Source organism: Falsiroseomonas ponticola, assembly GCF_016805305.1.
In the GTDB taxonomy this organism is placed as follows: Bacteria; Pseudomonadota; Alphaproteobacteria; order Acetobacterales; family Acetobacteraceae; genus Falsiroseomonas; species Falsiroseomonas ponticola.
In genome coordinates, this window is sequence record NZ_JAERQN010000013.1 from 1 (window position 1) to 56063 (window position 56063).

The window sequence follows — 56063 nt, forward strand, 5'->3', positions numbered from 1 at the left end:
GCCGCCCACTGCCGGTCCGACAGCCAGAACTCTCCCGCCATGACCCAAGCTCCGCTACCCAGCAGCTTGAATCACAGCCCGCCGCGCCGCGCCTAGAACTGATTGGGTTTGGAGCCTAGCGGCGCCCGCGCTTCGTGGCCGGCGGCTCGGGCTCCGGCCCCGCGGCGCGGGCCAGGACCAGGCCGAAGGCGGCGCGCGCGGGCACGTCGAGCCGCCGGTAGTGGCGCAGCAGCGCCTCCTCATCCGGCGCCAGCAGGCCGAGCTCGCCCTGCGGTTCCTCCAGCATGGCGGCCGGGATGAGGTCGCCGGGCTCCAGCCCCAGCACGAACACCTCATCCACATCGAGGGCGGCGGCGAGACGGCGCAGCGCCTGGCCGCGGGGCAGCGCGCCTTCGCCGCGCAGCAGCGCCGCCAGGCTGCCGGGCTTGAGCCCGGCCGCGGCCTCCACCTCCTCCGCCGCCAGGCCCAGGCGGTCCAGGCGGCCATCGATGCGGGCGATGATCTCGGGGTTCGGTTCCATGGCCCGGCATAGCGCAGTGGGCGGGGCCGGGCCATTTCCACGGATCGCACGCGTTCAATAGGCCGCGCCGGGGACAGGGAATGTCGCGGTTGCCGGCCGCCAGGCAGCTTCCTTGCCGTGGTGGCAGGGCGCGGCGAAATTTCACTGGCGGAATCTGTTTAACCTTGACGGCGCGTGGTTTCGGGCGCATCTCACGGCTGCTGAACGAGGATCGCGCATCGTGCACCCGCCCCTGACCCTGATCGTCGCCCCGGCCCGCCCGGCCCCGCGGCGAATGTGGCGCTGTCGCCGCGGCTGACGGCCGCCCCCGACATCCCCCCAGGTCACGATTCCGGAGTGCTTCCCATGATCGAATCCCGCCCCATCGACATCGACGGCCGCTTCGTCGGCGTCGCCGTCAACGCCTCCCTCTCCTGGCATTTCGTCGCGATCGACCCGGTGCTGGACGATCTGCACGGCACGCATTTCGCCAGCGCCGAGGAAGTGGCGCGCGTGGCGCGGCTGGTGCTGGCCCGCGCCACGCGGCGCGTGCATTGAGGCCGGGGCCCCGTTCCACCCGCCATTCCTGATGTCGTTCCGCCTTCCACGCCGCCGGGCGCCGGCCCGGCGCCCCCCGCACCATGGCTGACCTGCTCGCGCAGAGGGTTGCCGCGCGCCCGGCGGCGCGCCACATCGCCGGCGCCATGCCGGACACACCCTCCCCCGCCGTGATCCCCGCCGCGGTCCCCGCCGCTGTTCCTTGGGCGATCACGCTGGATCGCCTGACCAAGCGCTTCGCGCGCGGCAACACGCTGGCGCTGGACGATGTCTCGCTCAGCGTGCGGGAAGGCGAGGTCTTCGGCATCGTCGGCCGGTCCGGCGCGGGCAAGTCCACGCTGATCCGCTGCGTGAACCTGCTGGAACGCCCCGATAGCGGCCGCGTGACCGTGCTGGGGCAGGACCTGCCGGCGCTGGACGATGCGGGGCTGCGCGCGGCGCGGCGCGGCATCGGCATGGTGTTCCAGCACTTCAACCTGCACACGCGCCGCACGGTGGCGGAGAATGTCGCCTTCCCGCTGGAAGTGGCCGGCCTGCCCGCCGCGGAACGCCGCGCGCGCGTGGCGGAGATCCTGCCCCTGGTGGGGCTGGAGGCGAAGCGCGATGCCTATCCCGCGCAGCTCTCCGGCGGGCAGAAGCAGCGCGTCGGCATCGCGCGCGCGCTGGCATCCCGCCCCCGCATCCTGCTCTGCGACGAGGCGACGAGCGCGCTGGATCCCGAGACGACGCGGGAGATCCTGGCGCTGATCCGCGACCTGCGCGCGAAGCTGGACCTGACCGTGCTGCTGATCACGCATGAGATGGCGGTGGTGAAGGCCATCTGCGACCGCGTGGCGGTGATGGAGGCGGGGCGCGTGATCGAGCAGGGGCCCGTCTTTTCCGTCTTCACGCGGCCGGAACATGCGACGACGCGCAGCTTCGTGGCGGAGGTGATCGGCCATGGCCTGCCCGCCAGCACGCTGGCGCGCCTGCCCGCGCCCCGGCCCGGGGAGAAGCGGCGCCTGGCGCAGGTGGTCTTCACGGGGCCGAACGCGACCCGCGCCGTGGTCAGCGAGGCGAGCCGCGACTTCGGGCTCGACATCAACATCGTCTCCGGCCGCGTCGATGACATCGCGGGGGAGCCCTTCGGCGTGATGGCGCTGGCGGCCTATGGCCCCGATGGCGCGGTGGATGCGGCCTTCGGCTGGATGCGGGACCTGGGGCTGACGGTGACGGAGATCGCGGCATGAGCTGGCTGGCCCCCGCGCTGCAGGACCTGCTGATCGAGGCGCTGTGGGACACGGCGCTGATGGTGGGCGCCGCCGCCGCCATCGCGGTGGCGATCGGCCTGCCCATCGCGCTGCTGCTGCATGCGACGGCGCCGGGCGGGCTGGCGCCGAATGCTTGGCTCAACCGGCCGCTCGGCCTGGTGGTGAATGCCACGCGCTCCACGCCCTTCATCATCCTGATGGTGGCGATCGTGCCCTTCACGCGGCTGGTCGCCGGCACCTCCATCGGCACCGGCGCGGCCATCGTGCCGCTGGCGCTGGCGGCGACGGCCTTCCTGGCCCGGCTGTTCGAGAATGCGCTGCGCGAGGTCGATCCCGGCGTGATCGAGGCCGCACGCGCCATGGGCGCCACGCGGATGCAGATCGTGGCCAAGGTGCTGGTGCCGGAAGCGCTGCCGGGCCTGGTGGCGGCGACGACGGTGGCGCTGGTCTCGCTGGTCGGCTTCTCCGCCATGGCGGGCGCGGTGGGCGGCGGCGGGCTGGGTGACCTCGGCATTCGTTTCGGCTACCAGCGCTTCATGCCGGAGGTGATGGCGACCGTCGTCGTCATCCTGATCGTCTTCGTCCAGGCGCTGCAGTCGTTCGGCGACTGGCTGGTGCGCCGGCTGTCGCATCGTTGAACAAGAAGGAACACGCCATGATCACCCGTCGCACCCTGGCGCTGGCCGGCGCCGCCCTGCCCTTCGGGGCCTCCATCGCCGCGGCGCAGGATATCGGCAGCGCGCAGCGGCCGCTGCGCATCGGCGTCACCGCCGGGCCGCATGCGCAGGTGATGGAGAAGGTGCGGGAGATCGCGGCGCGCGAGGGCCTCGCGATCCGCATCGTGGAGTTCCAGGACTTCATCCAGCCGAATGCCGCGCTGGCGGCGGGCGACCTGGATGCCAACAGCTACCAGCACCAGCCCTTCCTGGACCAGCAGGTGCGCGACCGGCGCCTGCCGCTGGTGAGCGTGGCGAAGACGATGATCTTCCCCATGGGCCTCTATTCCCGCCGCCACCGCGCGGCCAGCGCCATCCCGGCCGGCGGGCGCGTGGCCATCCCGAACGACCCGACCAATGGCGGCCGCGCGCTGGTGCTGCTGGCGGCCAACGGGTTGTTCAAGCTGCGCGACGGCGCCGATTTCCGCGCCACCGTCGCCGACATCACGGAGAATCCGCGCCGCATCCGCGTGGTGGAGCTGGAGGCGGCGCAGCTGCCGCGCGTGCTGGACGAGGTGGAGGCCGCCACCATCAACACCAACTTCGCCATCCCCGCCGGGCTGAACCCGGTGCGGGACGCGATCGCCCTTGAATCCAGCGAAAGCCCCTATGCCAACCTGATCGCCGTGCGCCAGGCGGATGCGCAGGCGGCCTGGGTGCGGCGCCTGGTCGCCGCCTACCAGACGCAGGAGGTGAAGGACTTCGTCCAGGCCACCTTCCAGGGCGCCGTCATCCCCGCCTTCTGAGGAGAAGCATCATGCAGCGTCGCGCCATCCTGACCCTTCCGGCCCTGGTGATCCCGGGCCTTGCCGCCGCGCAGGCGCCGGAGCTGGGCACGGCGGCGCGGCCGCTGCGCGTCGGCGTCACGCAGGGCGTCCATGGCCAGACCTTCGAGAAGGTGCGGGAGGTGCTGGCGCGGGACGGCTTCGTGACGCGCGGCATCGAGTTCGGCGACTTCATCCAGCCCAATGCGGCGCTGGCGGCCGGCGACCTCGATGCCAATGCCTACCAGCATTTGCCCTTCCTGGAGGCGCAGCGCGCGCAGCGCGGCTATGACTTCGTGCCGGTCGGCAAGACGGTGCTGACCTTGATGGGCGTCTTCTCCCGCCGCCATCGAGACCTGGCCGCGCTGCCCGCCGGCGCGCGCATCGCCATCCCGAACGACCCGACCAATGGCGGCCGCGCGCTGCTGCTGCTGGCGGAAGCCGGCGTCTTCCGGCTGCGCGCCGGCGCCGACCATCGCGCGACGGTGGCCGACATCACGGAGAACCCGAAGCGCATCCGCATCGTGGAGCTGGAGGCCGCTTCCATCGTGCGGGCGCTGGAGGATGTGGACGCCGCCGCCATCACCGGCAATTTCGCCGTGCCCGCGGGGCTCAACCCGCTGCGCGACGCGCTGGCGCGGGAGACGGCGCAGAGCGTCTATACCGTGCTGGTCGTGGTGCGGCGCGCGGATGCGGAACGCCCCTGGGCGCGGCGGCTCGCGCAGGGCTATGCGCATCCCGAGGTGAAGGCCTTCGTGGAGGCCACCTTCGGTGGCGCGGTGATCCCCGGTGCGTGACCGCAAGCTCCATCTGGGCGCCTTCATGCGCCCGGTCAGCATCCATACCGGCGCCTGGCGCTACCCCGGCGCCTGGGCGGATGCGAATTTCAGCTTTCCGCGGCTGACATACCTGATCCAGCGGCTGGAGGCGGCGAAGTTCGACGCCTTCTTCATGGCCGACCACCTGGCGCTGCTGAACATGCCGATCGAGGCGCTGCGCCGCAGCCACACCGTCACCAGCTTCGACCCGCTGACCCTGCTGCCCGCGCTGGCGGCGGTGACGGAGCGGATCGGGCTGATCGCGACGGCATCGACGACCTACAACGATGCCTATCACGTCGCGCGCAAATTCGCCTCGCTGGACCATATCAGCAATGGCCGCGCGGGGTGGAACCTGGTGACCACCGCCAATCCCGATGCGGCGCTGAACTTCGGCCATGACGCGCACATGGCGCATGGGGAGCGCTACAAGCGCGCGCGGGAATTCTACGACGTCGTCACCGGCCTCTGGGACAGCTTCGCCGACGATGCCTTCATCCGGGACCAGGAGAGCGGCATCTTCTGGGACCCCGCGCGGATGCATGTGCTGGACCACAAGGGGCCGGAACTGTCGGTGCGCGGGCCGCTCAACGTGGCGCGGCCGGTGCAGGGCTGGCCGGTGATCGTGCAGGCCGGCGCCTCCGATGCCGGGCGGCAGATCGCGGCGGAGACGGCGGAGATGGTCTTCGCCGCGGGCGGGCGGCTGGAGGATGCGCAGGCCTACTACGCGGATGTGAAGGCGCGCGCCGCCGCCTACGGCCGCGATCCCGATCGCATCAAGATCCTGCCCGGCGCGCTGGTCATCGTGGGCGACACGGTGGAGGAGGCGCGGGCGAAGCACCGGCACCTCGACAGCCTGGTGCATCTGGAAAGCGCGATCGGCTCGCTCTCCGTGGCGCTGGGCGTGGATGCGCGGCAATTCGACCTCGACGCGCCGCTGCCCGAGATTCCGGAGACGGAGGGCGGGAAATCCGGCCGCGAGCGCGCCATCACCCTGGCGCGGCGGGAGGGGCTGACCGTGCGGCAGCTGGCGCAGCGGCTGGGCGGCTATGGCGGGCTGGCGCTGGTGGGCACGCCCGCGACCATCGCGGATGAGATGGAGCAGTGGCTGGATGGCCGCGGCTGCGACGGCTTCAACGTGATGTTCCCCTTCGTGCCCGCGGGGCTCGAGGAATTCTGCGACCGGGTGGTGCCGGAGCTGCAGCGGCGCGGCCTGTTCCGGACGGAGTATGAGGGCACGACGCTGCGCGACCACCTGGGCCTGGAGCGGCCGGCGAACCGCTTCTTCCCGGCCTGACTCAGGCGGGGCGGCGGTTCCAGGGCATCGCCGCCAGCGCCTTCGCCATGGGGCAGAGGCCGGTGATGCCGGCCATCACCAGCCCGGCGCCGACGAAGCCGGAGAGCGCGATGAAGCCGGGGCTGACCGTGGCCGCCAGCACCGCGCCGAGCAGCGCGAGACCGCCCGCCACGATCTGCACCTGGCGCATCAGCGGCAGCGGCGCGCGCCGGTCCTCCACCAGCGCCACGCCGGCGGCGCGCAGCGCGGCCAGCCCGCCTTCCACCGCATAGGCCGTGCGCCCCTCCGCCATCGCCGCCAGCGCGGCGCCGCCTTGCCGGGTGCGGGCGCCGGAGGCGCAGTGGAAGAGCAGTACCTCGCCCGCCGGCAGCCGGGCTTGGCCGAGGCCGGAGAGCGGCAGGGCGGCGGAGCCGGGGACATGGGCGCGGGCGCGCTCATCCGCCTCCCGCAGATCGACCAGCGTGGCGCGGCCCTGGCGCAGCAGGGCGGCGGCCTCGGCGGCGGGGATCGAGGGCAGGGACATGGCGGTATCCTTGAGGGGCGGGCCCGGCGGCCCAACATGCATCTTCACTAAATTAGCATTCTCTTATATGAAGGGAAGAGCCCGATGACCGAATCCCTCACCCTGCCCTGTCCCCATTGCGCCGCGACCAACCGCGTGCCGGCGGCGCGGCTGGCCGACGGCCCGCGCTGCGGCGCCTGCCACCAGCCCCTTTTCACCGGCCGGCCGCTGGCGCTGGACGAGGCGGGGTTCCAGCGGCATCTGCGCCTGTCCTCCATCCCGCTGCTGGTGGATTTCTGGGCCTCCTGGTGCGGCCCCTGCCGCGCCATGGCCCCGGCCTTCGAGGCCGCGGCGGCCGAGCTGGAGCCGGCGATGCGGCTGGTGAAGGTCTCGACCGAGGAAGCGCCGGCGCTGGCCGCGCGCCTGCAGATCACGAGCATCCCAACCCTCGCGCTGTTCCACGGGGGGCGGGAGGTCGCGCGCCAGGCCGGGGCACTCCCGGCCCGGCAGATCGTCACCTGGGCCCGGAGCCACCAGGCCCGCTAGGAAGGAGCCCATCCCATGACCCGCAATGTCGGTGGAATCGACCGCCTGCTACGCCTCGTGGCCGGCGCCGTGCTGCTCGCGCTCGGTGCCTTCGGGCCGCTGGGCTGGTGGGGGTTGATCGGGCTGGTGCCGATCGGCACGGCGCTGGCGGGGTTCTGCCCGCTCTACCCGCTGCTTGGCATCAACACCCGCGGCCGGGCCGCCTGACGTCAGGCGATATCGCCGCAGAACAGGTCCTTCAGCGTGCCGATCAGCGCCGCCACGCGCGGATCGGCGATGCGGTAGTGGATGGTGGTGCCGCTGCGGCGCGTCGCCACCAGCCCGTCATCGCGCAGCTTCGCCAGGTGCTGGGAGAGCGCGGGCTGGGACAGGCCGACATGGGCGGCCAGGCTGCCCACGCTCGCCTCCCCCTCCACCAGCAGCTGGCACAGCAGCAGCAGGCGCCGTTCATTGCCGAGCAGGCGCAGCAGCGCCGCCGCTTCCGCGGCGCGTTCCTGCATCAGCGCCGCGCCGGGCGCGAGGACGGCTTCGGGCATGGGTGCATCCGGCATCGCCGCGATGATGTGGGCCGGGGCGGGGGCAATCAAGCGCGCGATGATTGCGAATGGTTCTCATTTGCGGCATGATCGGGGTGCATAGCAGGACAAGACCCTTGACCGAGACAGCGCCCCCGCCCGACCCCCTTCCCCCGCAATCCCCCACGCTGACCAGCGAGGCGCTGCTGCAGGGCGCGCGGGAGGCGGTGATCCTGCATGCGGGGGAGGTCTATCGCCTGCGCCTGACCAGCAAGGACAAGCTGATCCTGACGAAATAGGCGGCGGCCGGAGGATTGCCGCCCCGGGGCCGGCGCGGCACCTTCCCCGCCTCCAGGAAAGGCGGGGACACCGGCAATGGCGCAATGGCTGAAGCGTTCGATCGCGGCGGATGACAAGGAAGCCGCCCAGGCCCAGGTGCGCGCCACCGTCGAAGGCCTGCTGGCCGATATCGCGAAGCGCGGCGACGCTGCGGTGCGGGAGATGTCGGCCAGGTTCGATGGCTGGGACCGCAGCGATTTCCGCCTGACGGACGCCGAGATCCGCGCCTGCCTGTCGGAACTGCCGGCGCGCGCGCTGGACGATATCCGCTTCGCGCAGGAGCAGGTGCGCAACTTCGCGCAGCACCAGCGCGAATCGATGCGCGACGTGGAGGTGGAGACGCTGCCGGGCGTCGTGCTCGGCCATCGCAACATCCCCGTCAATTCCGTCGGCTGCTACGTGCCGGGCGGCAAGTATCCGCTGCTGGCCTCCGCCCATATGTCCGTCGTGACCGCGAAGGTGGCGGGCGTGCCGCGCATCGCCACCTGCGCGCCGCCCTACAACGGCAAGCCCGCGCCGGCGATCGTGGCCGCGCAGCACCTGGCCGGCGCGGATGAGATCCGCGTGCTCGGCGGCGTGCAGGCCGTGGGCGCCATGGCGCTGGGGACGGAGAGCATCGCGCCCGTGGACATGCTGGTCGGCCCCGGCAATGCCTATGTCGCGGAGGCCAAGCGGCAATTGTTCGGCCGCGTCGGCATCGATCTCTTCGCGGGCCCGACGGAGACGCTGGTGATCGCGGACGACACGGTGGATGGCGAACTCTGCGCCACCGATTTGCTCGGCCAGGCGGAACACGGCCCGACGAGCCCCGCCATCCTGCTGACGGATTCGGAAAAGCTGGCGCGCGACACGATGCGGGAGGTGGAGCGCCTGCTGACCGTGCTGCCGACCGCCGCCATCGCCGCCAAGGCCTGGGCCGACTATGGCGAGGTGATCCTCTGCGCGGACAAGGCGGAGATGCTGCGGGAGGCCGATCGCATCGCCTCCGAGCATGTGCAGGTCATGACCAGCGACGACGATTTCTTCCTGAAGAACATGACCAACTACGGCGCGCTGTTCCTCGGCCCGCGCACCAACGTCTCCTACGGCGACAAGGTGATCGGCACCAACCATACGCTGCCGACGCTGGGCGCGGCGCGCTACACGGGCGGCCTCTGGGTCGGCAAGTTCCTCAAGACCGTCACCTACCAGCGCGTGCTGACGGATGAGGCGAGCGCGATGGTCGGCGCCTATTGCTCCCGCCTCTGCATGCTGGAGGGATTCGTCGGCCATGCGGAGCAGGCAAATATCCGGCTGCGGCGCTATGGCGGGCGCAACGTGCCCTATGGGCAGGCGGCCGAATGAGCGCGTCCGATCGTCGGAGGGCGGAGCCTGCGGAGCAGGCGAGCACCGGAGGCGTGAATCGGCCGCGCCACGCGATGGAATTGCCGAAGACGCCGTCCTTCCGCCTGGACGGGCGCCGCGCGCTGGTGACGGGCGCGGGGCGCGGCATCGGCCTCGCCGCGGCCTCCGCCCTGGCGGAGGCGGGCGCGCATGTCGTGCTGGCCGCGCGGTCGGCGGAGGAGATCGGGCAGGCGGCGGAGGCCATCCGCGCCGAGGGCGGATCGGCGGAGGCGCTGGCGATGGATGTCAGCGACATCGACGATGCGAGCGCGAAGATCGCGAAGGCCGGGCCCTTCCACGTGCTGGTGAACAATGCCGGCACCAACCGCCCCGCGCCCTTCCCGGACGTCACGCCCGGCGATTTCGACGCGGTGATGAACCTGAATGTCCGCGCCGCCTTCTTCGTGGCGCAGGCGGTGGCGAAGGGGATGATCGGGGCCGGCATCCCGGGCTCCATCATCCATGTGTCGTCGCAGATGGGGCATGTCGGCGGGGCGCGGCGCAGCGTCTATTGCGCCTCCAAATGGGCGATGGAGGGCATCGCCCGCGCCATGGCGATCGACCTGGCGCCCCATGGCATCCGCGTGAACACGCTCTGCCCCACCTTCATCGAGACGCCGATGACGCGGCCCTTCCTGCAGGATGAGGGCTTCAAGGCGAGCGTGCTGCAGAAGATCAAGCTCGGCCGGCTGGGCCAGGTGGAGGATCTGATGGGCGCGATCCTGTTCCTGGCCGGCGACGCGGCCGGGCTGATGACGGGGTCGTCGCTGCTGGTGGATGGGGGCTGGACGGCGGGCTAATCCGGCCGCGCGCCGGATTCCTGCACCACGCGGGACCACTTCGCCGCATCGGCCAGCACCATGCGCGCGAAGGCATCCGGCGTGCCGCCGGCGATGTCGCCGCCTTCCTGCCGCACGCGATCCGCGACGCCGGGGGCGCGCAGCGCTTCATTCGCCGCGGCATTCAGGCGCAGCACCACGCCGGCGGGCGTGCCGGCCGGCACGAAAAGCCCGTACCAGGTGTTGGCGTCAAATCCGGGAAAACCCTGCTCCCCGATGGTCGGGATCTCCGGCAGCACGGGGCTGCGCCGCGCGGCGGAGACGGCGATGGCGCGCAGCCTGCCGTCGCGGATGTTGGACAGCGCGGTGGGGACGGAGGACATCATCAGCGGCACGCGCCCCGCGATCACATCCGTCACCGCCGCCGCCGCGCCGCGATAGGGCACATGGGTGAAGCGGATGCCGGCCACGCCCTGGAACAGCTCCCCCGTCAGGTGGGAGACGGTGCCGTTGCCGGGGGTCGCGAGGTGCAGCCCCTCCCGCGTCGCGCGCGCGGCGGCGACCACGTCCTGCAGGTTGCGGAAGGGCGAGCCCTCCCCCACCACGACGACATTCGGCGCATCCGCCAGCTGCACCACCGGGATGAAATCCCGCTGCGTGTCGAAGGGCAGCCGCGCATAGAGCGAGGGGTTGATGGCGAAATGCGCGGTCTGGCCGAGCAGCACCGTGTAGCCATCCGGCGCCGCTTTTGCCACCGCATCGACGGCGATGTTGCCGCCGGCGCCGGCACGGTTCTCCACCACGAAGGGCTGGCCGAGGATCGCGCCCATGCGGTCCGCGATGACGCGGGCGATGACATCCATGCCGCCGCCGCCCGTGCCCGGCACCACCATGCGGATGGGCCGCGCGGGCCATTCCTGCGCATGGGCGCTGGCGGGCAGCAGCGCGGCCGCCAGGGCGGCCAGGCCCCGGCGGCCGAAGGCGGGCGGGCGGGCGTCTCGCATCGTCTCTCTCCCTCGTTCTCGTTCTTCTTCGTGGCAGGCGGGTCCCTACTGCGCCGGCACCATCAGGTCGGGCGGCGGCGCCAGGCCGGTCTCGGTGCCGGATTCAGGGACGGAGCCGCCATAGAGCAGCCCCTCGATCAGCTTCGGCACCGTCGCGGTGGGGTCGAGGATCGGCAGCCCGTGGCTGGGCGCGATCACCTTCACGTCGAGCCGTTCCACCAGCAGGCGCAGCCGGTCCACATAGGGGTTCATGTCCGTGAACTTGGTCCAGAACAGCGCGCGATCCGCGAAGACGGCGGAGACATCGGGCAGGTCGAGCGAGGAGGCTTCCTCCGCGCAGAGCCCGCAATGGCCATCCTCGTGGTAGTGGCTGTAGGCGAAGCCGTCGCCGGGGAAGAGCACGCGGCCGCCGCTGTCGAAGCCCCACCAGGTGGTGCGGAGGTCGCGGATCACCGGCTCCACCGCCACGAAGTCGCGCCCGCCGAGCGGGATGCGGTCGCCTTCCTTCATCGGCAGCAGGCGATGCTCGAATTGCGGGAAGGCCAGGTGGTAGTCGCTGACATCGCCGCAGAGCAGCGCGTCGGGATACCGGCTCAGCACGCGGCCCAGGCCGCCGGCATGCGGCGTTTCCTGATGCGTCACGAAGAGGTATTTCAGCGGCGCGCGCGTCGCCAGGATCTGCTGCATCTGGCGGTCGATCAGCGGGAAATCCTTGGGATGCCCGGTCTCCATCAGCATCGACGCCTCCGTCCCGCAGATCAGGAAGGCGGCGTTGTAGGTGTGGTAGATCTTGCCCTTGGCGCGCTGTTCCAGGCAGTCGCCCAGCCAGAAGACGCCCGGCGTGATCTCCCGCGGCAGCGGGTTCGGTCGGTTCATGGCGATCACCTGATCTCGTCGCGGTCGATGTAGCGGGAGGGGACGGTGCCGCGGGCGAGCCCGGCCAGCACCTCGTCCATCATCTCGAATTGCCGGCGCACCACGTCCCGCCCGCGCAGCACGCGGCCATAGCCGGGCGCGATGGTGGTGATGTCGTGGCGATCCATCACCTCCCGCAGCTTGCGGCGCAGCTGCTCCGTCTCGCCCCCTTCCAGCCACCAGTAGCGGGTGTTGAGGAGGAAGCTGCGGAGATGCGCGGGGCCGCGGAGGTCCTCGGCGCGCGTCACGCTCCAGGGGCCCTCGGCCTCGTCGCTCCATTCCTGCGTGAAGCTGTCGGAGGTGAAGAGCGTGCGCGTCGCGCGGTCATACAGCCAGCGCGTGCCGATCAGGCGGATCGGCGCCTGGAAGGCATCGACGGGACGGGCATCGCCAGCGCCGACCTGCAAGGTCTGCACCCGCGCGACCAGCGTGGTCTTCATGGGCTTCGCGACGGCGCCGGCCTTGTCCGACCGCCCGCCGAAATCCACCCAGAGCGCGGCGTCCGGATTGCCGGAATAGCACTGCTCCACCTCGAAATGATCGGCGATGACCTCGACGTTGCAGACGGACATGAATTCGTTGAGGCGCAGCGGATAGACGCTGAGCGGCGTGCCCGGCCGCAGCACGCTGGCGAGCTGCGCGATGATGCCCTTCGCATGGGCGGTGAAGCCGGTGTCCAGCATCAGCGCGGCATCGGGCTCCACCAGCAGGTAGCAGTTCACCGTGGTGAAGCCGCGCGCATTGGCGGGGTAGGAACTCATCCGCCCATCCAGCGGGCAGAGGCTGCGCAGCACATAGAGCCGCCCCGGCACCAGCTCCTCGACACCCGGTGCCAGCGTGTCCGCCACATCCATCAGCATGTGCGTTTCTCTCCCATGGTGGGAAGTTGAGACGCCGCGCCTTGTGGGGGCAAACGACTTATGGTCACCTCCCCTTTGAGGAAAAGTCACAAGGGAGGGGCCTCGGCCATGCGCCTGCCGCCGCTGAATGCGGTGCGCGTCTTCGAGGCCGCGGGCAGGCTGAACAGCTTCAGCCGCGCGGCGGCGGAGCTGCATGTGACGCCGGGCGCGGTCAGCCGGCAGGTGGCGAAGCTGGAGGATTTCCTGGGCCAGGCGCTGTTCCAGCGCGGCGCGGAGATGCGGCTGACGGAGGCGGGCGAACGCTACCTGCCCGTGGTGCGGGATGCGCTGGAACGGCTGCGGGACGGCACTCAGGCCATCGCGGCCGGCGGCCAGGCGACGCTGCATATCTGGGGATCGCGCTTCTTCATCCGGCTGTGGCTGCTGCCGCGCCTGCCCGCCTTCCAGGCGCTGCACCCCGGCCTGCCCGTGCGCATCACCACCGCGCTGCCGGAGGATGAGCCGCCAGCCGACATGGATGTGGCGATCGGGCCGGACCGGCCGGCGCTGGCCGGGCTGCGGTCCCACAAGCTGCTGGACCGCATCGTCGTGCCGGTGTGCAGCCCGGACTATCTGCGCCACGCCGCACCGCTGCGCACGCCGCAGGACCTGGCGCACCACGCGCTGCTGCAGACGCCGCGCGATGCCGATGACTGGCAGCGCTGGTACGCGCTGACCGGCGCGCCGCCGGTGCGGCTGCCGCGGCCCATCACCTTCACCAGCACGGACATGGCCTATAGCGCCGCGCTGGACGGGCTCGGCATCGCGCTCGGCCGGCTGGGCTTCATCGAGGCCGACCTCCAGGCCGGGCGCCTGGTGCAGCCTTTCGACGTGGCGCTGCGCGCGCAGGGCGCCTTCCACCTGATGATCCGGGAGGCCGATCCCCTGCCCGCCCGCATCGCGATCTTCCGCGACTGGATCCTGGCGCAACTGGACAGCCCCGCGCCCAGCCGATAAAGGTCATAACACTGACCTAAGATGAGGGGGAACGCGGCATGACGCTGGAGGAGCTCGACGCGCTGGATGACGGCGCCTTCCGCCTGCATGTCCGCGCCTGGGTGGAGGCGAATACGCCGGAGGAGCTGCGCTTCCCCCGCCGCCGCCTGCATTGGCATGAGAACCGCCCCTGGTACCTGGCGCTGTCGCGGCAGGGATGGCTGGCGCCGGCCTGGCCCCGCGAATACGGCGGCATGGGGCTGGGCGCGGCGCGGCAGCTCATCATGATCGAGGAGTTCGAGCGCCATGGCTGCCCGCGCGTCAGCGACATGGGCGTGCTCATGCTCGGGCCGCTGCTGCTGAAGCATGGCAGCGAGGAACAGAAGCGCCGCTTCCTGCCGCGCATCCTCTCGGGCGAGGACATCTGGGCGCAGGGCTATTCGGAACCCGATGCGGGGTCGGACCTGGCGGCGCTGCGGCTGGAGGCGGTGCTGGATGGCGACCATTGGGTGCTGAACGGGCAGAAGACCTGGATCACCTTCGCCAATGACGCCAACTGGATCTTCGTGCTCGCCCGCACCGACAAGGCGGCGAAGAAGCAGGAGGGGATCAGCTTCCTGCTGATGCCGACCGCGACGCCGGGCATCACCATCCGGCCCATCCTCAACCTCGACCAGCATGACGAGTTCTGCGAGGTCTTCTTCGACAATGTCCGCGTGCCGCGCGACATGCTGGTGGGGGAGGTCAACAAGGGCTGGACCTATGCCAAGGCGCTGCTGGGCTTCGAGCGCATCGCCATCGGCAGCCCGCGGCTTTCGGCGAATGCGCTGGCGGCGATGAAGCGCCTGGCGGAGAGCATGGGCCGCGCGGATGACCCCGCCTTCCTGGAGATGCATGCGCGCTTCCGGCTGGAACTCGCGGACCTCAAGGCGCTGTACGAACGCTGCGCCGCGGCGCTGAAGCGGGGCGAGACGCTGGGCGCCGAGCCCTCCATGCTGAAGCTGGTGGCGACCGAGCTGTTCCAGCGCATCACCGATGCGATGCTGGAGCTGGCGGGCGACCATGCGGGGCTGCTGGACCCGATGCCGGGCGCCGCGCTGCATCCCGCGGGGCAGTTCCTGATCGCGCGGCCCTCCACCATCTTCGGCGGATCGTCGGAGATCCTGCGCAACGTGCTCGCGCGCGGGCTGCTGGAGCTGCCGGCATGAGCGGCCCCCTTCCCCGCCTTCGCGTGCTGGACATGACGCGGGTCTTCGCCGGGCCGTGGTGCGCGCAGATCCTGGGCGATTTCGGCGCCGATGTCGTGAAGGTGGAACAGCCCGGTACGGGCGACGATGTGCGCCGCATGGGGTTCCGCAGCGCGGATGGCGGGGGCGAGACCTCCTCCTTCCAGGCGGTGAACCGCAACAAGCGCGCCATCGCGATCGATATCGGCAGGCCGGAGGGCCAGGCGACGCTGCGCGCGCTGGTCGCGAAATCCGATGTGTTCATTGAGAACTTCAAGGCTGGCGGCCTGGCGAAATACGGGCTGGACTATGCGAGCCTCAGCGCGCTGAACCCGCGGCTCGTCTATTGCTCCATCACCGGCTTCGGGCAGGACGGGCCCTATGCGCCGCTGCCGGGCTATGACCCGGTCTTCCAGGCGATGAGCGGGCTGATGAGCATCACCGGCGTGCCGGATGGCCAGCCGGGCGCGGGGCCGAACCTGGTGGGGTACAGCGTCTCTGACATCAATGCGGGGTTCTACGCCACCATCGCCATCCTGGCGGCGCTGCACCATCGCGACACCATCAGCGGGAAGGGGCAGCATATCGACCTGGCGCTGCTGGATGCGCAGATCGCGGCGCATTCGCACATCGCGATGAACCACCTGGTCTCCGGCCGCATGCCGGTGCGGGCCGGCGCGGCGAGCCAGATCAACACGCCCTGGCAGGCCTTCGAGACGGCGGACCGGCCACTGATGGTGGCCATCGGCAACGACAAGCAGTTCGCCCAGTTCTGCCGCGTGCTGGGGCTGCCCGATCTGCCGGCCGATGAGCGCTACACGACCAACCGCGCGCGCATGGCGAACAAGCCGACCCTGCTGCCGGCCTTGCAGGCCGCCTTGATGACGAAGCCGGCGCGGGACTGGATGGATGCGCTGAACGAGGTCGGCGTCGCCTCCGGCCCCATCAATGATTTCGGCGCGGTGGCAGAGGATCCGCAGGTGCAGCATCGACGGATGTTCCGGCAGTTGCCGGGACAGGATGGTGCGGCGCTGCCGATGATCGCGAACCCCGTGAACTTCTCCGACACGCCCGTCGATTACCGCCGGCCGCCGCCACGCCTCGGCGAACACACGGATGAGGTGCTGCGCGACTGGCTGGGAGAGGATGCATGAGCGACAGCTACGCCGAGCGGCAGGAAAGCATCCGCCTGGTACGCGACAGCGCGGCCGCCGTGGTGCCCGGCGATTTCCGCCGCATCCGCGATCTGCGCTTCACCGAAGCGGGCTTCGATGCCGCGACCTTCGCGGAGATGGCCGCCATGGGCTGGCTCGCGCTGCGCGTGCCCGAGGATGCCGGCGGCGCGGGGCTCGGCATGGCGGAATATGTGGCGCTGGCGGAGGCGCTGGGCCGCGGGCTGGTGCCGGAACCGCTGATCCCGGGCGTGCTCTCCGCCACGCTGCTGGCGGCGGCGGGCGAAACACCGCCGGAGGACTTCGTCGTGACCGGCTGGCAGGAGGCCGCGGACCGGCTGGCGGCACCGGGCACGCCGGATGCGGCGCGCGTCTTCGTGCCGATGGCGCGCGGCGCCGCGCGGGTGCTGCTGCCGGTGCGGGAGGCATCGGGGCTCGCGCTGTATGAAGCCTCGGCGCTGCCGCTCGATGTGCAGATGCTGCAGGATGGCGGGCATGTCGCGACGCTGCGCCCGGTGCTGGCCGACGCGCGGCGCATCGCGGATGACGTCGCGGCCGCGATGGACCAGGCGCTAGACGAGGCGGCGCTGGCGACGGCGGGCTATCTGCTCGGCGTGATGGAGCGGAGCTTCGCCATGACGCTCGACTATCTCCGCACGCGCCGCCAGTTCGGCAAGGCGATCGGCAGCTTCCAGGCGCTGCAGCACCGCGCGGTCGATCTGCAGCTGCAGATCACGCTGACGCGGGCGAGCGTGGAGGATGCGGCGGCGGCGCTGGATGCCGGCGCCACCGTGCCGCAGCGCCGCGCCGTGGTCAGCCGCGCCAAGGCGCGGGCGGCGGAGGCATCGATGCTGGTGACGCGCAGCGCCGTGCAGCTGCATGGCGCCATCGGCTACACCGACGAATACGATGTCGGGCTCTTCGTGCGGAAGGCGATGGTGCTCGCCAACAGCTTCGGCTCCGCGCAGCTCCACCGCCGCCGCTTCGTGGCGGAGATGGCGGAGGAGGACTAGCGCTCGCCCAGCTTCGTCACGCCGCATTCCTCGGCCAGCCTGTCGAGCTGCGCCATCAGCGGCGCGGGCAGCGGCACGCCCTGCGCGGCGCGTTCGCGGCGGCGCGCGGCGCGCATCTCGCCGGGCAGGCGGATGCGTTCCACGCCGGGCAGCTTCGCCGATCCGCGCAGATCCTCGAGGTGGCGCGTCACCTCCGCCTGGAAGGCCTTGGGGTCCAGGAAGCGCGCGACATCGAGGGCGATGAGGACGTGCCCCGTCTCCGTCACCGTGCGGTCATCGGCGTTGAAATCCACCACGTCCCGCCCGAAGGCCGCGCGGTTCAGCGGGCCCGCGAGCAGCCCCAGCATCAGCGCCAGCCCGCTGCCCTTGTAGCCGCCGATGGGCAGCAGGATGCCATCCTTGCTGCGCTTCGGGTCGGTCAGCGGCTCGCCGGTCTTCGCATCCACCATCCAGCCTTCCGGCATCGGCGTGCCCAGCAGCGCATGGCCCTTCACCGTGCCGTAGGAGACGACGGTGGTCGCCATGTCCAGCACCACCGGATCAGCATCCCCCATCGGGATGGCGATGGCGAGCGGGTTGGTGCCGAGCAGGCTGTCCGTGCCGCCCCAGGGCGCCATGTGGTTGGCACTCGCCACGACGGTGTAGATGCCGATCATGCCGGCCGGCAGCGGCAGGCAGGCATGCACCGCGCCGCTGCCCGCATGGTTGGATCGCCGCGCGCCGACCCAGGCGATGCCGGCCTCCTTCGCGATCTCCACCGCCGTCTCGCCGGCCTGGGACATCACCAGGTGGCCGAGGCCGTTGTCGCCCTCCACCATCGCCACCGCCGGCGCCAGGCGCTTCACGGTGATGGCGGGGCGCGGGTTGGAGCCACCGGCCCGCAGGCGGCGGACATATTGCGGCAGGCGGAAGATGCCGTGGCTGTCGGCGCCGGTCAGGTCGGCCTCCACCATCAGCTCGCCCGCACGGCGCGCATGGGCGTCGCTGAAGCCTTCATGCCGGAAGACATCGGCGACGAAGCCGATCATCGCCTCCGCGCGATAGCGCGGCAGGGTGGCGGCCAGGGTGTCCTCGATCGCCATCGTCTCAGCCCTCCAGCTTGAAGAAGCGGCGGGCATTGCCTTCCAGCAGCTTCGCGCGCACGGCCGCGTCGGGGATCGCTTCCTCGATCTCCTCCACCCCGCGCGTCGTGCCCATGTCGAAGGGGTAGTCGGTGCCGAAGACGATGCGGTCCGCGCCCACTTCCTCCAGCAGGAAGCGCAGCGGGCCGGGGGCGTGGGTGATGCTGTCATAGACGAAGCGCGCCAGGCTCTCCGCCGGGTCGCCCTTCAGCCGCACATGCGGCTCCTTCCGCACCTTCCAGCCATGGCGGAAGCGGCCCGCCTGGAAGGGCGTGAAGCCGCCGGCATGGGAGAGGCAGAAGCGGATATTCGGATGCCGCTCGATCACGCCGCCGAAGACCAGGGAGGCCGCGGCGATCGTCGTCTCCAGCGGGTTGCCCACCAGGTTCGTCAGGTAGTAGCTGCCCATGCGCTGCGCGGCGACGACCTTGTGCGGATGCACCAGCACGAAGAGGCCGTGGCGGTCCGCCACTTCCCACACCGGGTCGAGCGCGAGGTCGTCCAGGTTCCGCCCCGCGACGTTCGATCCCACATGCAGGCCGCGCAGCCCATGCGCGGTGATGGCACGCTCCAGCGTGGCGGCGGCGCGCGTGGGCGACTGCATCGCGACCGTCGCCATGCCGATGAAGCGCGTGGGATGGGCGCGGACCAGCGCGCCGATGGCCTCGTTCTGGATTTCGCTGACGGTATCGGCCAGCGCGCCATCGGCCTCATAGAGGAAGGTGTGCGGGATGTTGCAGACCACATGCATGTCCACGCGCTGCGCCGCCATCTCCGCGAAGCGCCGTTCCAAATCCCAGGCCGACCGCGGGAAGGGGTTCTGCTTCACGTCGAGGATTTCCAGCACCGCGCTGTCGTCATCCACCCGCGTCAGCCTGGGCGCGAGGGAGGGAACCTCCTTCGCGATGGCGGCGATCATCGCCTCCGTCAGGATGTGTGTGTGGCTGTCGATCACGGTCATGGCGGTCCCCCCGGCTCGTCCCGCGCGGGCGGCCTTCCCGCCTAGTGAACGTCCGCTGAGCTTTCGGTCAAGATGCGGGATTGCTTGACATGCGCCGGCGGCCGGATTGTCCTGGGAACAATCAGGGAGGAACCGTCGATGCGTCGCTGGCTGCTGGCCGCCTTGCTTGCCCTTTTCGCCGTGCCGGCGGCCGCCCAGACGGATCGCCCGATCCGCGTCATCATGCCGCTCGCGGCGGGCAGCGCCGTCGATGTCGTGGTCCGCATCGTCGCGGAACGGATGGGGGAGACGCTGGGCCAGCGGCTCGCGATTGAGAACATGACGGGCGCATCGGGCATGATCGGCATGCGCACCGGCGCGCGGGCGGCGCCGGACGGGCTGACCCTGCTGGCGGTGAACGACGCCGTGCTGACCATGCTGCCCAACATGAATTCCCAGGCGGGCTATGACCCGCTGAGGGATTTCGCGCCCATCGGGCAGATCGTGCGCATCCGCTGGGCGCTGGTGGCGCATCCCTCCTTCGCTGCCACCACCGTGCCGGCGCTGATCGAGGCCGCGCGCGCCCGGCCGGGGCAGATCGACTATGCCTCCGGCGGCGCGGGCAGCCCGCAGCATGTGGCGATGGAGATGTTCCTGCAGGCCGCGGGGCTGCGCATGAACCACATCAGCTATCGCGGCGCGACGCCGGCGCTGACGGCGGTGACGGCGGGCCAGGTGCCGGTCGGCTTCTTCGGCCTGCCGACGCCCAATGCCTTCGTGCGGGACGGGCAGCTGCGGCTGCTGGGCACCGCGGGCCCGGCGCGGATCGACACCTTCCCCGATGCACCGACCATCGCGGAAAGCGTGCCCGGCTTCACCTTCCACACCTGGGGCGCCTTCCTGGCGCCGGCCGGCACGCCCGCGCCGGTGGTGGCGCGCATCAACGCCGCGCTGCGGGAAGCGGTGAACCACGCGCCCGTTCGGTCCCGCCTGGAACAGCTGGGCTATGAGGTCGTGGGCAATACGCCGGATGCCTTCGCCGCCGCGCTGGCCAGCGACCACGCGACGATGGGCGCGCTGATCCGCAGCGCCAACATCACCATGGAATGAGGGGAGACCGACGCATGCTGACCCGAAGGCATCTGCTGGGCGCGGCCGCCACGCTGGCCGCCCTGCCCGCCACCGCGCAGCCCGCCTGGCCGTCCCGCCCCGTGCGCCTGGTGGTGCCGCTGGTGCCCGGCGGCACCACGGACCTGATCGCGCGCGTGATCGCGGAGCCGCTGTCCCGTGCCATCGGCCAGCCCGTGGTGGTGGAGAACCGCGCCGGCGCCAATGGCTGGATCGCGAACGACTATGTCATGCGCGAAAGGCCCGATGGCCACACGCTGATCGTCAACAACGTCTCCACCCATGGCATCAACTCCGCCATGGCGCCGGCCGACCGCCCGCTGGTGCCATCGCGCGGCCTGGTCGGCATCACCAACCTGATCGAGGCGCCGCAGGTGATGCTGGCGCCGGCGGATTTCCCGGCCACCACGCTGGCGGAATTCGTGGCCCGGGCAAAGGCGGCGCCGAACCCGCTGGTCTTCGCCTCGGCGGGTGTCGGGTCCTACCAGCATATCGACCTCGAGGCCTTCGCGAAGCGCGCGGGCATCACGCTGGTGCATCTGCCGCTGCGCGGCGCGGGTGAGATGGTGCCCGTCATCCTGCGCGGCGATGCGCAGATCACGGAGTTCAACCTGGTCTCCGCCCTGCCCCACATCCAGTCCGGTCGGCTGCGGGCGCTGGCCGTCGTCTCCCATGAAAGGCTGCCGCAGCTGCCGGATGTGCCGACCACGGTGGAGGCCGGGTTCCCCGACCTCGTCACCACCTTGTGGAACGGCCTCTTCGCGCCGGCGGGGACGCCGGAGGCGATCGTCACCGCGCTGCACGGCCATGTCACGCGCATCCTGCGCGATCCGGACGTGGCGGGCGGCCTGCTGCGCCAGGGCGTGCGCATCACGCCGAGCGAGACGCCCGCCGCCTTCGCCGACTATGTCGCGCGCGACGTCGCGCGCTGGACGGCGCTGACGCGGGAATTCGGCATTACCGCGAACTGACTTGTTGCCGTGATCCACGCGGGATAGCCTTTTCCCCAAGCCGGCCCCGGACCACCGGGAAGCGCGGCGATGGAGGAAATGGACATGCCGAGGATCACGGTGAATGGCCGTGTGACGGAGGTCGATGCCGACCCCGCCACGCCGCTGATCTATGTCCTGCGCAACGATCTCGCGCTGAATGGTCCGAAGCTCGGCTGCGGTCGCGCGCAATGCGGCGCCTGCACCGTGCTGGTGGATGGCCATGCCGCGCGGTCCTGCCAGGTGAAGCTCGGCGATGTCGCCGGCGCGCAGCAGGTCACGACGCTGGAAGGCCTCGGCACGCCGGAAGCGCCGCATGCGCTGCAGGCCGCCTTCATCGCGGAGCAGGCCGCGCAATGCGGCTACTGCACCAGCGGCATGATCATGCAGGCGGCGGCGCTGCTCGCTGAACGCCGCGCCGGCCTGACGGAGGCGCAGGTGGCGGAGGCGCTGGACCACAACCTCTGCCGCTGCGGCACGCAGCCGCGCATCGTCCGCGCGGTGATGCGCGCCTCTCGCCAGCAGGGGGCCTGAGCCATGGGTGTGCAGACCCCGACCCGCCGCGGCTTCGTCGCGGGCCTCGCCGCCGGCGCCGCCGGGCTCGCCATCGGCTTCCGTCTGGACGCCGCCGCACAACCGGCCGGCCCGCCGATGCTGCGTGCCAATCCGCGGCTGGACAGCTGGGTGCGCATCACGCCGGATGGCCGCATCACGGTGCTGACCGGGCGCGTCGAGTTGGGCCAGGGCGTGCTGACCGCCATGCGGCAGATCGCGGCGGAGGAGCTGGATGTCGCGCCCGCGCGGCTGGAGCTGATCTCCGGCGACACGGCGGAGACGGCGAATGAGGGCGTCACCGCCGGCAGCCAGTCCATCAAGTTCGGCGGCGAGGCGCTGGCCGTGGCCTGCGCCGATGCGCGCGCCACGCTGGTCAACGTCGCGGCCGAGGCCTGGGGCGTGGAGCGCGCCGCGCTCAGCGTGACGGATGGCGTGATCGAGGGTATCGGCGGGCGCCGCATGACCTATGCGGAAGCGGCCGGGCGCGTCTCGCTGGTGCGGCCGGCGAACCTGGCGGCGCAGCGCAAGCCGCCGCATGCGGGGACCGTCATCGGCACCTCGCTCCCCCGCACCGACATCCCGGCCAAGGTCTTCGGCCAGCAGGTCTTCATCCATGACCTGCGGCCGGAGGGCATGCTGTTCGGCGCCGTCGCGCGGCCGCCCGCCTATGCGGCGCGGCTCGTCTCGCTCGACATGGGCTGGGCGGAATCGCTGCCGGGTGTCGTGAAGGTGGTGCGCGATGGCAGCTTCATCGGCGTGATCGCGCGGCGGGAGGAACAGGCGAATGACGCCGCGCGCAAGATCACCGCGGCGGCGCAGTGGCGCGACGGCGAGGCGATCTTCGGCGGCAAGTCGGTCTTCGAGCATCTGACGACGCAGCCCGCCTTGACCCGCACAATCCACAGCAAGGAGGCGCCGGCGGGAACGGCCGCGCGCAGCCATGCGGCGGAGTATCGCCGCGGCTTCCAGGCGCATGCCTCCATCGGCGCCTCCTGCGCGCTGGCGAAGTTCGAGGAGGGCCGGCTCACCGTCTGGTCCCATGCGCAGGGCCCCTTCCCGCTGCGGGGCGACCTGGCGCGGGGGCTGCGCATGGACCCGGCCGCGATCCGCGTGATCCACGCGCAGGGCTCCGGCTGCTATGGCCATAACGGCGCGGATGACGTGGCGCTGGATGCGGCGCTGCTCGCCCGCGCCATGCCAGGGCGCCCCATCCGCGTGCACTGGACGCATGAGGAGGAGATGGTGTGGGAGCCCTGGGGCTCCGCCATGGTGGTGAAGCTGCAGGCGGCGATGCGCGCGGATGGCAGCATCGCCAGCTGGGGCCATGACGTCTGGTCCTTCCCGCACTCCACCCGGCCCGGGGAGCGCGAGGGCTGCAACCTTCGTTCGGCCTGGTATCTGGAGAGTCCCGTCCCGCCCTCGCCCATCGTGGATGGCGCGCTGCCGAATGGCGCCTCCGCCCGCAATGCCGTGCCGATCTACGATTTCCCCGGCCAGCGCGTGACGACGCATTTCCACACCGCCATGCCGGTGCGGACATCGGCGCTGCGGACGCTGGGCGGCTACTTCAATGCGGTGGCGGCGGAGATGTTCATCGACGAATGCGCCTCGCTGGCGGGTGTCGATCCCGTGTCGTACCGCATCCGCCACCTGGCGGACCAGCGGCTGGTGGCCGTGCTGCGCAAGGCCGTCGAGATCAGCGGCTGGCAGCCGCGGCCCGTGGTGATGGGGCGCGGCAATGCGCAGGGTGCGCGGCTGGTCGGCACCGGTGTCGGCATGACGAAGTACAAGAACAGCGACAGCCACGTCGCCGTCGTGGCCCGCGTCAGCGTCGATCCTGCAACGGGTGTCGTGAAGCTGGAGAAGATGTGGGCGGCGACGGAGGCGGGGCGCGCCATCAACCCCGACGGCATCGCCAACCAGATCGAGGGGGGCATGGTGCAGGCGGCGTCCTGGACGCTGCTGGAGGAAGGGCGCTGGGACCGCAACCGCATGGTGAGCGAGGATTACCACGCCTATCCCATCATCGATTTCGACCGCATCCCGCCGATCGAGAGCGTGCTGATCGACCGGCCGGACCTGCCCTCCCTCGGGGTCGGCGAGGGCAGCCAGGGCCCGACCGGTGCGGCCATCGCCAATGCCATCCTGGATGCGACGGGGCGGCGCGTGGCGGAGATCCCCTTCACGCCCGAACGGGTGCTGGCGGCGTTGAGGGCCTGACCGCGGCGGCGGCGGGGCGCTACACTCGGCGCCCCGCCATCGCCGAAGGCCATCCATGACGAAAGCGCCGCCGCTGATCGGCGTCATCAATGCCGGCTCCTCCTCCGTGAAGGCGGCGGTCTTCGCGGGGGAACAGCGCGTGCTGTCCTGCGTGGTGGAGGGCATCGGCGCCCATCCGGCCGCGCGGGCGAAGGATGCGGCGGGCACCGCGCTGCCGCCGCCCGCGCTCGACCCCGCGCCGCGCAACCCGGGGGAGGCCGCGTCCCTGCTGCTGCCCTGGCTGCGCGCGCAGCTCGGCGGGCAGGCGCTGTCCGCCATCGGCCATCGCGTGGTGCATGGCGGCGCGCATCACGCGCGGCCGGAGCGCATCACGCCCGCGCTGCTGGCGGAGCTGGAGGGCCTGGTGCCGCTGGCGCCGCTGCATGAGCCGCACAACCTGGCGCCGATCCGCGCCATCGCGGCGCTGGAGCCGGCGCTGCCGCAGGTCGCGTGCTTCGACACGGCTTTCCACCGGTCGATGCCGGCGGTGAACCAGGCCTTCGCCATCCCGGCCGCGCTGGCCGATTCCGGCATCCGCCGCTACGGCTTCCATGGCCTGTCCTACGACTACATCGCCGGCGCGCTGCCCCCGCCGCTGCGGCAGGGGCGCGTCGTGGTCGCGCATCTCGGCAATGGCGCCTCCGCCTGCGCCATGCGGGCGGGCGTCTCGGTCGCCACCACCATGGGCTTCACGGCGCTGGATGGGCTGCCCATGGGCACGCGCAGCGGCGCCATCGATCCGGGGGTGGTCCTGCACCTGATGCAGGCGCGGGGCATGGGCGCGGATGAGGTGCAGGACCTGCTCTACAAGCGGTCGGGCCTGCTGGGGCTATCGGGCGGCCTGTCCTCCGACATGCGGGACCTGCTGGCCAGCGACGACCCGCGTGCCGCCTTCGCCGTCGAGGTCTTCTGCATCGCCGTGGCGCGCGCCATCGCGTCGCTCGCGGTCACGCTGGGCGGGCTGGATGGCATCGTCTTCACCGCCGGCATCGGGGAACACGCGGCGCCGGTGCGCGCCGCCGTGCTGCGGCAGCTGGCCTGGCTCGGCGTGACACTGGACGAAGCGGCCAACGCCACGCATGGCCCGCGCATCAGCACGGCCGACAGCCGCATCACCGCGCTGGTGCTGCCGACCGACGAGGAACGCATGATCGCGCGCCACACGGCGAGCCTGGCGCTCAGCTGATCCGCCGCGCCTCCCGCGCCCGCACCCGTTCGCGATGCGCGGTGTAGAGGCCGGCGGCGGCGATCACCGCGCCGCCCGCGAAGGTCCAGCCATCCGGCACCGCGCCGAAGCCGATATAGCCGACCAGGCTGGAGGTCACGAGCTGCACATAGGCGAAGGGCGCCAGCACGCTGGCCGGGGCGGCGCGATAGGCCAGCACCACCAGCGCATGCGGGATGGAGGAGACGAGCCCCACCAGCATGCCGAAGCCCACCTGCCCCGCATCCGGCGTCTGCCAGCCGAAGGGCAGCAGGACCGTGAACAGCAGGAAGCCCACCCCCGCACTCCAGATCAGCGTCGTCTCCGGCGGGTCACCGCCCGCACCGGCCATCTTGCGCGTCGCGATCACCGCGCCGGCCCAGAAGGCCGCGGTCAGCAGCGGCAGCAGCGCGGCCGCCTGGAACACGCCCGATCCCGGCCGCACCACGATCAGCACGCCCACCAGCCCGACCGCGATGGCGGACCAGCGGCGCCAGCCCACCTTCTCCGCCAGGAAGATCACCGACAGCACGGTGATGAAGGCGGGGGAGACGAAGTTGATGGCCGTCGCCTCCGCCAGCGGCAGCACGCGAAGCGCGAAGGTCATGGCCAGCGCCGATCCCGCGACGCCCAGGCCGCGCGCCACCTGCAGCCAGGGCCGCCGCGCCGCCAGGAAGCGCGTGCCGCCGCGCCGCGCGATGAAGAGCAGCGCCAGCAGGAAGAAGGTCGCGAAGCGGATCCAGGCGACCATGAGGGGTGCCAGCGTCTGCGTCAGCTGCTTCGACATCGCATCCGCGATGGAGAAGAGCGTGATCGACACCAGCATGAGGAGGATGCCCCGCACCGGATCGTCGGGCCGGGGCGGCGGGGGGATGCTGGCGGACATGGCGGGCAGGTAACCACGCCCGCGCGCGTCGCGTCCAACGCTGCGTCAGTAGCCGCGGTCGAGCCCCACGACCTGGTGAAGCGCCTCGCCTGCCCGGAAGCGCGCGACATTGGCGAAGAAGGCGCGGAGGCACCGCTCCGCATAGGCGCCGGGATCATAGAGCCCGCAATGCGGCGTGATGATGAGGTTGGGCGTGTCCCAGAGCGGGCTGTCCGGCGGCAGCGGTTCCTGCGGCAGCGCATCCAGCACCGCGCCGCCCAGCGTGCCGTCCCGCAGCTTGGCCGCCAGCGCCCCGGCATCCAGGATCTCCCCCCGGCCGATATTCACGACACCGGCATGGGGCGGCAGCCGATCCAGCTCCGCCCTTCCGACCAGGCCGTTGGTGGCCGGCGTCAGCGGCAGGGCGATGATCAGGAAATCAGCGCGGGGCAGCTGCGCGCGGAAGCCATCGCCCTGGGACATCTCCGCCACCGCGGGATGCGGGCGGCCGGACTGGCTGTTGCCCAGCACCACCGTGCCCTGCGCCGCCAGCGCCTCCGCCGCCGCGCCTCCCAGCGCGCCCATGCCGAGGATCAGCACGGTCTTCCCTGCCACGGTGCCGCCGGATCGCGGCGCCCAGCGATGCTCGCGCTGCGCCGTCACCAGCGCGGGGATGAAATTGTTCAGCATCAGCACCGCGGCGAGGCTGTATTCCGCGGCCTTGGGGATGTGCGTGCCGCTCGCATTGGTGAGCGTCACGCTGTCCGGCAGGCCCGCCTTCAGCAGCCATTCCACGCCCGCGCTGGAATAGCTGATCCAGCGCAGCCTGGGCGCGCGGCGCGGCAGGTCCTGCAGCGGCGCGGGGCCGACGAGGAACAGCACCTCGGCCTCCGCCAGCGCGGCATCGAAGGCGGCGGGGTCCGTGGAATGGCTGGCCGCCACCCCCTCCCCCGCCGTCTCGGCCAGCAATCGCTCCCACAGCCCCGCGTTGAAGGCCCCCGCCTGCATGGAGGCGGGGTTCACCTGCGCGTGGAGACGGATCACTGGTCCACGCGGATGTTGTTGGCGCGGATGATCTCGCCATAGCTGCGCGTCTGGGCGGAGAGGCGGTTGCGGAAGGAGGCCGCGCCATCGGCCTGCACCTCGCCCCCCAGCTCCCCGATCCGCGCCTTGATGGCGGGCTCGTTCAGCACGGCGGCGATCTCGCGCTCCAGCCGCGCGATCATGGCGGGCGGCGTCTGGCCCTGCACCAGCAGCCCCTGCCAGGTGCCGGCATCGGGTTCCGGCCAGCCGAGTTCGCGGAAGGTCGGCAGGTTGGGCAGGTTCGGGAAGCGGCGCGGGCCCGTCACGGCGATGCCGCGCATCTGGCCATTGACGACATAGGGCATGGATTGCGTGGCGCCCGCCATCGTCACATTGGCCTCGTTCGAGACGAGGGAGACCAGCGCCGGCGCGCCGCCCCTGTAAGGCACATGCTCCATCGTCGTGCCCCAGGAAGACGCCAGCGAGAGGGCCACGATATGCGTCAGCGTGCCCGTGCCGGAATTGGCGGCGTTCAGGCGGCCCGGATTGGCCTTGGCATAGGCGACCAGCTCCGCCGCGTTCTGGACGGGCAGGTTGTTGTTCACCGCCAGGATGTACGGCGCGTAGATCAGCATCTGCACCGGCGCCAGGTCCCGCTCCGCATCGAAGGGCATGCGGGTGAAGAGGAAGGGGTTGGTCGCCAGTACGGAGACATCGAGCAGCAGCATCGAATGCCCGTCCGGGCGGCTCTTCGCCACCGCATCCGCGCCGATATTGCCGCCGGCACCCGCGCGGTTCTCCACCACCACATTCTGCCCGATGCGCGCGGCAAGCGGCCCGGCGATGAGGCGCGCGAGGATGTCGCTGGTGCCGCCCGGCGCGTTGGGCACGATGATGCGGACGGTCTGGTTGAAGTCCTGCGCGCGCAGCACGGCCGGCGTGCCGAGCAGCGGCGCGGCCAGGCCGGCCTGGAGGATCGTGCGGCGGTTCATCGGATGATTTCCTTCCCCGGGTGTTGCGCCCTGATTGGGCGTCGATCAGCCATCCTTGCGCGGGGCGCGCGGGCGCGACAACCTCGTCGGCGCGCGGCGGGGTGCCGGCGCGACAGGATGTGACGGCTTGCGCCTGACCGACCCGCGTTTCACCGCCGCCATCGTGGCCGCCCAGGTGCTGGCGCAGATCGGCGCCTTCACCCTGCCGGCGCTGCTGCCGGGCTACCTGGATCGCTGGGACCTTTCGGCCACGGAGGCCGGGTGGCTCGTCGGTGCCTTCTTCGCGGCCTATGTGGCGGCGGTGCCGGTGCTGGTTTCCCTGACGGACCGCGTGCCGGGGGTGCGCATCTACCTGGTGGGCGCGGGCTGCACGGCGGTGGCGCATCTCGGCTTCGGGCTGCTCGCGGAGGGGTTCTGGTCCGGCCTGGTGTTCCGCGCCATCGCGGGGGTGGGCTGGGCGGGCTGCTACATGCCCGGGCTGAAGGTGCTGGCGGACCGGCTGGAGGGTGCGGCGCAATCCCGCGCCGTGTCCTGGCATGCGGCGGGGGTGGGCATCGCGGGCGCAGCCTCCTTCGCCATGGCGGGGCTGCTGGATGCGCTGGGCGGGCCGGCGGCGGCCTTCGGCTTCGGGGGCCTGGCGGCGCTGGTGGCGGGGGCGATCGGGGTCCTGGCGATGCCGCGCCACCTGCCGCCCCGCGCGCCGGATGCGCCCCCGCCCGCCGCGCTGCTGGATTTCCGGCCCGTCTTCCGCAACCGCGCCGCCATGGCCTGGATCGCGGGCTATACCGTCCATACCTGGGAACTCGCCGCGCTGCGGGCCTGGGGCGTCGCCTTCCTGGCGGCGAGCTTCGCCCGCGATGGCGCGCCCGCCTGGATGCCGGGGCCGGCGGCGATCTTCACCGCGGCGGGGCTGGTCGGCATCGCCGTCTCCGTCACGGGGAACGAGACGGCGCAGCAGCATGGCCGCGCCAAGGTCGTGACCTGGGCCATGGCGCTGGCGGCGGGATTCTCCCTTGCCACGGGCGCCGCGGGCATGGCCTCGCCGATCCTCGCCGCGCTCTGCGTCATCGCCTGGAATGCCTGCATCTACCTCGACAGCTCGGCGCTGACGGGCGGCACGGTGCAGTCGGCTGCACCGGGGATGCGCGGGGCGACGATGGGGCTGCACAGCATGTGCGGCTATGCCGGCGGCTTCCTCGGGCCGCTTGGCGTCGGCGTGGCGCTGGACTGGGTGGGGCCGGATCGCGCGGTGGCCTGGGTGCTGGCCTTCGGGCACCTGGCGCCCTTCACGCTGCTGGGGCTGCTGGTGCTGCGCCGGCTCACAGGCCGTCCGGAAGTGCCGGCGGCTGAGGATCCGCAGGGGATTCTTCGTCGCGGCCAGGAAGCGGATGCCGCCGATGCTGATGGCATCGGCAAGTCCGCTGACGCCGCAGCGGCGGAAAGGACCCGCGGAGCCGACCCGTCCGGCATTCCCGGACGGCCTCCCAGCCGTTAACGCCGCGAAACACGCGCAACACGGCGCGATGCCGCCGTGGTGCCGCCATGCTTGCGCCATGCGTGGATGGTCGGCTTAGTGAAGAAGCAAGGCCCGGCATCGTTTCATGCCCGGGACTCCTCGGGGATCCAGCATGGCAGCGCCGCATTTCCTCCTGCAGACGCCGGTGGGGTCGGTGGTGCCGGTCGAGCTTGGCGGCCAGGCCGTCCAGGCGCGCTTCGCCGACCTCCAGCGCGCGGCCGGCGCGCAGGCCGGGCTCTTCGCCGAACCCGTCGCGACGCGCGATGCCACCGGCGCCATCCTGTCCTTCGCCTGGTACGCGCCAGGGACGGAAGCCCAGCCGCTGTCGAGCCTCGGCCAGCCGCAGCGCGCCGCGGCCGAGTCGCAGCTGCGCGCCGCGCTGGCGGACCTCGCCCCGCGGGCGCAGGGCTCGGGCGGCGATGCGGCGCTGATCGCCGCCGCGCTGGCCCTGCCGAACAGCAGCGCCGTGCTGGTGGTGGATGGCAGGCCCGTGCTGGCGGGCTGGGGCCTGGTGCCGGCCGGCGATACGCGCGATGCCGCGACGCGCATCGCCGCCGTGCTCGGCCCCTTCCTGCCCGGCCCCGCTTCCGCCACGCCGGCCGCGCCGCGCGCGACGCCGACCCGCAGCGCGCCGCCCCCGCCGCCGCCCGTGCTGCCGACCGCGACGGCCGCGCCGATCGGCCCGCGCCGCTTCTGGCTGGTGCCGGCGGCCATCGCCATCGCGCTGGTCTTCCTGGCGCTCGGCTTCTGGCTGGGCTGGAAGCTGCTGGCGGAGGCGGTCGCGAACCGCCCGCAGACCGCCGAATTCGTGGATCGCGACCGCGTCCGCCAGGCCATCGAATTGCAGCGCCGCGCCAATGAGGGCCTGGCCGAGGAGGTGGAGCGCGCCCGCCGCGCGGCGGAGGGCAATGTCTGCCAGGCGACGCCGCTGACCACGCCGCCGGGCCGCGGCCCCCTGCCGCAGGACCTGCCGGCGCGGCCGACGCCGCCCGCGACGCCGGATGCGCCGCTGGCGCCGCGGCCCAACAACCTGCTGCAGCTGCTCGACCAATCCGTGGTGCTGGTGGCGGGGCCGGGGCGGGATGGGCTCTCCATCGGCACGGGCTTCTTCATCGCGCCGGGCGTCGTCGTCACCAACGCGCATGTGGTGGCGGATGTGACGGGGCAGCTCGTCATCGCCTCCCGCCATCTCGGCCGCGCCTTCCCGGCGCAGGTCACGCGCCGCACGCCGCAGGCGCGCCCGGGCGAGCCCGATTTCGCGCTGCTCAGCGTCTCCGGCGTTCCCTCCCTCACGCCACTCACGCTGACGCGCCAGGCGCAGCGGCTGGATGAGGTGATCGCCGCCGGCTACCCCGCCGCCATCGTGCAGAACGATGCGCGCTTCCAGGCCGTGCTGCGGGGCGAGATGTCGCAGATGCCGGAGCTGGTGGTGACGGATGGCCGCATCTCCGCCATCCAGACGCTGGCCTCTGGCCTGGTGGCCATGCCGCATTCCGCCAATATCAGCCCCGGCAATTCCGGCGGGCCGCTGGTGGATCGCTGCGGGCGCGTGGCGGGGGTGAACACCTTCAACCACATCAACGCGCAGCTGGCGGAACGCGTGAGCTACGCGCAGAAGACCGACGCGCTGCTGGCCTTCCTGCGGGAGGCGGGGATCAGCGTGGAGCCGGTGGACAGCGCCTGCGCGCCGACGCCGGAACCCGCCGCGGCCCCCGCCACGCCACCCTCCACGCCACCCGCCGCGCCCCCGGCCGCGACGCCCGGCACCCCGCCCGCCACCCCCGCGCCGGCCCCGGCCACCCCCGCGCCCCCCGCCCCGACCCGGACGCGCTGAGCCATGTCCCGCAGCCTCGCGGCCACGACACGGGATGCGGAGCTTCGCGCCCTGGCGGCGGGCGGGCAGCCCGTGGCGGCCGCCTGGGGGCAGGTGACGGGCCACCTGATCCGCCGCCTCTCCTCCGCCCACGCCGCCATCTTCGCCGAGCCCAGCCCCGACCCCGCCCGCGGCACCACCGACTGGTACGCGGAGGGCGAGGGCGAGAGCATCGCCATCGATGACGACCCCGCCGCCGCCGCGCGGTTCGAGGAACTGGCCGCCGCCATCCGGGCGGAGGCCGAGCGCCTGGCGAATGAGCGCGACGAGGGGCTGCGCCTGCTGGGCGAGCTGCTGCGGCAGGCGATCGAGGTGCCGGGGCGGGAATTCATCCGGCTGCGGGGGGAGACCATCTTCCTCGTCGCCTGGGGCCATCACCGCGCGGGCCGCGCGGCGCCGGCGGAACTCGTCCGTGCCCTGCCGGCGAAGGCCGCCCCCATGGCGATGCTGGCGCTGTCGCCGCTGGCGCGCGCGGCCAATTGGCTCTGGGCCGCGCTGGCGGCGGCGCTGCTGGCGCTGATGCTGGCGCTGGGCCTGTTCCTGGCCTGGCGCGATCCCTTCGGCTGGCTCGTGCCCCCGCCGATGCAATGCGTGGCCAACCCGGACGATCTGGCGCTGCTGGAGGAGCTGAACCGGGTGCGGGAGGAGGAGGCCGCGCTGCGCCGCCAGATCGCCGATGCGGCGGAGGAGCTGGGCCGGCGCCGCCTGCTCTGCGAACCGCCGCCGCCCCCGCCCCGCCCCGCGCCGCCGCCCGCGCCCGAGCCGCCGCCGCGGGAGCCGGAGCCCGAGCCCGTGCCGCCCCCCCCGCCCCCCGCGCCGCCGCCGCCGGAGCCGCCGCGGCAGCCCCAGAACGACGATGCCGACCGCGCGCGGCGGGAAGGCGCGCAGGAAGGCCGGGTGCAGGTGATCCTGGGCTGGGACACGCGGGATGACCTGGACCTGTCCATCGTCTGCCCGGACGGGACCGTCATCTCCTACATGCAGCGGCAGGGCTGCGGCGGGACGCTCGACGTGGATCGCAACGTGGGCAACCAGCGCACGCGGACGCCGGTGGAGAATGTCTATTTCGACAATCCCCAGCCCGGCACCTACCAGGTGCGCGTCCACCAGTATGACCATGTGGACCGGCAGGAGACGCCCTACCGCGTGACCATCCGCATCGCCGGCCAGCCCGACCGCACCATCACCGGCGTGGCGCGCCCCGGCCCGCCGCGGGTGGTGGACCGCTTCACCATCCCGGGCCGGTGACCGCCATGCAGCGCCTTGCCGAACTGCCCGATGCGCGCCTCCGCTGGCTGGGGCCCCAGGGCCTGACGCCGCCGGAGGCCCTGGCCAGGCTGAAACCCCTGCTGGCCGCACTCGGCCCGCACCATGCGGCCCTGCTGGCCACGCCGGTGCGGACCGAGGGCGGCCTGGCCTGGGAGGCGCCGGGCGAGGCCACGCTCGCCATGCCGCGGATGAGCCGGGAGCAGCGCGCGGTCTTCGACGCGACGCTGACGGTCCTGCTCTCCGACATCCGCCGGGCGGCGGAGACGGCGCGGGCCAAGGGCGATGCGGCGACGGCCGAGCTGCTGGACCTCGTGCGCCGCGTGTCGGCGCCGGAACTGGTCTTCGCCGTGGATGGCGCGCCGGTGCTGGCGGGCTGGGGCTTCGCCGCGCCGCAGGGGCCGGCCATCACGGTGCTGGGGCCCTTCGACGATGGGCGCGGCGCCAGCGCCCTGCCCGGGGACCGGACGGCGATCGCGCTGGCGGGGGGCGCGCTGCTGGCCCTCGCCCTGGCGGCCGTGCTGGCGGCGCCCTTCCTGGTGGCGCTGCTGAACCCGCCCCTGCCGGCCTGCCGCGTGGATGCGGCCGGGCTGGCGGCGCTGGAGGAGCTGGACCGGGCGCGGGAGCAGGGGCGCGGGCTGATGGCGGAGCGTGACCGGCTGCGGCAGGATCGCGGCCGGCGCATGGCCGAATGCCCGCTGCCCGAACCGCCGGCCGCGCCCGAACCCGCCCCGACGCCGCCCGCGCCGCCGCCGACACCCCCGGCCCCGCCCCCCCGCGCGGCCCTGCCGCAGGAACGCTGGGACCGCGGCGACGTGGCGCTGCTGGAGGGGTGCTGGAACCTCGACAGCAACTACCGCACGCGGGACGTGGATACGGGCCGGATCGATACCGTCCGTTCATGGCGCATGTGCTTCGACCGCAACGGCCGGGGCACCCAGACCATGGTCTATGACAACAACCGGCGCTGCACCGGCCCCGTGACCGGCCGCTTCGAGGGACAGACCCTGCTGATCGACGACACCGCCGACCTGCCCTGCGACGATGGCTACCGCGTGCTGCACCGCCTGGCGCGCTGCCAGCGCAGCAACGAGACCCGCGCGGAATGCGAGAGCCGGAACGTCCGCAACCCCACCGCCCCCGGCAGCCGCTTCACGCTGCGCCGATGATGCGGGATCGGTCTTCCTTGCCGCGCCAAGGGGTTGCGGGCGATACTCGGGGTCCAATGACGGAACCGGGAAGCCGCGCCACGCCATGAACCGCGCCGCCCTGCACAGCCTGATCCCGGCCTCCGGCATCCAGTTCCTGGACGTGGATTTCGACATCAACGCGCTGCCCCGCATCAGCCGCCCCTTCTGGGACGAGAAGCCGATGCACCTCCGTGACGCGAATGGCGACCAGCAGGTGCTGCTGCGCGCGCTGGAGCAGTCGGATGAGGGGGAGCTGTTCGACCCGGTCGGCCGCAACCACCCGCCGGAGGAGGAAGTCTACCGGATCACGCGCACCCAGGCGCTGGAGCCCTTCCTGGGGCAGTGGGTGCCCCTGCCCTTCCTGCGCGTCCAGTCCCGCACCGCGGATGGCCAGCCCATCTTCGATGAGGGCCCGACCAACTGGGCGCGGCTGCGCGTGGTGGAGCTGGCGCCGGGCACGGTGCGCGGCGCCACCCATCGCGCGGTGCTGGCCTTCGACACCACGCTGGTCCCCCGCCGCGACGGCCGCGCCTATGCCGGGCCGAGTGCGGAGGACGCCGCGGAGGAACAGGAATTCGGCCTGGCCGCGCGGCTCGCCGACAATGCCTCCTTCCTCGCGGAGGGCTGGTTCGGCCAGTGGCTGGAACAGCTCTTCCTCGACCTGGTCTCCGCCCAGCGGCGCGGCAAGCCGGTCAAGCTGGAGGAACTGGCCTATCGGATGGAGCCCTTCGCGCGGTACCTCACGCTGCTGGAGGTGCTGGGCCATGCGGGCGCCGCGCCGCGCGTCAGGCTGGTGGATGCGGGCGTATCGGGCCGTCGCAGCGCGATGGTGGATGTCGATCTGCTGCTCGATATCGGCAATGCGCGGACCTGCGGCATCCTGGTGGAAAGCGCGCCGGACGGGCCGCTCTCGCTGAACGATTCCTACCCGCTGGCGCTGCGGGATCTCTCAAAGCCGGAGCATGTCTCGGCCAGGCCCTTCGAGAGCCGCGTCGAATTCTCCCGCGCCAGCTTCGGGCAGGATGCGCTGTCCCGCCGCTCCGGCCGCGCCGCCGCCTTCGCCTGGCCGTCTCCGCTGCGCGTGGGGCCGGAGGCGGTGCGGCTGGCGGGGCTGTCCGTGGGCAATGAAGGCGCGACGGGGCTGTCCTCGCCCAAGCGGTATCTGTGGGACGAGAGACCCTCCGTGCTCGGCTGGCGCTTCGGGGCGGGGTCGGCGCCGGCGGCCTTCGGCACGGCGGGCGAGCAGCCCGTGACCGGCGCCTTCATGAACGAGCTGACGGAGACGGGGGAGCTGCTGTCGAAGCACCGCAACGCCACGCCGGCGGTGCGGGCGCGCTTCAGCCGGTCCTCGCTCTACACGCTGATGCTGGCGGAGATTCTTCTACAGGCGATCAGCCAGATCAACGCGCCGGCCACGCGCGCGGCGCGCCGCAACGCCGATGTGCCGCGAAGGCTGCGCCGCGTGACGCTGACCCTGCCGACGGCGATGCCGGTGGCGGAGCAGCGGATCGTGCGGCGGCGCGCGGAGGCCGCCGTCGAGCTTGTCTGGGCCTGGATGGGCTGGACGGCGGGCAGCGCGGAGCGTGCCATCGCGGCGCCGCTGCCGCCGCGCGTGTCCGCCAACCTCGATGAAGCCACCGCGACGCAGCTCGTCTGGCTCTATGCGGAATCCGTGCACCGGCTGCAGGCGGATCCTCGGCAGTTGTTCTCGTTGATGGGGCGGGTGCGGGATGGCGCGCAGCCCTCGCTGCGCATCGCCAGCATCGATATCGGCGGCGGCACCACGGACCTCGCCGTCACCACCTATGCCCTGGCGCAGGACCAGGAGATCCGGCCCACGCAGAATTTCCGCGAGGGCTTCAAGATCGCGGGCGACGACCTGCTGCAGGCCGTGATCGAGCGCGTGGTGCTGCCGCCGCTGGAAGCCGCGCTGGGCGAGGCCGGGCTGCGCGATCCCAAGGCCTTCCTCCGCCGCGTGCTGGGCGGCGCCCGTGGCGGGCAGTCGGAGGCCGAGCGGCAGCTCACAAGGCAATTCGTGGCCCGCGTGCTGGAACCCTGCGCGCTCGCCTTGCTGGCGGGCTATGAGGTGATGGAGGCCGGCGCCAGCGGCGTGGTCGCGCGGCTCGGCATCGCGGAGGGTCCGGGACGGCCGCGCCATGACCGCGCCTGCGCCTTCTTCGAACGGCTCGCGCTGGATGCCGGCGCCGCCGATTTCCGGCTGAACGGCGTGGAAGTCGCGCCGGAGGCCGCGGTGATGGATGGGCTGGTGCGCGGCACGCTCGGCCCGATCCTGGCCGATCTCTGCGAAGCCACGCACGCCTATGATTGCGACGTGCTGCTGCTGTCCGGCCGCCCGTCCCGGCTGCGGGCGGTGATGGATATCGTGCTGGCCAAGCTGCCGGTCGCCGCGCATCGCATCATCCACATGCAGGGCTATCCCGCCGGCGGCTGGTATCCCTTCCGCGACGCCCATGCGCGGATCGAGGACCCCAAGACCACCGCCGCCGTCGGTGCGATGGTGGCGGCGCTGGCGGAGGGATCGCTGCCAGGCTTCCTGCTGCGCGCCTCGCGGCTCGGCATGAAATCCACGGCGCGCTACATCGGGCGGCTGGAGACCTCGGGCCAGCTTCTGAGCCGCAACGAATACATGCGGGACATCGACCTCGATGCCGATACCGCGGTCGCGGTGGAGGTGGAGATACCGTTCGAGGCGCCCTCCATGCTCGGCTTCCGCCAGCTGCCGCTGGAACGCTGGCCGGCGACGCCGCTCTATGCGCTGGAATTCGGCAATGCGGATGATGTGCGCAACCTCGCTTTGCCGCTGACCGTGCGGCTGGCGCGCGGCATCGCGGACCCCGGATCGCCGGAGGCGGAGGCGAGCCGGGAGCAGTTCAAGCCGGCCAGCATCCGCGACGCGGAAGGCCAGGAACGCCACCCGACGACGGTGCGCATGCGCCTGCAGACCATGCGCGACGAGGGCGGCTATTGGCGCGACACGGGCGCGCTGGGGGTACCGTGACAGAGCTGGATCAGAAGCTCGCCACCGAGGCGAAGAAGGTCGGCGAGGTCGCGGGCCGCGCGCTCGACTGGTTCGCGGGCGCGGCGCGGCCGGGGCTGGATGCGGCGGCGCTCGCGCGGGAGCTGCGCGGCGTCGGGCTGCGCGCGGGCCGGCTGGCGGCGGCGGCTTCGCGGCCCATGTGCGTCGGCGTCTTCGGGCCGTCCCAGGCCGGGAAATCCTATCTGATCTCGGCGCTGGCGCAGTCGGCGGATGCGCCGCTCATGGCGATGTTCGAGGATCGCGCGGTGGATTTCGTGCGCGACATCAACCCGGAAGGCGGGCGGGAGGCGACGGGCCTCGTCACCCGCTTCACCATGAAGCGCATCGCGACGCCGCCCGGCATGCCTGTCGCGCTGCGGCTGCTGTCGCAGACCGATGTGGTGAAGATCATCGGCAATGCCTTCCTCTCCGACTTCGATCCGGCGGATGTCGAAGCGCCCTCCCCCGGCGCGATCGAGGCGGCGCTGGACCAGGCGCGCGGGCGGATGCTGCCCAGCGCCTTCGACAAGCTCAGCGAGGACGACGTCTATGTCGATCTTCGCGAATACTTCGAAAGCCGCTTCGGCGGCCATGCGCTGGTGCAGGCGCTGAAGGCCGCGCGCTTCTGGCAGGCGGCGAGCGAGATCGCGCCACGGCTGGACCACCCCGCGCGCGCCGCCTTGTTCGGCCTGGTCTGGGGGCGCGTCGCGCGGCTGGATGATGCCTATCTGCGGCTTGCCGGCGCGCTGGCGCAGCTCGGCCATCCCGACGACGCCTTCTGCCCGCTGACGGCGCTGGTGCCGCGGGAGACCAGCATCATCGATGTGCTGACCCTCAACCGCTTCGGGCAGCCGGACGACACGACCATCGCCGTCGCCACGCGGTCCGGCCTTCGCGCCGATCTGCCGCGCGCGGTGCTGGCCGCGCTGGTCGCGGAAGTGACGGTGCAGCTGCGCGACAAGCCCTGGGATTTCTTCGACGTCACGGACCTGCTGGACTTCCCCGGCGCGCGGTCCCGCGAGCAGATCCGCGACCCCGCGCGCCACCTGGCCGACCCCGCGAAACTCCCCGCCGTGCTCCTGCGCGGCAAGGTCGCCTATCTGTTCGAGCGCTATTGCGCGGAGACGGAGCTGACCGGGATGCTGCTCTGCATCGGTCCCTCCAACCAGGAAGTGCGCACCCTGCCGCGCATGGTGGAGGAATGGATCAACGGCACCCATGGCGACACGCCGGCGAAGCGCGCGACGCAGCCGACCGCGCTCTTCTTCGTGCTCACCAAGTTCGACATGGAGTTCGAGAGCAAGAAGGGCCAGGCGGAGGGTGGCGGCCGCTGGACGGCACGGCTCGCGGCCTCGCTGATCGACTTCTTCGGCAAGGAAAGCACCTGGCCGCGCGAATGGCACCCCGGAAGGCCCTTCGACAACCTCTTCTGGCTGCGCAACCCCAATGTCGCGAACAAGGCGATCCTCGACTACGACGAGCAGGGGAAGGAGACCGGCATCCGCCCGCAGGAAGCCGCCCGCGTCGCGCAGCTTCGCGCCGATTTCATCGGGAACGATGACGCGCAGAAGCATTTCGCCGATCCGGGGCTGAGCTGGGACGAGGCGATGCGCCTCAACGATGGTGGCATCGGGCACCTGGCCGCGCGGCTGCGGCCGGTCTGCGACCCCGCGCTGAAGCGCAGGCAGGTGGCGGCGCGTCTGGCGGATCTCGGCGAGCGGCTGCGCGCGCGGCTGCTGCCGCATTGGCATTCCGCCGATCTGGCGCAGGAACTCGCGAAACGCCGCGCGGCGTCCCGCGCCGTGGCCGTTGCCCTTGCCAAGGCGGTGGAGCGCCAGCGCTTCGGCCATCTGCTGCGCGCCCTGGCGCCGGAGGCGGATGAGATCGCCGCCGTGCTCGCCCGCACGCGCTTCGCGGCGACCGAGGCCGGCGCCGTGCCCGTCGGCACGCGCACCGGCGCGGCGGGGCTGCTGGCGGAACTCGATTTCGGCGACGAGCCGCCGCCGGAAGTGGAAAGCACGGGGCCGGAGGATGAGGCCGACCACCTCGCCTCCGTCGCGCTGAAGCTCTGGGCGGACCGGCTGCACGCCTTCGCGGATGCGCCGGCGACCCACGCCCTCTATGGCATGACGCCGGAAGTGGCGGGGACGCTGGTGGCGGAGCTGCTGCGATCCGCGCGGCGGGAGAAGCTGCAGGCGGCGCTCGCCGCCGAACTCCGCGGCATCCTCGGCTTCCGGCGCCACGCCTCGGCGGCGGCGGCCATCTGCGGGCTCTGCGCGGCGCTGCGCATCGGCGGCTTCGTCGCCGCGCTGGGCTTCGATGCGAAGCCGATCGCGGAACGCCCCGTGGTCGGCGCCGAACGCCGGCCGGTCTTCGCGCCGCGGCCGAAGATCGATGGCCTGCCGCCGCTCGGCGTGGTGGCCGCGGATTACGACCGGCAGCAGAGCCTCGATTGGGTGCAGGCCTTCCTGCGCTCCACCGACCTGAACGTGCAGGGCGATGGGGAGGATGCGGTGGATGTCGCGCGCAACGCGGCGCTGGGGCGGATCCTGTCCGACCTCGACACCGCGCTGCATGGCGCGAAGGCGGCGTGATGCGGCCGCGGATCGAGGAAGACCCCCACCGCCCCGGCGAGGGCTGCGCGCGCCTCATCCTGCCGGGCCTGGCGGGCCGCGAAGCCCCCGCCGTGACCTTCACGCGGGAGGGTTTCGGCGCGGACAGCCTCGGCCCCGATGGCTGGCAGGTGGCGGCCGGGCGCCTGACGCCCATCGAGACCGGGCGCGAGGGCGATGACCTGGTGCTGGTGCTGGGGCCGGAAGCGGCGGAGCATCTGGAACCCGGGCCCGTGCGCCTCGGCATCCCCGCGCTCGGCATCGACCAGGTGGTGATCTGGCCGGAGATCGCGCCCGCCCAGGCCGGCAGGCGCGGCGGCTTCGGCGCCAACCGGCCGGGCCAGGCGCCGCCGCGCCGCGTGCCGGGCCGCGTGGAGGCACCGCCGCCGCCGCCGAAGCCGGTGGATAGCGACGCCACGGTGGTGCTGCGCGCCGCGCCACGGGTCGAGCCGCCGCCGCCCGCGCCGCCGCCGCGCCCGGTCGATCCGCCGCCGATCCGCCCGCCGGAGGCACCGGCGCAACCCTCCCGCCTGCCGATGATCCTGCTGGCCCTGCTGCTGCTGGCCGGGGGTGGCGCGGCCGCCTGGTGGTTCTGGCCCGCGCCCGCGGTGGTGGCGACGCCCGCAACGCCAGCCGCGCCCTCGCCCCCGGCCGCGCCACCCTCGGACCCCACGGCCAATGCCACCCCGGCCGAGATCGCGGCGATGAACCTGCCGCCCGCGCGGGTGCTGGAAATCGGCCAGGCGCGCCAGGCGACGCGGCCGCAGGATGCGCTGCTGCTGATCGAACTCGCGGCGGAAGCCGGGCACGGGCCTGCCCTCTCGGCGCTCGCGCGCCTCTATGACCCCGCCAGCTTCACCCCCGGCGGCGCGCTGTCCGCCCCCAACCCCACCAAGGCCGCGGAGCTGTGGCGGCGGGCGGAGCAGGCGGGCGATGCCGGGGCCGCCGCGCCCCGCGCCGTGCTGCGCCAGCGGCTGGAAGCGGCGGCGCGCAACGGCGACACGCTGGCACAACTCGCGCTTCGGGATTTCTGGCCATGATGCGCTTCCTCGCCCTGATCCTCGCCGCCTTCATCGCCATGCCCGCCCTGGCGCAGGCGCCGGCCGGCGCGCGGCGCGCGCTGCTGATGGAAGGCAAGCAGACGCTGACGCAGAAGGTGCTGACGCGCCCGGGCGCGACCCTGCACGCCACACCAGGCGCCGGCGCCGGAACCCCCGTGCCGGGCTTCACCCTCTTCCACGTCTATGCCCGCCAGGGCAGCGGCGCGGAGGCCTGGATCGAGGTCGGCCGCGACGCCACCGGCGCGACCGAGGGCTGGATGCGGGAGGAACGCGCCCTGCCCTGGGGCCAGACCATGGTGCTGGCCTTCACCAACCCCGCGGGCCGCGAACGCACCATGTTCTTCGGCGACGGCCAGGCGCTGCGCCGCGTGATCCTGGCGCGGGACATGGCGGCGGCGGGGGCGGAAGCGCGGCGCGCCAATGATGGCCGCGTCATCGCCCTCGAACCCGAAACCTATGTCGATATCAGCCGGAATTTCTATCTGCTGCCCGTGCTGAGCGCGGAAGAAGTGGAGAACGAACGCGGCGACCGGATGCGGCTGCTGGAAGTCGCGTCGGCCCCCGCGGAGCGCCGCGCCGCGCCGCCTGCGCGCGATCCCCTTGCCGATTTCCGCGGCGCGCTGGTCTTCGTGGTGGACACCACGCTCTCCATGCAGCCCTACCTGGATCGCACGCGGGAGGCGATCCGCAACGTCATGGCGCGCATCGGCACCACGGCGTTGCGGGACCGCTTCCGCTTCGGCCTGGTCGCCTATCGCGACGACCTCGGCGGCAACCAGGCGCTGGAATACGTCACGCGCACCCATGCCCGCGCCGATTTCAGCCAGCCCGCGGACGCCATCCTGCCCCGCATCGCCGAAGCCGCCGCCGCCACCGAAAGCAACGAGGGCTTCGACGAGGACGCCGTCGCCGGGCTGCGCGCCGCGCTGGATGCCGCGGACTGGAACAGCCTGGGCGGGCGCTTCATCATCCTGGTGACGGATGCCGGCACGCGCGACGCCACGGACCCGCGTTCCTCCACCCGCCTCGGCATCGCGGAGATGCGGGAGTTGCTGAAGCAGCGCGCCATCGCCACCTTCGCGCTGCATCTGCTGACGCCGGAAGGCCGCAACAACCACGCCCGCGCCCGCGCCCAGTATCGCGAGCTGACGCGCTTCGATGGCGCGCCGGAGCCCTTCTACTACCCGATCCCGAATGGGGAGGTCGCGGCCTTCGGCCAGACGGTGGAGGCCATCACGGAAGCCCTGCTCCGCCAGGTCGCGACCTTGACCAACACGCCGATCGCGCAGCTGCGCGGCAATGCCCCGGCCGCGCCGCAGGTGCAGCAGCAGGTGGATGTGGTGGGCCAGGCCATGCGCCTTGCCTATCTGGGCCGCGTGCAGGAAGCCGCCGCACCCGATATCGTGCGCAGCTTCACCACGGACCGGGACCTGGCGGACAGCAACCGCGCCAACCTCGATGTCCGCATCCTGCTGACGCGCGACCAGCTTTCCGATCTGCGTTCCGCGCTGCGCCTCGTGATCGATGGCGCCAATGCGGGGCGGCTGCAGCCGCAGACGGTCTTCGCCAATATCCGCAACGCCGCGCTCTCCGCCGCGCGCGATCCGCGGCGCATCGGCAACCTCGAACGCCTCGGCGCCGCCTTCGGCGAATACCTCGATGGCCTGCCCTATCGCAGCCAGGTGATGGAACTCACGGAACGCGGCTGGCTGGAACTGCAATCCGGCGGGCAGCGCGAATTGCTGAACGCGCTGGAGGCGAAGCTCCGCCTCTATGACGAATATGCCCGCACGCCGGCGCTCTGGACGCAGCTCGGCAGCGGCAATGATGCGGGCGCGGCGGTCTTCCCCATGCCACTCGACCAGCTGCCGTGACGGCACCGGCCCTGGCGCTGGAGGGCGTGGTCGCGACCCGCCGCGCCGGCGGGGCCGCCTTCACCCTGACGATCGAGGCGCTGCAACTCCACCCCGGCGCGCTGGTCGCGGTGACGGGGGCGAGCGGCACGGGCAAATCCACCCTGCTCGACATCGCCGCCCTGGCGCGCCGGCCTGACGAGGCGGCACGGCTGCAGGTATGCGGCGCCGATGCCGGGGCGCTGTGGTCGCGCGGCGCCAAGGACGCGCTGGCGGCGCTGCGGGCGCGGCATTTCGGCTATGTGCTGCAGACCGGCGGGCTGGTGCCCTTCCTCGGCGTCGGCGCCAATGCGGCGCTGGCGCAGGACCTGGCGGGGCAGCGGGATGCCGCGCATCTGGCCGCGCTGGCGGAGCGCCTCGGCATCGGCGCGCTGCTGGGGCGCATGCCCGCCTCGCTCTCGGTCGGCCAGCGGCAGCGCGCCGCCATCCTGCGGGCGCTGGCCCATCGCCCCGCCCTGGTCCTGGCGGATGAGCCCACGGCCAGCGTCCATCCCGACATGGCCGCCACCATCCTGGCGCTGCTGGCCGACCAGGCGCGGGAAGCCGGCGCGGCGGTGCTGCTCGCGACCCATGACGCCCCCGCCGCCCGCGCGGCCGGCTTTCGGGAGTTGCCGCTGCAACCCGGCTCCGCTTCCTCCCGCCTGCCCGCCTTGGTCCCGGCCTGATGCGATCGCTCCGCCTGGCGCTGGCCGATTTGCGGCGCGAACCGGCCTTCACCCTCTGCTCCGTGCTGGCCATGGCCGCCGTCATCGCGCCGCTGATCCTGCTGGCGGGGCTTCGCGCCGGCGTCGTCGCGGGGCTGAAGGAGGACCTCTCCGCCAGCCCCCGCACGCGGGAGATCGCCAATGTCCAGAACCTGGCGCTGGACCCCGCCTGGTTCGCGGCGCTGGCCGCGCGGCCGGAGACCGGCTTCCTGATCCCCCGCACCCGGCTGCTGGCCGCCACCGGCAGCCTGGAAGCCGCCGCGCAGCCGGGCCGCGTCGCCACGGTGGAGATCCTGCCGACCGCCCCGGGCGACCCGCTGCTGCCCGGCATCCCCGCCGCCACCGACCGGCAGGTCATCGTCACCGCCGCGGCCGCGCAGCGCCTCTCGCTCCGCCCCGGCGATGCGCTGCGGCTGCGCATCATCCGCCGCGTGGGCGAGGGGCGGGAGGTGCTGGCGCTCGACCTCACGGCGCTGGCCATCGCCCCCGCCGGCGCCTTCGACCGCGACGCGATCTTCGCGCCCCCCGCGCTGGGCCGGCAGGTGCAGGATTTCCTCGACGATCGCGCGGCGGATGGCAGCCCCCGCCGCGCGGAGGGCTTCCGCCTGCATGCGCGGCGGCTGGAGGATGTGCCGGCGCTGGTCGCGCTGCTGCAGGAACAGGGGATCGAGACGCGGTCCCGCGCGGAGGATGTCGCCGCCCTGCTGGCGCTTGACCGCAACCTCACCGCCGGCTTCGCCGTCATCGCCACGGTCGGCGCGGCGGGCTTCGTGCTCGGCCTTGGCGCGGCGCTCTGGGCCAGCGTCAGCCGCAAGCGCCGCACCCTGTCCCTGCTGCGGCTGATGGGGCTGCGGCAGGCGACGCTGGTGATGATCCCGGTGTGGCAAGGCATCGCCTATGCGCTCGGCGGCAGCATCGCCGGCACCGCGCTGGCCATCGGCGCCGCGCAGCTGGTGAACCGCCTGGCGCTGCTCGGCCCCGCGGAAGGGCGCGACCTCGCGCGCATCGGCCTCGGCGAATTGGGCCTGGCCTGCCTGCTGGCCACCAGCGCCGCCATCCTGGCCTCCGCCGCGGCGGCGCAGCGGGCGGCGGGCGCGGACCCGGCGGAGGGGCTGCGGGATGAGTGAGGGGGGCGTGGGTGGCCGTTGCAGGGGGACGCTGTCCCCCTGCACCCCCTGCAAAGGGCCCGGCGGCCCTTTGAACCCAGGTGATGGGCAGGTGGCGGGGAGGGCGATGCCCTCCCCGCCACCTGCCCATGAACCCCGCGGTCCAGGGTCCCGCTGGACCCTGGCAAAGGGGGTACGGGGGAAACGGCGTTTCCCCCGCGGCGCCACCCTCGCCACCCGCGCCACCCGCGCCACCCTGCTCCTCCTCCTCGCCCCCCCTGCCCTGGCTCAGCCGGCGCCCACCTGGCCCGCCGCGGCCTTCAACCCGCGGCCTCTTCCGGATGACCTGGTCCTGCCCCTGCCCTGCGGCGGGGCGATGGCCTTCCGGCGGGTCGATACGCCGGCGGGCGATGGCGGGCTGGACGACCGCGCCCTGCTGCTCGGCAGCGCGGAGACCGAGACCGGCTACATCGAGTATCTGCGCCGCACCTACCTGGTCGGCCCCTTCGGCGGGGGGGCGGAGCCGCGGCATTTCTGGATGTCGAAATACGAGGTGACGCGCACGCAGATGGAGGCCCTGCGCAACCCCGTCTGCCCGGCCGCGAACACGCCCGCGGCGCGGCTGCCCGCGGTGGAGGTGAGCTGGCTGGAGGCCGCGGAGGCGGCGCAGCGCTATTCGGGCTTCCTCGCGCGCAATGGCGGGCCGCGCCTGCCGCGGCGGGGTGGCGCGCCGGCCTTCGTGCGCCTGCCGACCGAGGCGGAGTGGGAATACGCGGCGCGCGGCGGTGCCGCGGTGGGGGAGGCCGAGTTCCAGGCCCGCACCTTCCCGATGCCGGAGGGGCCGGAAGCCTATGCCTGGTTCCAGGGCCCCCGCAGCGCCGCGGGCCGGCTTTCGCCGATCGGCCTGAAGCGCCCCAATCCGCTGGGGCTGCACGACATGCTGGGCAATGCGGCGGAATGGGCGCTGGAGCCCTTCCGGCTCAACCGCGTCGGCCGGCAGCACGGGCTGGCGGGCGGGCTGGTGGCGCGGGGCGGGGATTACCGCAACACCGGGGAGGCGCAGCTGCGATCGAGCCTCCGCATCGAATACGCGCCCTATGACGCCACCAGCGGCGAGCCCACGCGCATCACCACCGTGGGCTTTCGCTTCGTCCTGGCGGCGGCGGCGCAGGGGAGCCTTGCGGATACGGCGGCGCTGCGCACGGCCTTCGAGGCCGAGACCCGCGCCCGCGCCAGCACGCAGGACGACCCCGCGGCGCTGATCGCGGCGCTGCGGCGGGAACAATCGGACCCCGCCATGCAGACGGCGCTGGACCGGCTCGGCGCGGCCTATGCGCGCGAGACGCGGGAGAGGACGGACCGGGCCCGGGTCGCCGCGCGGGCGCAGGTGCAGGCGGCGGCGGTGCTGTCCCGCAACGTCTTCATCGCCCAGCAGCGCGCGAACGGCCTGCAGGGCATGGTGGAGAACCCCGGCGCCTTCGGCGCCACGCCGCAGCAGGCCCAGGCCTGGCGCCCCATGCTGGCGGCGGTGCAGGCGGAGGTGGAGGGCGGCGTCCGCGCCTATGCCGCCATCATCGCGCAGCTCTCCCAGGCCAGCGACGTGCCGCTGCCTGCGGAGCTGGAGGTGGTGAGCCAGGAGCTGCGCGCGCAGAACGTGCCGGCGCTGCTGCCCTATGTCGCGCTGGTCGGCACCCATGCGGCGGCGGCGCTGCGCGGCAGCGTGCCGCCCATGGCGGTGCTGCGGGCCGATATCCTGCGCACCACCGCCCCGGCCTCGCCGCGATGAGACTGCAAGCGGGCGCCGGCGCCCGCTATATCCAGGTGCATCGATCCCGGGAGACCCCCTTGTTCCTGCGCGCCGCCGCCCTGGCCGCCCTGCCCCTCGCCATCGCCCTGCCCGCCCGCGCCCAGTCCTTCGAGGGTCCGGTGACGGGCACGCTGGATTGCCCGGCGCGCAGCCTGTTCGACAGCGGCAGCACGCCCGTGCGCGGCCAGGTGCGCAACGGGGAGATGACGGTGACGCTGCCGGAGGTGGTGGTGAGCGGCCGGATCCTGAACCTCGGCGCCGCGGCGGTGCGGCTGGAGGGGGAGGCGCGACAGGTGACGGCCGCCTTCACCGGCGTGGTCATGGCGGGCGGCCAGCTGCATGCCCGCGGCCTGGTCGGCGACCGGCCCTGCAACCTGAACCTGGTGCTGTCCAGCGGCGCCGCGCCGCAGGCCCGGCCCCCGGTGAGCCAGGCGCCGGTCAGCCAGGCGCCGGTCAGCCAGGCGCCGGTCAGCCAGGCCCCGGCGCCCGTGCCGGCGGCGGGCGGCGGCAGCCTGGACGGCACCTGGACCGGCACGGTGAACTGCCCGACGCGGGACCTCTCCGACAGCGGGGAGATGGCGGCGCGCGCCACTGTCGCGAACAATGTGCTGAGCCTTGCCTTCGAGGATGTCCGCATGCAGGGGCGGATCATCGGCGTGAACCCGACGCCGCTGATGCGGCTGGATGGCCAGGGCCCGCGCAGCGGCGCCGCCAGCTTCGACGCGGTGATCGTGACGCCCCAGCGCATCCATGCGCGCGGCCTGGTCGGCCAGCAGCCCTGCAACGTGAACCTGGTGCCGGCGCGAGCGGTGCCGCCGCCCGTCCAGGCCGTGCCGAGGCCGACCGCGCCGCCGGTCCAGCAGGCGGCGCGCCCGCCGGTGGATGGCGGCGTCGGCAAGCCCGGCGGGCCGATGAGCCAGGGCGCGCCGGGCTTCGGGGATGAGAAATCGCCCATCCCCGGCCCGACTCCGCCGGCGCCGGAACCCGTGCGCCCGCCGCCCGTCGCCAGCGCGCCCCGCCCCGTGCTGCCCGGCCCGGCCCCGGCCGCGACGCCCGCGCCAACCCCGGCACCGGCTGCCCGGCCGCCCAGCCCGGCCGCGGCGGACCAGCTGGCCTGCGCCCTGGCGGGCACCTGCCCGCCGCCGCAGCGCTAGGCCATGTTCACGCCGGGCGGAATCGCCCGGCGACCCGGAAAAGGCGCGACAACAATGCTCTAGGCCGGCCGCGCGGCCGGCGCGCGGCGCCGCAGGCGCGTCAGCCCGAAGGCCGCGGCGATGCCGAAGGCCAGCACGGCGATGGCGATGATCGGGCGGTAGAACAGCCAGGCCACCGCGATCACGCCCGGCGCCAGCACCAGCGTCAGCACCCCCGCCACCAGGCTGGTGCCGAAGCCCACCAGCCAGCCCAGCGGCGGGATGACATCCGCCAGCACCTTCACCGGCCGCATCAGCAGCGCGAAGGCCACGAACATCAGCACCGCCCCCACCGCGCGCAGCACCCAGGTGAGGAAGGCGTTCCCCTCCTCCGCCGCGCGGAACATCTCGGCCGGGGTGCGGCGGCCGGCCTCCACCATCATCAGCCGGTCGCCGGCGCGGGTGGCGTAGGGGGCGAAGCCCTCGCCGGATTGCGCGGCGATGACGGAGATCGCCTCCGGCCGCGCCGCCGTCCAGGTGATGCGGAGGTCGCCGATGCGGGGATTGGCGGGGTCCGCGCCGATGTAGCGCAGCGCCTCGCCCGCCCCGGGCGGGGTCAGGGTTTCGCCCGCCGGCAGGCTGCCCAGCTGCGCCTCCGTCAGCCGGTAGCCGTTCAGCGTCACGCCCTGGGCCAGGAAGGTGCGGCTGGCCTGGCGGGGCGTCGGGTTCTGGTGGCCATCCGGCTGGCGGAAACGGGCGCTGTCGATGCGGCCCTCCGCCCAACCCCTGACGTAGCGGTAGGTGGTCACCGTCTCCGTCCCGCCGCCGAGCTTGTTGCGCGTCTCGCTTTCCTGCTCCTCCCGCCACTGGAACATCTCCACCGTGCGCACCAGGCGCAGCGTGCCATCGGGCGGCGCCGCGCCGAATTCGGGGTCGCGCGGGGGCGTGGCGATGCGGGCGGGGCCGGCGACATGGACCAGGCGGCCTTCATTGGCGCGGTCCAGGCGTTCCACCGGCAGCACCAGGCCCGCGCCCTCCGCCAGGGATTGCGCGGTCTGCACGGCGCGGCCCTCGTTCCAGAACAGCAGCACGGAGGAGCCGGGGACCAGGACCAGGCCGATCAGCAGCCCCGTCAGCGCGCCGCCGAGGCGCGAGAACCAGGATTGGCTGGTGGTCTCGGTGAAGACGTCCTCGACTCCATCGACGGGCATGCGCGTTCTCCTTCGTTCCGGCATGGGTAGCAGGACAGGGTTGCCTGTCCATTGCCGCGGGTGTCGCGTTGTTTCGGGGCAGGCGGCTGGCCGGGCCGCCGCGGCTGGGGTTAGATGGCGCGGCCCCGCCGAACGGACGCGCATGCGCTACTCCATCCTTTCCATCCTGCGGAACGCGCTGGCCGGCAACCGCGCCTGGACGCCGGTCTGGCGCTTCCCTGAACCGCGCGCGGCCTATGACACCATCATCGTCGGCGGCGGCGGGCATGGGCTGGCCACGGCGCATTACCTGGCGAAGCTGCACGGCATCACGGATGTGGCGGTGGTGGAGAAGGGGTATCTCGGCTCCGGCAATGTGGGGCGCAACACCACCATCATCCGGTCCAACTACCTGCTGCCCGGCAACACGCATTTCTACGAACACTCGATGAAGCTGTGGGAAGGGCTGGAGCAGGACATCAACTACAACGCCATGGTCAGCCAGCGTGGCGTGCTGAACCTGGCGCATAGCGACGGGCAGCGGGATGCCTATGCAAGGCGCGGCAATGCGATGCGCATCGCGGGCGTGGATGCGGAACTGCTGGATGCGGCGCAGGTGAAGGCCATGCTGCCGCTGCTGAACACGGACAATCCGCGCTTTCCCGTGAAGGGCGGGCTGCTGCAGCGCCGCGGCGGCACGGTGCGGCATGATGCCGTGGCCTGGGGCTATGCCCGCGCCGCCGATCAGCGCGGCGTCGACCTGCTGCAGAATACGGAAGTCACCGGCATTCGCGTGGAGGGTGGCCTCGTGCGCGGCGTGGAGACCACGCGCGGCTTCATCGCGGCGAAGCGCGTCGGGCTTGCCGTGGCGGGCAACACCTCCCGCGTCGCGGCGATGGCGGGGCTGCGCCTGCCGATCGAAAGCCACGTGCTGCAGGCCTTCGTCAGCGAGGCCGTGAAGCCGATGATCGACTGCGTCGTCACCTATGGCGCCGGCCATTTCTATGTCAGCCAGTCCGACAAGGGCGGGCTGGTCTTCGGCGGCGACATCGATGGCTACAATTCCTACGCCCAGCGCGGCGGGCTGCCGGTGGTGGAGGATGTGATGGAGGGCGGCGTGCAGCTCTTCCCCGCCATGTCCCGCCTCCGCTACCTGCGGCAATGGGGCGGCATCATGGACATGTCGATGGATGGCTCGCCCATCATCGACCGCACGCCGGTCGAGGGCCTCTTCCTGAATTGCGGCTGGTGCTATGGCGGCTTCAAGGCGACGCCGGCTTCCGGCTGGTGCTTCGCGCATACCATCGCGACCGGGGAGCCCCATGCGCTGAACGCCGCCTTCCGGCTGGACCGCTTCGCCAGCGGCGCCGTGCTGGACGAGAAGGGAGTCGGCGCCCAGCCGAACCTGCATTAGTGCTGATCCCCTGCCCCTTCTGCGGCCCGCGCGGCAGCGCGGAGTTCGTGACCATCGGATCGAAGTCGCCGCCACGCCCGGCGCCCGATGCGCCGCCCGAGGCGTGGCACGATTACGTCAATCTGCGGGAGAATCCCGCGGGGCTGCATGAGGAGCTGTGGCAGCACGTCCATGGTTGCCGGCAATGGCTGGTGGTGACGCGCGACACGCGCAACCACGCCATCGCCGCCGTGAAGGCCGCGCGGCCATGACCCGGCTTCCGACCGGCGGCGTGATCGACCGCGCGACCACGCTGCGCTTCACCTTCGATGGCCGCCCCTATACCGGCCATGCCGGCGATACGCTGGCCTCCGCGCTGCTGGCCCATGGCGTCACGCTGATGGGACGCAGCTTCAAGTACCACCGCCCGCGCGGTGTCTGGGGCATCGGCGCCGAGGAACCCAACGCGCTGGTGGAGCTGCGCGGCGGCGCGCGGCGCGAACCCAATACGCGCGCCACGGTGGCGGAGCTGTTCGACGGGCTGGAGGCCACGTCCCAGAACCGCTGGCCGAGCCTGCGCTTCGATGCCATGGCGGTGAACGGGATGCTCGGCCCCGTCTTCTCCGCCGGCTTCTACTACAAGACCTTCATGTGGCCGGCCTCCTTCTGGGAGAAGGTCTATGAACCGCTGATCCGCCGCGCCGCCGGGTTGGGCCGCGCGGCGGAGGCGCCGGACCCGGATGGCTATGAGCGCGCGCACCTGTTCTGCGACGTGCTGGTGATCGGCGCCGGCCCCGCGGGGCTGGCGGCGGCGCTGGCGGCGGCGTGCACCGGCGCGCGGGTGGTGCTGGCGGATGAGGATTCGCGCCTCGGCGGCAGGCTTTTGCAAGACCGGCAGGAGATCGATGGCGCGCCGGCCGCGCTCTGGGCGGAGCAGGTGCTGGCGGAACTGCGCGCGATGCCCGACGTGACGCTGCTGCCGCGCACCACCGTCTTCGGCGTTTTCGACGATGGGCAATACGGCGCGCTGGAACGCGTGGCGGATCACCTGGCGGCGCCGCCACCCGGCACGCCGCGGCAGCGCGCCTGGACCATCGTGGCGAAGCGCGCGGTGCTGGCGGCGGGCGCGGTGGAACGGCCCATCGCCTTCGCGGGGAATGACCGCCCCGGCGTGATGTCGGCCGCCGCCGCGCGCGGCTACCTCAACCGCTTCGCGGTGCTGCCGGCCAGGCGCGCCGTGGTCTTCACCGCCGGCGACGATGGCTGGCGCACGGCGGCGGACCTGCTGGGCGCGGGCGCGGAGGTCACGGTGGTGGATGCGCGGCCGGTTGTGGCGCCCGCCGTCACGGCGATGGCCGCGAAGGCGCGCCAGGTGCTGGGCGGGCGCGTCACGGGCACCACCGGACGCCTGGCGCTGACCGGCGTGGAGATCGACGGCAACAGGATCGAGGCCGACCTGCTCGCCGTCGCCGGCGGCTGGAACCCGACGCTGAACCTCAGTGCGCATCACGGCGGCAGGCCCGTCTGGAACGAGGGCATCCACGCCTTCACCCCCGGCACGCCACCGCCCGGCCTTGCCGTGGCAGGTGCGGCGGCGGGGCGGATGACGCTCGCCGCCTGCCTGGCGGATGGCGCGGCCGCCGGCCTCGCCGCCGCGCGCGATGCGGGGCATGACGGCCAGGCGCTGACCCTGCCGCGCGCGGATGACGAACCCGCCGCGCTGGCGCCCTTCTTCCATGTGAAGGGCGGCCGGGGAAAAGCCTTCGTCGATTTCCAGCACGACGTCACCGGCGACGACATCGCGCTGGCCGCGCGCGAAGGATTCCGCAGCGTCGAGCATGCGAAGCGCTACACGACGCTCGGCATGGCGACGGACCAGGGCAAGACGGCGAATGTCGTGGGCCTCGCCATTCTCGCCGCGGAGACAGGGCGCACGATTCCCGAGACGGGCACGACGATGTTCCGCCCGCCCTACACGCCCGTCGCCATCGGCGCGCTGGCCGGGCATCATGTCGGCCGCGCCATCAAGCCCATACGCCGCACGCCGCTCCACGCCTGGGCCGCGCGCCACGGCGCGAGTTTCATCGAGACCGGCCCCTGGCTGCGCGCCGAATGGTATGCGCGCCCCGGGGAGAAGGGCTGGCGCGACAGCGTGGACCGGGAGGTGCTGAATGTCCGCGCCGCCGCGGGGGTCTGCGACGTCTCGACGCTGGGCAAGATCGAGGTGGTGGGACCGGGCGCGGCCGCGCTGCTCGACCTCGTCTATGCCAATGACATCGCGACCTTGCCGGTCGGCCGCATCCGCTACGGCGTGATGCTGCGGGAGGACGGCTTCGTCATGGATGACGGCACCGTCGCCCGCCTGGCGGAGGACCGCTTCTTCGTCACCACCACCACGGTGAATGCCGGCAAGGTGATGCAGCACATCGAGTTCTGCCACCAGCTGCTGCGCCCCGACCTCGATGTCGCGATCCTGTCCGTCACGGATGCCTGGGCGCAGGTCTCTCTGGCCGGGCCGCGGTCGCGCGACATCCTCTCCGCCATCACCAGCGCCGATGTCTCCAACGCCGCGCTGCCGCACATGGCCTGCTTGGAGGCGATGGTCGCCGGCAGCATTCCCGCGCGGCTCTACCGCCTCAGCTTTTCCGGCGAGCTGGCCTATGAGATCGGCGTGCCGCCCGATGACGCCGAGCGCTTCATGGAGGCGCTGATGGCGGCCGGCGCGCCGCAGGGCCTCTCGCCCTATGGCACGGAGGCGCTGGGCGTGCTGCGGATCGAGAAGGGCCATGCGGCGGGCGGCGAACTCAATGGCCAGACCACGGCGGGCGACCTCGGCCTCGGGCGCATGCTGTCGCGGAAGAAGGATTTCATCGGCCGCGCGATGGCGCAGCGGCCCGCCCTGACCGATCCCGCGCGGCCGGTGCTGGTCGGGCTGAAGGCGCTGGATGCCGCGCAGGTCATCAAGGCGGGATCGCATCTCTTCGAGCCCGGTGTCGCCATCAGCACCGACAATGACCTCGGCCACGTCACCTCCGCCTGCTGGTCGCCGCATCTCGGGCACATGATCGCGCTCGGGCTGCTCTCGGGCGGTACCGCGCGCATCGGCACACGGATACGCATCCACGATCCCGTGCGGGGGAACGATTCCGAGGCCGAGGTGGTGAAGCCCGTCTTCATCGACATCGAGGGAGGCCGCAGCCGTGGCTGACCTCACGCTGACGGAGGTCACGGGCCTGGCCTGCACCGCGCTGCACGGCCCGCCGGACCTGCTGCCCGGCCTGCCGCACCGCCCCGCCGCCGTCACCCTGCCGCAGGGGACGGCGATCTGGACCGCGCCGCGGCAATGGCTGCTGCTGCACGATCCCGCGACGCCGCCCGCCGTGCCGCCGGGCAACCGCACGCCGCTGACCGGCGCGCGCCGCATCCTGGAACTCGCCGGGCCGCGGGCGCGGGACGCGCTGGCGACCATCCTGCCGATCGACCTGCACCCGCGCGCCTTCCCCGATGGCGCCGCGGCCGCCACCATCGGCGCCTATATCCCGCTGCTGGTCTGGCGCCAGGGCGAGGCCTTCCGGCTCGCCTGCTACCGATCCTACGGCGACAGCCTGGTGGAGACGCTGCACACCGCCATGCGCGGCCGCGCATAAGGACGAACCCGATGCCCTTCTTCGACCGCGGCCCCGTCCGCATCCATTACGAGGAAGCGGGTTCCGGCTTCCCGCTGCTGCGGATCCCGGGCGGCGGGCTCAATTCCACCATCCCCTTCGTGCGGGAGAAGGGGCCCTTCGACGCGCTCGCCACCTTCAGCGACGAATTCCGCTGCATCACCCTCGATTTGCGCAATGCGGAGGGCGGGGGATCGCACGGCCCGCTGGAGCCCGACCGCCCCTGGGACTGCCACACGGATGACCAGCTGGCGCTGATGGACCATCTCGGCATCGATCGCTTCGGCGTGCTGGGCTTCTGCATCGGCGGGCCCTTCATCTGGAACCTGCTGAAGCGCGCGGGCCATCGCATCCCCGCCGCCATCCTGGCGCAGCCCAGCGGCTTCCGGCCGGAAAAGCCGACGCTGTTCTACGACAACAACATGGCGGGCTGAGGCCCCGCGCTTTGCGCACGCCGCCCCGACATCTCCATGGCGCAGGTGGAGCAGTATCTGCGCCGCATGTATGCGACCGATCCGGACTTCGTCCTCACCGTCACGCGCGACTTCGTGCGGGCATGCCAGACGCCGGTGATGATCCTGCCGGATGACGTGCCCGCGCATCCCTATGCCGTGGCGATGGAGGCCGCGATGCTGGCGCCGCAGGCGCAGCTCAGCCTCTATCCCTGGAAGGATCCGCCATCGCGCATCCCGATGGCGGTGCGCCACATGCGAAGCTTCCTCCGCGCACACACGCCGCGCTGAGTCTATCGCCTTGCAGACATGCCATGCATGTCTGCCCTCAGTTGCCGGCGCGGCCACCCGGCCGCTTGGCTCCGCGCCACCGGGCGCGGCGCCCATTCGGGCGCTCGGCCGGCTACGCCGGCCGCAGGTGAACCCATCATGCCGATGGTATCACAAGCGCCGCAGCGCCTCGATCGCCTGTTCCGGCCGCTCCACCGTGATGGCGCCGGCGGCCTGCAGCGCCGCCAGCTTCGCCGCCGCCGTCTCCCGCTCCGCCCCCGCCAGCGCGCCCGCATGGCCCATGCGCGTGCCCGCCGGCGCATGCCTTCCCATCACCAGCGCGACGAGCGGCTTGCCGAGCGCGGGCAGCGCCTCCGCCAGCGCATATTCCTTGTCGCCGCCAAGCTCCCCGCAATAGAGCACCGCCTCCGTCGCGGAATCCCGCGCGAGCACCGCGAGATATTCATGCGGGTTGCGCCCGATGACGAGGTCGCCGCCCATATGGATGACGGCGCGCTGCCCGATGCCGGCCTCCGTCAGCAGCCGCGCGATGGCCAGCGTCAGCGTCCCGCTGCGGCACAGCAGGGTCACGCGCCCCGGCGTGATGAATTCCGGCGCGATGGAGCCCAGCAGCACCTGCCCCGGCACGGCGAGCCCCAGCGTGTTCGGCCCCACCAGCCAGCACCCGGCCTCCCGCGCCGCCACCGCGGCCTTCAGGCTGTCATGCACCGGCACGTATTCCGCCGCGGCGACGATCAGCGGGATGCGCGCCGCGCAGCAATCCCGCACCGCATCCAGCACGCCATCCGGCGGCGTGTAGAGCACCGCCGCATCGGCAGGCGCATCGAGCTGCGAGAGGTCGTCCAGCAACGGCAGCCCATCCTGCATCGTGCCGCCGCGCCCGGGCGCGATGCCCGCCACCACGCGCGTGCCGGCGGTCCGCATGGCGGCGACCTGCGCGCTGGCGTAGCGTCCCGTGGGGTTGACGATGACGACGCGTTGCGGCGCGCTGTGCAGGAAGGCCGGGGTCATGGAGGCGGAGCATGCGGTTGACGGAGTGGGACGGCAAGGTGGCGCTCCGCCGCCACGGCATCGCGCTGCCCGATGCGGTGCTGATCCGGGATGATGCCGCACCGGCAGGCTTCGGCGATGCCGTGGTCAAGGCGCAACTGCTGGAAGGCGGCCGCGGCAAGCGCGGCCTGGTGCGGCGCGCGGAAGGCGACGTGGCGGGCACCGCGCGCGCCATCCGCGGCATCCTGGGCGATGCCACGGCGCCGCTGATGCTGGAACAGCCCGTCGCCATCGCGCAGGAGATCTTCCTGGCGCTGCGCGTGGACGGCACCGCCCAGGCGATCGAGGTCCTCTGCGCGCCGGAAGGCGGCGTGGAGGTCGAGAGCGGCGCGCCCCCGCTCCGCTTCCACCTGCTGCCGGAAGCGCCCGGCGCCATTGCCACCGCGCTGCGCGCGCTGCGCACCCGCTTCGCGCCCGATCTCGCCGCGCGCCTCGCGCGCCTCGCGCTCCGCCTCGCCCGCGTGATGGTGGCGGAGGATCTGGAGAGCCTGGAGATCAACCCCCTCGCCCGCCTGGCCGATGGCAGCCTCGTCGCCTGCGACTGCAAGGCGGTACGGGATGAGGCCGCTTCCTTCCGCCACGACGCGGCCGGCACCG

Annotated in this window: 52 protein-coding genes (1 of these 52 running past the window's edge); 39 read left to right on the forward strand and 13 right to left on the reverse strand. The window is 72.6% G+C overall.

From position 1 onward, the window contains the following. Positions 1–115 precede the first annotated feature (115 nt). Entirely contained in the window at positions 116–520 is a 405-nt protein-coding gene (locus JJI54_RS27380; protein ID WP_203076606.1) for a helix-turn-helix domain-containing protein, read from the reverse strand. A gap of 345 nt (positions 521–865) precedes the next feature. Between JJI54_RS27380 and JJI54_RS27385 the strand changes: the two genes are divergently transcribed. The 6 genes from JJI54_RS27385 to JJI54_RS27410 all read left to right on the forward strand — a co-directional run bounded on the left by JJI54_RS27385 (position 866) and on the right by JJI54_RS27410 (position 5902). Continuing rightward, positions 866–1057, forward strand: a complete 192-nt coding sequence (locus tag JJI54_RS27385) for a hypothetical protein (protein WP_203076607.1) — start codon at positions 866–868, stop codon at positions 1055–1057. Positions 1058–1140: 83 nt separating this feature from the next. Beyond that, positions 1141–2286 (forward strand): methionine ABC transporter ATP-binding protein, encoded by a 1146-nt coding sequence (locus JJI54_RS27390; RefSeq protein WP_226382177.1) that lies wholly within the window; start codon positions 1141–1143, stop codon positions 2284–2286. 5 nt (positions 2287–2291) lie between these two features. Continuing rightward, the gene (locus JJI54_RS27395; protein WP_456305619.1) at positions 2292–2945 is read left to right on the forward strand and encodes a methionine ABC transporter permease; all 654 of its coding nucleotides are present in this window, start codon (positions 2292–2294) and stop codon (positions 2943–2945) included. Between the two features lie 17 nt (positions 2946–2962). After that, positions 2963–3769, forward strand: a complete 807-nt coding sequence (locus tag JJI54_RS27400) for a MetQ/NlpA family ABC transporter substrate-binding protein (RefSeq protein ID WP_203076609.1) — start codon at positions 2963–2965, stop codon at positions 3767–3769. A gap of 11 nt (positions 3770–3780) precedes the next feature. Beyond that, positions 3781–4584 (forward strand): MetQ/NlpA family ABC transporter substrate-binding protein, encoded by an 804-nt coding sequence (locus JJI54_RS27405; RefSeq protein ID WP_203076610.1) that lies wholly within the window; start codon positions 3781–3783, stop codon positions 4582–4584. After that, positions 4577–5902: an LLM class flavin-dependent oxidoreductase gene (locus JJI54_RS27410; RefSeq protein WP_318987596.1), complete on the forward strand. Its 1326-nt coding sequence runs from the start codon at positions 4577–4579 to the stop codon at positions 5900–5902. Before JJI54_RS27405 ends, JJI54_RS27410 begins: the two co-directional genes overlap by 8 nt. A gap of 1 nt (position 5903) precedes the next feature. On the opposite strand, the gene JJI54_RS27415 is transcribed toward JJI54_RS27410, so the two are convergent. Beyond that, the gene (locus JJI54_RS27415; protein ID WP_203076611.1) at positions 5904–6425 is read right to left on the reverse strand and encodes a rhodanese-like domain-containing protein; all 522 of its coding nucleotides are present in this window, start codon (positions 6423–6425) and stop codon (positions 5904–5906) included. An 84-nt stretch (positions 6426–6509) separates the two neighbouring features. Between JJI54_RS27415 and trxC the strand changes: the two genes are divergently transcribed. Together trxC and JJI54_RS27425 are read left to right on the forward strand one after the other, a co-directional pair. Then, positions 6510–6950 (forward strand): thioredoxin TrxC, encoded by a 441-nt coding sequence (trxC, locus tag JJI54_RS27420; RefSeq protein ID WP_203076612.1) that lies wholly within the window; start codon positions 6510–6512, stop codon positions 6948–6950. A 15-nt stretch (positions 6951–6965) separates the two neighbouring features. Beyond that, positions 6966–7157: a YgaP family membrane protein gene (locus tag JJI54_RS27425; protein WP_203076613.1), complete on the forward strand. Its 192-nt coding sequence runs from the start codon at positions 6966–6968 to the stop codon at positions 7155–7157. A 2-nt stretch (positions 7158–7159) separates the two neighbouring features. Here the strand turns inward: JJI54_RS27425 and JJI54_RS27430 are convergent, their stop codons facing one another. Next, positions 7160–7486 carry an ArsR/SmtB family transcription factor gene (locus JJI54_RS27430; protein WP_203076614.1) on the reverse strand — a complete coding sequence of 109 codons (327 nt, stop codon included), beginning with the start codon at positions 7484–7486 and terminating at the stop codon, positions 7160–7162. A gap of 116 nt (positions 7487–7602) precedes the next feature. On the opposite strand from JJI54_RS27430, the gene hemP reads away from it, so the two are divergent. The 3 genes from hemP (at position 7603) to JJI54_RS27445 (ending at position 9987) form a co-directional block, all read left to right on the forward strand. Then, positions 7603–7764: a hemin uptake protein HemP gene (gene hemP, locus JJI54_RS27435; RefSeq protein WP_226382178.1), complete on the forward strand. Its 162-nt coding sequence runs from the start codon at positions 7603–7605 to the stop codon at positions 7762–7764. A gap of 76 nt (positions 7765–7840) precedes the next feature. Beyond that, a complete protein-coding gene (hisD, locus tag JJI54_RS27440) occupies positions 7841–9148 on the forward strand; it encodes a histidinol dehydrogenase (RefSeq protein ID WP_203076616.1) in 1308 nt (435 codons plus the stop codon). Between the two features lie 53 nt (positions 9149–9201). Beyond that, positions 9202–9987 carry an SDR family NAD(P)-dependent oxidoreductase gene (locus tag JJI54_RS27445; RefSeq protein ID WP_318987597.1) on the forward strand — a complete coding sequence of 262 codons (786 nt, stop codon included), beginning with the start codon at positions 9202–9204 and terminating at the stop codon, positions 9985–9987. Here JJI54_RS27445 and JJI54_RS27450 read toward each other — a convergent pair. From JJI54_RS27450 to JJI54_RS27460, 3 genes are read right to left on the reverse strand one after another with little or no spacing between them, the layout of a single operon-like run. Further along, positions 9984–10970: a tripartite tricarboxylate transporter substrate binding protein gene (locus tag JJI54_RS27450; protein ID WP_203076617.1), complete on the reverse strand. Its 987-nt coding sequence runs from the start codon at positions 10968–10970 to the stop codon at positions 9984–9986. The genes JJI54_RS27445 and JJI54_RS27450 overlap by 4 nt on opposite strands. A gap of 45 nt (positions 10971–11015) precedes the next feature. Continuing rightward, the gene (locus tag JJI54_RS27455) at positions 11016–11846 is read right to left on the reverse strand and encodes an MBL fold metallo-hydrolase (RefSeq protein WP_203076618.1); all 831 of its coding nucleotides are present in this window, start codon (positions 11844–11846) and stop codon (positions 11016–11018) included. 5 nt (positions 11847–11851) lie between these two features. Further along, positions 11852–12745 carry an MBL fold metallo-hydrolase gene (locus JJI54_RS27460; protein ID WP_203076619.1) on the reverse strand — a complete coding sequence of 298 codons (894 nt, stop codon included), beginning with the start codon at positions 12743–12745 and terminating at the stop codon, positions 11852–11854. A 108-nt stretch (positions 12746–12853) separates the two neighbouring features. Here JJI54_RS27460 and JJI54_RS27465 point away from each other — a divergent pair, with 108 nt between their 5' ends. Genes JJI54_RS27465 through JJI54_RS32860 form a run of 4 tightly spaced genes read left to right on the forward strand, consistent with a single transcriptional unit; the run spans position 12854 to position 17131 of the window. Then, on the forward strand, positions 12854–13741 hold the full coding sequence (locus tag JJI54_RS27465) for a LysR substrate-binding domain-containing protein (RefSeq protein WP_203076620.1): 888 nt from the start codon (positions 12854–12856) through the stop codon (positions 13739–13741). A 38-nt stretch (positions 13742–13779) separates the two neighbouring features. Then, entirely contained in the window at positions 13780–14928 is a 1149-nt protein-coding gene (locus JJI54_RS27470; protein ID WP_203076621.1) for an acyl-CoA dehydrogenase family protein, read from the forward strand. Then, a complete protein-coding gene (locus tag JJI54_RS27475) occupies positions 14925–16100 on the forward strand; it encodes a CaiB/BaiF CoA transferase family protein (protein WP_203076622.1) in 1176 nt (391 codons plus the stop codon). The genes JJI54_RS27470 and JJI54_RS27475 overlap by 4 nt, the downstream gene beginning before the upstream one ends. Beyond that, positions 16097–17131 carry an acyl-CoA dehydrogenase family protein gene (locus JJI54_RS32860; protein WP_203076623.1) on the forward strand — a complete coding sequence of 345 codons (1035 nt, stop codon included), beginning with the start codon at positions 16097–16099 and terminating at the stop codon, positions 17129–17131. Before JJI54_RS27475 ends, JJI54_RS32860 begins: the two co-directional genes overlap by 4 nt. Here JJI54_RS32860 and JJI54_RS27485 read toward each other — a convergent pair. Together JJI54_RS27485 and JJI54_RS27490 are read right to left on the reverse strand one after the other, a co-directional pair. Beyond that, positions 17128–18213, reverse strand: a complete 1086-nt coding sequence (locus JJI54_RS27485; protein WP_203076624.1) for an Ldh family oxidoreductase — start codon at positions 18211–18213, stop codon at positions 17128–17130. The genes JJI54_RS32860 and JJI54_RS27485 overlap by 4 nt on opposite strands. Positions 18214–18217: 4 nt before the next feature. Continuing rightward, positions 18218–19213 (reverse strand): amidohydrolase family protein, encoded by a 996-nt coding sequence (locus JJI54_RS27490; protein ID WP_203076625.1) that lies wholly within the window; start codon positions 19211–19213, stop codon positions 18218–18220. Between the two features lie 138 nt (positions 19214–19351). On the opposite strand from JJI54_RS27490, the gene JJI54_RS27495 reads away from it, so the two are divergent. From JJI54_RS27495 to JJI54_RS27515, 5 genes are all read left to right on the forward strand, one after another. Beyond that, the gene (locus JJI54_RS27495; protein WP_203076626.1) at positions 19352–20302 is read left to right on the forward strand and encodes a Bug family tripartite tricarboxylate transporter substrate binding protein; all 951 of its coding nucleotides are present in this window, start codon (positions 19352–19354) and stop codon (positions 20300–20302) included. A gap of 14 nt (positions 20303–20316) precedes the next feature. After that, positions 20317–21291: a Bug family tripartite tricarboxylate transporter substrate binding protein gene (locus JJI54_RS27500; RefSeq protein ID WP_203076627.1), complete on the forward strand. Its 975-nt coding sequence runs from the start codon at positions 20317–20319 to the stop codon at positions 21289–21291. Between the two features lie 84 nt (positions 21292–21375). Beyond that, entirely contained in the window at positions 21376–21843 is a 468-nt protein-coding gene (locus tag JJI54_RS27505) for a (2Fe-2S)-binding protein (RefSeq protein ID WP_203076628.1), read from the forward strand. Positions 21844–21846: 3 nt separating this feature from the next. Continuing rightward, positions 21847–24084 carry a xanthine dehydrogenase family protein molybdopterin-binding subunit gene (locus JJI54_RS27510; protein WP_203076629.1) on the forward strand — a complete coding sequence of 746 codons (2238 nt, stop codon included), beginning with the start codon at positions 21847–21849 and terminating at the stop codon, positions 24082–24084. Positions 24085–24139: 55 nt separating this feature from the next. Next, positions 24140–25309 (forward strand): acetate/propionate family kinase, encoded by a 1170-nt coding sequence (locus JJI54_RS27515; protein WP_203076630.1) that lies wholly within the window; start codon positions 24140–24142, stop codon positions 25307–25309. Here the strand turns inward: JJI54_RS27515 and JJI54_RS27520 are convergent. The 3 genes from JJI54_RS27520 to JJI54_RS27530 are packed head-to-tail and all read right to left on the reverse strand — an operon-like array spanning position 25302 to position 28207. Beyond that, positions 25302–26213: a DMT family transporter gene (locus tag JJI54_RS27520; RefSeq protein WP_203076631.1), complete on the reverse strand. Its 912-nt coding sequence runs from the start codon at positions 26211–26213 to the stop codon at positions 25302–25304. The two genes, JJI54_RS27515 and JJI54_RS27520, sit on opposite strands and share 8 nt — an antisense overlap. A gap of 45 nt (positions 26214–26258) precedes the next feature. Continuing rightward, a complete protein-coding gene (locus JJI54_RS33045; RefSeq protein WP_203076632.1) occupies positions 26259–27236 on the reverse strand; it encodes an NAD(P)-dependent oxidoreductase in 978 nt (325 codons plus the stop codon). Next, entirely contained in the window at positions 27233–28207 is a 975-nt protein-coding gene (locus JJI54_RS27530; RefSeq protein ID WP_203076633.1) for a Bug family tripartite tricarboxylate transporter substrate binding protein, read from the reverse strand. Before JJI54_RS27530 ends, JJI54_RS33045 begins: the two co-directional genes overlap by 4 nt. Positions 28208–28334: 127 nt before the next feature. On the opposite strand from JJI54_RS27530, the gene JJI54_RS27535 reads away from it, so the two are divergent. From JJI54_RS27535 to JJI54_RS27590, 12 genes are all read left to right on the forward strand, one after another. Continuing rightward, complete coding sequence (locus JJI54_RS27535; protein WP_203076634.1) at positions 28335–29702, forward strand: MFS transporter; 1368 nt, start codon at positions 28335–28337, stop codon at positions 29700–29702. A 133-nt stretch (positions 29703–29835) separates the two neighbouring features. Further along, positions 29836–31557 carry a trypsin-like peptidase domain-containing protein gene (locus tag JJI54_RS27540; RefSeq protein ID WP_203076635.1) on the forward strand — a complete coding sequence of 574 codons (1722 nt, stop codon included), beginning with the start codon at positions 29836–29838 and terminating at the stop codon, positions 31555–31557. Between the two features lie 3 nt (positions 31558–31560). Beyond that, positions 31561–32844, forward strand: coding sequence for a YfaP family protein (locus JJI54_RS27545; RefSeq protein WP_203076636.1), 1284 nt, complete (start codon positions 31561–31563; stop codon positions 32842–32844). A gap of 5 nt (positions 32845–32849) precedes the next feature. After that, the gene (locus JJI54_RS27550; protein ID WP_203076637.1) at positions 32850–34031 is read left to right on the forward strand and encodes a hypothetical protein; all 1182 of its coding nucleotides are present in this window, start codon (positions 32850–32852) and stop codon (positions 34029–34031) included. 85 nt (positions 34032–34116) lie between these two features. Next, positions 34117–37071: a virulence factor SrfB gene (locus tag JJI54_RS27555; protein ID WP_203076638.1), complete on the forward strand. Its 2955-nt coding sequence runs from the start codon at positions 34117–34119 to the stop codon at positions 37069–37071. Continuing rightward, entirely contained in the window at positions 37068–39683 is a 2616-nt protein-coding gene (locus JJI54_RS27560; RefSeq protein WP_203076639.1) for a virulence factor SrfC family protein, read from the forward strand. Before JJI54_RS27555 ends, JJI54_RS27560 begins: the two co-directional genes overlap by 4 nt. Then, entirely contained in the window at positions 39683–40741 is a 1059-nt protein-coding gene (locus JJI54_RS27565) for an SEL1-like repeat protein (RefSeq protein ID WP_203076640.1), read from the forward strand. The genes JJI54_RS27560 and JJI54_RS27565 overlap by 1 nt, the downstream gene beginning before the upstream one ends. After that, the gene (locus JJI54_RS27570; protein ID WP_203076641.1) at positions 40738–42636 is read left to right on the forward strand and encodes a vWA domain-containing protein; all 1899 of its coding nucleotides are present in this window, start codon (positions 40738–40740) and stop codon (positions 42634–42636) included. Before JJI54_RS27565 ends, JJI54_RS27570 begins: the two co-directional genes overlap by 4 nt. Further along, positions 42633–43340, forward strand: a complete 708-nt coding sequence (locus JJI54_RS27575) for an ABC transporter ATP-binding protein (RefSeq protein ID WP_203076642.1) — start codon at positions 42633–42635, stop codon at positions 43338–43340. The genes JJI54_RS27570 and JJI54_RS27575 overlap by 4 nt, the downstream gene beginning before the upstream one ends. Next, positions 43340–44506, forward strand: coding sequence for an ABC transporter permease (locus tag JJI54_RS27580; protein ID WP_203076643.1), 1167 nt, complete (start codon positions 43340–43342; stop codon positions 44504–44506). Before JJI54_RS27575 ends, JJI54_RS27580 begins: the two co-directional genes overlap by 1 nt. Before the next feature lie 355 nt (positions 44507–44861). Beyond that, entirely contained in the window at positions 44862–46271 is a 1410-nt protein-coding gene (locus JJI54_RS27585) for a formylglycine-generating enzyme family protein (protein ID WP_203076644.1), read from the forward strand. Positions 46272–46330: 59 nt separating this feature from the next. Next, positions 46331–47446 carry a hypothetical protein gene (locus JJI54_RS27590; RefSeq protein ID WP_203076645.1) on the forward strand — a complete coding sequence of 372 codons (1116 nt, stop codon included), beginning with the start codon at positions 46331–46333 and terminating at the stop codon, positions 47444–47446. 59 nt (positions 47447–47505) lie between these two features. Here JJI54_RS27590 and JJI54_RS27595 read toward each other — a convergent pair whose 3' ends face one another. Continuing rightward, positions 47506–48636 carry a TMEM43 family protein gene (locus JJI54_RS27595; RefSeq protein ID WP_203076646.1) on the reverse strand — a complete coding sequence of 377 codons (1131 nt, stop codon included), beginning with the start codon at positions 48634–48636 and terminating at the stop codon, positions 47506–47508. A 142-nt stretch (positions 48637–48778) separates the two neighbouring features. Between JJI54_RS27595 and JJI54_RS27600 the strand changes: the two genes are divergently transcribed. Genes JJI54_RS27600 through JJI54_RS27625 form a run of 6 tightly spaced genes read left to right on the forward strand, consistent with a single transcriptional unit; the run spans position 48779 to position 54416 of the window. Further along, entirely contained in the window at positions 48779–50029 is a 1251-nt protein-coding gene (locus JJI54_RS27600) for a sarcosine oxidase subunit beta family protein (protein ID WP_203076647.1), read from the forward strand. Further along, the gene (locus JJI54_RS27605; RefSeq protein ID WP_203076648.1) at positions 50029–50280 is read left to right on the forward strand and encodes a sarcosine oxidase subunit delta; all 252 of its coding nucleotides are present in this window, start codon (positions 50029–50031) and stop codon (positions 50278–50280) included. Before JJI54_RS27600 ends, JJI54_RS27605 begins: the two co-directional genes overlap by 1 nt. Further along, complete coding sequence (locus JJI54_RS27610; RefSeq protein WP_203076649.1) at positions 50277–53216, forward strand: sarcosine oxidase subunit alpha family protein; 2940 nt, start codon at positions 50277–50279, stop codon at positions 53214–53216. Before JJI54_RS27605 ends, JJI54_RS27610 begins: the two co-directional genes overlap by 4 nt. Next, positions 53209–53655 (forward strand): sarcosine oxidase subunit gamma, encoded by a 447-nt coding sequence (locus tag JJI54_RS27615; RefSeq protein ID WP_203076650.1) that lies wholly within the window; start codon positions 53209–53211, stop codon positions 53653–53655. Before JJI54_RS27610 ends, JJI54_RS27615 begins: the two co-directional genes overlap by 8 nt. Positions 53656–53666: 11 nt before the next feature. Continuing rightward, positions 53667–54107 (forward strand): alpha/beta fold hydrolase, encoded by a 441-nt coding sequence (locus JJI54_RS27620; protein ID WP_203076651.1) that lies wholly within the window; start codon positions 53667–53669, stop codon positions 54105–54107. Between the two features lie 36 nt (positions 54108–54143). Then, positions 54144–54416: a hypothetical protein gene (locus tag JJI54_RS27625; protein ID WP_203076652.1), complete on the forward strand. Its 273-nt coding sequence runs from the start codon at positions 54144–54146 to the stop codon at positions 54414–54416. Positions 54417–54566: 150 nt separating this feature from the next. Here JJI54_RS27625 and JJI54_RS27630 read toward each other — a convergent pair whose 3' ends face one another. Further along, positions 54567–55427 (reverse strand): CoA-binding protein, encoded by an 861-nt coding sequence (locus JJI54_RS27630; RefSeq protein ID WP_203076653.1) that lies wholly within the window; start codon positions 55425–55427, stop codon positions 54567–54569. A gap of 11 nt (positions 55428–55438) precedes the next feature. Between JJI54_RS27630 and JJI54_RS27635 the strand changes: the two genes are divergently transcribed. Then, positions 55439–56063: the 5' portion of an ATP-grasp domain-containing protein gene (locus JJI54_RS27635; RefSeq protein WP_203076654.1), read on the forward strand. It continues 518 nt past the right edge of the window; the window shows 625 of its 1143 coding nt (coding positions 1–625); the start codon lies at positions 55439–55441; its stop codon lies beyond the right edge, outside the window.

Excerpts from the sequence above, each read along its gene's own strand:
- JJI54_RS27610 (WP_203076649.1), top strand. The coding sequence starts at position 50,277 with ATGACCCGGCTTCCGACCGGCGGCGTGATCGACCGCGCGACCACGCTG.
- JJI54_RS27425 (WP_203076613.1), top strand. The coding sequence starts at position 6,966 with ATGACCCGCAATGTCGGTGGAATCGACCGCCTGCTACGCCTCGTGGCC.
- JJI54_RS27460 (WP_203076619.1), bottom strand. The coding sequence starts at position 12,745 with ATGCTGATGGATGTGGCGGACACGCTGGCACCGGGTGTCGAGGAGCTG.
- JJI54_RS27455 (WP_203076618.1), bottom strand. The coding sequence starts at position 11,846 with ATGAACCGACCGAACCCGCTGCCGCGGGAGATCACGCCGGGCGTCTTC.
- JJI54_RS27520 (WP_203076631.1), bottom strand. The coding sequence starts at position 26,213 with ATGTCCGCCAGCATCCCCCCGCCGCCCCGGCCCGACGATCCGGTGCGG.
- JJI54_RS27385 (WP_203076607.1), top strand. The coding sequence starts at position 866 with ATGATCGAATCCCGCCCCATCGACATCGACGGCCGCTTCGTCGGCGTC.
- JJI54_RS27625 (WP_203076652.1), top strand. The coding sequence starts at position 54,144 with ATGGCGCAGGTGGAGCAGTATCTGCGCCGCATGTATGCGACCGATCCG.
- JJI54_RS27515 (WP_203076630.1), top strand. The coding sequence starts at position 24,140 with ATGACGAAAGCGCCGCCGCTGATCGGCGTCATCAATGCCGGCTCCTCC.
- trxC (WP_203076612.1), top strand. The coding sequence starts at position 6,510 with ATGACCGAATCCCTCACCCTGCCCTGTCCCCATTGCGCCGCGACCAAC.
- JJI54_RS27620 (WP_203076651.1), top strand. The coding sequence starts at position 53,667 with ATGCCCTTCTTCGACCGCGGCCCCGTCCGCATCCATTACGAGGAAGCG.
- JJI54_RS27505 (WP_203076628.1), top strand. The coding sequence starts at position 21,376 with ATGCCGAGGATCACGGTGAATGGCCGTGTGACGGAGGTCGATGCCGAC.
- JJI54_RS27555 (WP_203076638.1), top strand. The coding sequence starts at position 34,117 with ATGAACCGCGCCGCCCTGCACAGCCTGATCCCGGCCTCCGGCATCCAG.
- JJI54_RS27585 (WP_203076644.1), top strand. The coding sequence starts at position 44,862 with ATGGCCTTCCGGCGGGTCGATACGCCGGCGGGCGATGGCGGGCTGGAC.
- JJI54_RS27405 (WP_203076610.1), top strand. The coding sequence starts at position 3,781 with ATGCAGCGTCGCGCCATCCTGACCCTTCCGGCCCTGGTGATCCCGGGC.
- hisD (WP_203076616.1), top strand. The coding sequence starts at position 7,841 with ATGGCGCAATGGCTGAAGCGTTCGATCGCGGCGGATGACAAGGAAGCC.
- JJI54_RS27510 (WP_203076629.1), top strand. The coding sequence starts at position 21,847 with ATGGGTGTGCAGACCCCGACCCGCCGCGGCTTCGTCGCGGGCCTCGCC.
- JJI54_RS27450 (WP_203076617.1), bottom strand. The coding sequence starts at position 10,970 with ATGCGAGACGCCCGCCCGCCCGCCTTCGGCCGCCGGGGCCTGGCCGCC.
- JJI54_RS27580 (WP_203076643.1), top strand. The coding sequence starts at position 43,340 with ATGCGATCGCTCCGCCTGGCGCTGGCCGATTTGCGGCGCGAACCGGCC.
- JJI54_RS27550 (WP_203076637.1), top strand. The coding sequence starts at position 32,850 with ATGCAGCGCCTTGCCGAACTGCCCGATGCGCGCCTCCGCTGGCTGGGG.
- JJI54_RS27600 (WP_203076647.1), top strand. The coding sequence starts at position 48,779 with ATGCGCTACTCCATCCTTTCCATCCTGCGGAACGCGCTGGCCGGCAAC.
- JJI54_RS27545 (WP_203076636.1), top strand. The coding sequence starts at position 31,561 with ATGTCCCGCAGCCTCGCGGCCACGACACGGGATGCGGAGCTTCGCGCC.
- JJI54_RS27540 (WP_203076635.1), top strand. The coding sequence starts at position 29,836 with ATGGCAGCGCCGCATTTCCTCCTGCAGACGCCGGTGGGGTCGGTGGTG.
- JJI54_RS27630 (WP_203076653.1), bottom strand. The coding sequence starts at position 55,427 with ATGACCCCGGCCTTCCTGCACAGCGCGCCGCAACGCGTCGTCATCGTC.
- JJI54_RS27495 (WP_203076626.1), top strand. The coding sequence starts at position 19,352 with ATGCGTCGCTGGCTGCTGGCCGCCTTGCTTGCCCTTTTCGCCGTGCCG.
- JJI54_RS27470 (WP_203076621.1), top strand. The coding sequence starts at position 13,780 with ATGACGCTGGAGGAGCTCGACGCGCTGGATGACGGCGCCTTCCGCCTG.
- JJI54_RS27565 (WP_203076640.1), top strand. The coding sequence starts at position 39,683 with ATGCGGCCGCGGATCGAGGAAGACCCCCACCGCCCCGGCGAGGGCTGC.
- JJI54_RS27430 (WP_203076614.1), bottom strand. The coding sequence starts at position 7,486 with ATGCCCGAAGCCGTCCTCGCGCCCGGCGCGGCGCTGATGCAGGAACGC.
- JJI54_RS27415 (WP_203076611.1), bottom strand. The coding sequence starts at position 6,425 with ATGTCCCTGCCCTCGATCCCCGCCGCCGAGGCCGCCGCCCTGCTGCGC.
- JJI54_RS27570 (WP_203076641.1), top strand. The coding sequence starts at position 40,738 with ATGATGCGCTTCCTCGCCCTGATCCTCGCCGCCTTCATCGCCATGCCC.
- JJI54_RS27595 (WP_203076646.1), bottom strand. The coding sequence starts at position 48,636 with ATGCCCGTCGATGGAGTCGAGGACGTCTTCACCGAGACCACCAGCCAA.
- JJI54_RS32860 (WP_203076623.1), top strand. The coding sequence starts at position 16,097 with ATGAGCGACAGCTACGCCGAGCGGCAGGAAAGCATCCGCCTGGTACGC.
- JJI54_RS27475 (WP_203076622.1), top strand. The coding sequence starts at position 14,925 with ATGAGCGGCCCCCTTCCCCGCCTTCGCGTGCTGGACATGACGCGGGTC.
- JJI54_RS27380 (WP_203076606.1), bottom strand. The coding sequence starts at position 520 with ATGGAACCGAACCCCGAGATCATCGCCCGCATCGATGGCCGCCTGGAC.
- JJI54_RS27490 (WP_203076625.1), bottom strand. The coding sequence starts at position 19,213 with ATGACCGTGATCGACAGCCACACACACATCCTGACGGAGGCGATGATC.
- JJI54_RS27485 (WP_203076624.1), bottom strand. The coding sequence starts at position 18,213 with ATGGCGATCGAGGACACCCTGGCCGCCACCCTGCCGCGCTATCGCGCG.
- JJI54_RS27500 (WP_203076627.1), top strand. The coding sequence starts at position 20,317 with ATGCTGACCCGAAGGCATCTGCTGGGCGCGGCCGCCACGCTGGCCGCC.
- JJI54_RS27465 (WP_203076620.1), top strand. The coding sequence starts at position 12,854 with ATGCGCCTGCCGCCGCTGAATGCGGTGCGCGTCTTCGAGGCCGCGGGC.
- JJI54_RS27390 (WP_226382177.1), top strand. The coding sequence starts at position 1,141 with ATGGCTGACCTGCTCGCGCAGAGGGTTGCCGCGCGCCCGGCGGCGCGC.
- JJI54_RS27530 (WP_203076633.1), bottom strand. The coding sequence starts at position 28,207 with ATGAACCGCCGCACGATCCTCCAGGCCGGCCTGGCCGCGCCGCTGCTC.
- JJI54_RS27400 (WP_203076609.1), top strand. The coding sequence starts at position 2,963 with ATGATCACCCGTCGCACCCTGGCGCTGGCCGGCGCCGCCCTGCCCTTC.